This window comes from Pseudonocardia broussonetiae, from assembly GCF_013155125.1.
GTDB classification, from domain to species: Bacteria; Actinomycetota; Actinomycetes; order Mycobacteriales; family Pseudonocardiaceae; genus Pseudonocardia; species Pseudonocardia broussonetiae.
This window is the reverse complement of the sequence record NZ_CP053564.1, coordinates 623,875-679,535: the sequence shown is the minus strand read 5'-3', so window position 1 is coordinate 679,535 and position 55,661 is coordinate 623,875. Positions and strand designations below refer to the sequence as shown.

Below are 55,661 nucleotides of genomic sequence, written 5' to 3'. Positions count from 1 at the left end.
CCTCCTCGAGCACCGCGAGGTGCTGGGAGACCGCCTGCCGTGACGAGGTGAGGTCGTGCTTCATCACGAGCCGGGTGCAGATCTCGAACAGGGTCTGGCCGTCGCGGTCGACGAGCTCGTCGAGGATCGCGCGACGGGTGGGGTCGGCGATCGCCTTGAACACGGCGTCCACGCCACCGTTATAGGCAAGTAGCTACTTGCCTGTCAAGCGCCGGGGCCGCGCCAGTCGAGGCAGAGCACCGTCGAGTCGTCGCGGAGGTCGCCGCCGGTCGCGGCGATGACGGCGTCGCTGAGCGCGCGCACCACCTCCCGCGGGTGCAGGTCGGCGGTCGCGCCGAGCACCGAGGGGACGTCGACGTGCGCGCTGTTGCGGTCCAGCACGCCGTCGGTGACGAGCAGCAGGCGGTCGCCGGGGCGCAGCGCGAACTCCTGGATCTCGTGCTCCACGCCCGGGTAGATGCCGAACGGCAGGTCGATGGCGAGCTCGATCTCGCCGACGACCCCGTCGCGCAGCAGCACCGGGAACGGGTGCCCGGCGTTGACGATGCGGACGAGGCCGGACGCGAGGTCGATCCGCGCCACCTGCCCCGTGACGAAGGCGCCGACCGCCGAGTGCCGCGCCAGCGCGTCGTTCGCGGAGCGGACCTGCTCGGGCAGGCCCAGGCTGCGCCGGCGCCCGTTGCGCAGGCTGCTGACCAGCACGGTCGCGAGCAGCGAGGCGCGCACGTCGTTGCCGACGGCGTCGGTGATCGACAGGTGCAGGGTGTCGCGGTCGAGCGCGTAGTCGAACGTGTCGCCGCCGACGGTGCTCGCCGGCTCCAGCCAGCCCGCGAGGCTGAACGTCGCGGCGTCGCAGCTGAACGCCCCGGGCAGCAGGCGGCGCTGGATCTCCGCGGCGAGGGAGAACGGCGCGGTGCGCTGGCCCCACTCGAACAGGTCGGTGTAGCGGCGGTTGGCGACGACGACGTAGCCGAAGGCGTGCGCGACCTCCCGGATCTCGCCGAGCGCGTCGTCGTCGGGGTCCTTCGGCAGCCACAGCTCCAGGACGCCGATCGCGTCACCGCGCACCGTGACCGGCACCGTCACGACGACGCCGCCGTCGTGCTCGCGCACGTCGATCTCCTGGGAGCGCAGCACCGCCTCGTAGACGGTGCCGGCCAGGGCGACGGTCTCGGCGACGTCCTCGCCGTGGCGCCGCGTGCCCGCGCGCGCCCAGCTCGACCGGTCGAAGCGCACGACGAAGCGGCCGGAGTAGTCGGTGATGAGCAGGTTGACGTGCCGGGCGCCGATGACGTCGGACAGCTCGTCCTCGGCGACCTCCACGGCGTCGACGGGCGCCGCCTCGTCGATGCGTCCCAGCAGGGAGCGGCGGGTCACGCGCCGCCGTCCCCGAGCAGGGTCGCGGCGTGGTCGGGGACCTCGTGGAAGCGCTCGCGCGGCGGGCGCTGGTAGCCCCGCTGCGGGGGTCGCTTCGGGAGCTTGAGCTTGCGGCCGGGCACCGGTTGCCACGGGACGCTGTCGAGCAGGTGGGCGATCATGTTGATCCGCGCGCGGCGCTTGTCCTCGGCCTCGACCACCAGCCACGGCGACGTCGGGGTGTCGGTGTGGGCGAACATCTCGTCCTTGGCGCGGGAGTAGTCCTCCCAGCGCGTGATCGACTCGAGGTCCATCGGCGAGAGCTTCCACTGCCGCATCGGGTCCTTCATGCGGTCGCGGAACCGGCGCTCCTGCTCGGCGTCGCTGACCGAGAACCAGTACTTGCGCAGCAGGATCCCGTCCTCGACCAGCAGCTCCTCGAACACCGGGCACTGCCGCAGGAAGCGCGCGTGCTCGTCGGGGGTGCAGAAGCCCATGACGCGCTCGACGCCGCCGCGGTTGTACCAGCTGCGGTCGAGCAGCACGATCTCCCCGGCCGCGGGCAGGTGCTCGATGTAGCGCTGGAAGTACCACTGCGACCGCTCGCGCTCCGACGGCGCGGGCAGCGCGACGATGCGGCAGACGCGCGGGTTGAGGTACTCCGCGACCCGCTTGATCGCCCCGCCCTTGCCGGCCGCGTCGCGGCCCTCGAAGACGACGACGAGCCGGGCGCCGGTCGTGCGCACCCACTCCTGCATGTGGACGAGCTCGCCCTGCAGGCGCAGCAGTTCTGTCTCGTACGGAACGCGGGGTAGCCGGGCCATGCGGCCATCGTGCTAGTTCAGCACCCAGATGGCGAGGTTGAGGGCCGAGGCGAACGTGACCCAGGCGGCGTAGGGCAGCAGCAGCAGGGCCGCGGGGCGGCTGTGGCGCGCGAACAGCACGATCGTCGCGACGATCGTCAGCCACAGCAGCACGATCTCGGCGAAGGCCACCCCGAACAGGCCGGCGCCGAAGAACAGCGGCGTCCACAGGGCGTTGAGGACGAGCTGGACGGCCCACACCGACAGCGCGGTGCGCGCGCCGCTCCAGCCGTCCGTGCGCCAGACGAGCCAGGCGGCGACGGCGATCGTGACGTAGAGGACGGTCCAGACGGGCCCGAACAGCCACGACGGCGGGGCCCAGGACGGCTGCACGAACGAGCCGTACTGGTCGGAGGCCGAGATCGAGGCCAGGCCGCCGACGACGGCGACCAGCACGACGGCGGCGCCGAAGACGGCGAGGCCGGCGACGGCGTTGGGGACGGTGGGGCGCGGGTCCAGCGCAGTAGTACTCACGTTAAGATTCTCGCTCATCGAGAGAGTGTCTGCACGCCGGGAGTTGCAGCAAGGCCACCTTGTGGAGGAAAAGCGTCCACAAGGTGGCCTTGCTGCAAGTCCAGCGGCGGGGAGGGCGGTCGCTCAGGCGTCCCGGCGCAGCATCCGGTAGGTCGTCAGCCCCATCCCGACGGCGACGTAGCACAGCGCCCGCAGCGAGCTGTCGATCATGCCGTCGAGCGGGAGGGGGTCGCGGAGCGCGTCGGCCCCGGCGGCCCAGCCGCTCGTGAGCAGCCACGGCTGCAGCCACTCCAGCGCCGGGATCGCGGCCAGCACGCCGAACACGATCAGCCCGCCCAGCACCGCCGCCAGCACGACGAGCGGGTGCTCGGTGAACGCCGAGACCGCCAGCGCCACCGCGCCGACCGCCGCGAGCTGCCCGACCACCCACACCGCGACCAGGCCGACCCGCAGCAGCGCCTCGCCCAGCCCGACGGCGGTGCCCGACAGCGTGACCAGCTGCCCCTCGGCCCCGCCGACGACCACCAGCCCGGCGACGACGCCGACGACGGCCACCACGAGCGTGGCCAGCGTGGCGACGACGAGCACGCCGAACGCCTTCATCACGACGAGCCGCAGCCGCGACACCGGCGAGAGCAGCAGCCCGCGCAGCGTCCCGTGCGCGCTCTCCCCGGCGATCGCGTCGGCCGCGGCCATCGAGACGGCCAGCGGCAGCAGCAGCGCGAGCGAGAGCGTCATCGCGGCGACCGGCAGCACGAGCCCGTTGCCGGCGACCGCGGTGATCAGGCCCGGCCCGCGCCCGGTGGACCCGGCCACGGCGACGCCGATCGAGATCAGCACCGGGATCAGCGCGAACAGCCCGAGCATCACCAGCGTGCGGGGGCGGCGCAGCACCCAGCGCAGCTCCGCGCCGAGCAACCGGCCGAAGGGGGCGGTGCGGGGGGTGGCGGTGAGGGGGGACGGTGCGTTGACGACGGCGGTCATCGGGTCTCCTCCGTCAGCCGCGCGAACAGCTCCTCCAGCCGCGCCCGGCGGCGCCGGGCCTCCTGCACGGCGACGCCCGCGCGCACGAGCAGCGCGATCGTCTCCGCCGTGGGCGGGCCGTCCTCGCCGACGACGACGCCGGGCTCGTCGCCCGGCGCGCGGTAGGCGGCGACGCCCGCCTCGCGCAGCACGTCGAGCGCGCGGTCGACGTCGGGGGTGACGACGTCGAGCCCGCCGGTGCCCGACTCCAGCAGCGCGGCCAGCTCGCCCGCGGCCACCAGCGAGCCGGACTGCAGCACGGCCACGTGCGTGCACGTCGCCTCGACCTCGTCGAGCAGGTGCGAGGACACGATCACCGTCGACCCCGCGGCGTGCAGCTCGGCGATGATCCGCCGGACGTCACGGGTGCCGGCGGGGTCGAGGCCGTTGGTCGGCTCGTCGAGGACGACGAGCCGGCGCGGCAGCAGTAGCGCGCCGGCCAGACCGAGGCGCTGCTTCATGCCCAGGGAGTAGCCGCGGAACCGGCGGCCCGCGGCGGCGCTGAGCCCGACGCGCTCCAGCGCGGCGTCCACGGCGCCCGCGATCTCCCGCGAGCCGAGCAGCGGCTCGGTGGCCGCCACCCGCAGCAGGTTCTCCCGGCCCGAGAGGAACGGGTGGAACCCCGGACCCTCGACGAGCGCGCCGACGTGCGGCAGCGCGCGGGCGGCGTCGTCGGGGATCGCGTGGCCCAGCAGCTCGGCGGTGCCGGAGTCGGCGCGGGTGAGCCCGAGCAGCATGCGGATCAGCGTGGTCTTGCCGGAGCCGTTGGGGCCGAGCATGCCGAGCACGGAGCCGGCGGGGACGTCGAGGTCGACGCCGTCGACGGCCACCGTCGAGCCGAACGCCTTGCGCAGCCCGATCGCGCGGGCGGCCAGCGGGGTGGACGCGGCGACGGGGGGCGCCGTCGCCGCGTCCAGCACGGAGGGGGTCGTCGTCACCGCGCGAGGGCCTCGGTGAGGACCTGCTCGGGGACGGCACCGGCGGCGACGCGGCCGTCGTCGGTGAGGATCGCGTTGGCGACCGCGGTGCTGATCAGCGTGCCGCTGCCCCACGCGCCGCTCACGGGGGTGCCCAGGGCGCGGAGGTCGGTGGGCGGGTCGCCCTCGTCGTCACCCTGCGGCGCGGTCGCGCCGGCGGGGACGGTCGCGACCACGACGGTGTCCCAGCCCTCGCCGACGGTCGTCGGCTCGGCGCCCTCGGGGCGCCCGGGACGCTCGCCCTCGGGGCGGTCGGCCCCGGGCTCCTGCACGGTCGACCCGGGCGGCGGGGTGAAGGTGAACAGCGACGCGTCCTGCGGGCCGAACGACAGGTCGGTGAAGCCGACCTGCAGCGCGGGGTCGGACGAGCCCGTGGCCAGCACCGTCATCCGCAGCGGGACGCGCTGCTCGGCGTCGACGGCGATGCGCACCTCGCGCAGCAGCGTGCGCTCGTCGGGCGCGGGGGTGAGCACGAGCTCGTAGGCCGGGCGGCCCGCGACCTCGGCCGTGCCGTCGACGGTGACGACGCTGCTGGTCTGCAGCGTGCGGATCGCCTCCGTGGCCGCGGCGGTCGGGTCGGCGACGTCACCGCTGTCGGGGGCGCCGTCGGGGCCGTCGTCGTGCGTGCCCTGGGTGACCGTGCGCTCCTGGGAGTCGTAGGCCCAGAACGTGGTGCCGTCGGTGACGAACGTCTTCTCGCCGTCGGAGGTGGGCAGCTGCACGCGGCCGCCCTCCTCGCCGTTCGACCAGATCCGGGCGGTGCTCGTGCCGTCGGCGGCCTGCGGCGCGCCGGGCAGGGCCGGCAGGCCCAGCGAGTTGTCGAGCTCCACGGTGCCCGCGAAGGCGTCCGGGTCGGCCGCCAGCACGGAGGCCACGAGGTCCTCCGGCGTGACCGGCGGCAGCTCCGGCGCCGCGCCCGCTCCGGCCGGCGCGGCCAGCAGTCCCAGTCCGACCACCCCGGCGACCGCGATCCCCGCGGCTGCCGTGCGGCCCGTCGTCCATCGTCCGGTTCCCATGGGCACAGCCTGACTCACCACGGCTGAGAGATGTCTGAGGTGGGGCGCCCGGGGTGGCGGTACGTTCGCCGGGACATGGCGCGCGTGCTGGTGGTCGACGACGAACCGGGCCTCCGCACGGCCATGACCAGGGGGCTCACCGCGGAGGGCATGGAGGTCGTCGCCCGCGGCGACGGCGACTCCGCGCTGGAGGCGGCCCTCACCGGCACGTTCGACGCGATCGTCCTCGACATCATCCTGCCGGGCCTGTCGGGCTACCGGGTGCTCGAGCAGCTGCGCGCGGCGGGCGTCGACACGCCGGTGCTGCTGGTGTCGGCCAAGGACGGCGAGTGGGACCAGGCCGACGGCCTCGACCTCGGCGCCGACGGCTACCTCGTCAAGCCCTTCGCGTTCGTCGTGCTCGTCGCGCAGCTCAAGGCGCTGCTGCGCCGCCGCGACGCCGCGCTCGGGCGGGTCGGGCAGCGCGTGCGGCTGGGGTCGCTCGTCGTCGACCCGGTGGCGCGGGCGGTGAGCTTCGACGGCGAGCCGGTGGAGCTCTCGCCGCGGGAGTTCGCGCTGCTGCACGCGCTGGCGAGCCGGCCCGACACCGTCGTCGCGAAGGACGAGCTGCTGCGGATCGTGTGGGGCGACGAGGGCGCGGCGAGCCGCAACGTCGTCGAGGTCTACGTCGGGTACCTGCGCCGCAAGCTCGACGCCGTCGGCGCCGGCCAGGTGCTGCGGACGGTGCGCGGCTTCGGGTACCTCGTGTCGTCGTCGTGACCCGCCTGCGCCGCTGGTGGGCCGGGCGCGGGCTGCGGTTCCGGATCACCGTCGTCGTCGGCGCGGTGGCGCTGGTGGCGCTGCTCGCGCTGAGCCGGCTCGGCGTCGGGCTCCTCTACTCGACGCTCCTCGCCGCGGCCGACGAGGAGCTGCGCACGGACGCCTCGACGGTCGTCGCGGCGGTGGAGGCGGGGGAGGCGCCGTCGGCGGCGCGGACGCCGACGGTCCGGGTCGTCGACACCGCCGGTGACCCCGTCGACGGCGGGCCCGCACTGCCCCTGGACGCCGGGGCGGTCCGCGTGCTGGCGGCAGGCGACGGCGTCGTCTCCGGGAGGTTCGACGAGCTGCGGCGCTACCTCGCGGTGCCCGCCGTCCTGCCCGACGGCTCGACGCGGCTGGTCGTGGCCGCGGGCGACATCGTCGGCGGTGCCGTGCTGCTCGCCCGCGCCGCCGGGCTGTTCGTGCTGGGCGCGCTGCTGGTGGCGGCGATCGTCGTCGTGGCGGCGTGGGCGGCCACGCGCGCCGCGCTGCGCCCGGTGGAGCGGTTGCGCGCGGCGGCGTCGGCGCTGCCGGCGGGGCAGCGGCTGCCGGTGCCGGTGGCGCGCGACGAGCTGCGCTCGCTCGCGGAGGAGGTGAACCGGCTGCTGGCCCGGCGCGACGACGCCGTCGCGCGGCTGCAGGCGTTCACCGGCGACGCCGCGCACGAGCTGCGCTCGCCGGTGGCGGCGATCCGGGCGCAGGCCGAGGTGGCGGTCGCGCACCCCGACCCGGACCTGGCCGACGAGACGCTGCGCGCGGTCGCCGTCGAGGCGGAGCGGCTCACCGACCTGCTGTCGGACCTGCTCGCCCTCGCCCGCGCCGACGCCGGGCGGCGCCCGGATCCCCGGCCCGTCGACCTCGTGGCCGCCGCGCGTGCGGCGATCGCCCGGGCCGGCGACCCGCCCCCCGCGCTCGACCTGGTGGCGCCCGCCCCGGCCCGCGTCGCGGCCGGGCCGGCGGAGGTGGACCTGGTGCTCGACAACCTCGTCGCGAACGCCCGCCGGCACGCCCGCACCGTCGTCCGGATCGGGGTGCTGCCGGCCGGGCGGTGGGTGCGGCTGGTGGTGGAGGACGACGGCCCCGGCATCCCGCCCGCCGACCGCGAGCGCGTGTTCGACCGGTTCGTGCGGCTCGACCCGGAGGCCGGCGGCGGAGCGGGGTTGGGACTGGCGCTGGTGGCGGCCCTGGTGCAGGGGCGGGGTGGGCAGGTCGTGGCGGGGGAGGCGGCGGGGGGTGGGGCGCGGTTGGAGCTGCGGTGGCCGACGGCCCCCTGACCCCACCCGCCGAGTTTGCGGATCCCGCCGGGCGAGTTTGCCGAATCGACCCGGCGAGTTGGCCGATCCCGCCCGGCGAGTGTGCGAATCGACCCGGCGAGTGCGCGAGTCCCCGCGAGTCGGGCTCTCGTGGTGCGCGAGTCGGGCTCTGATGGTGCGCGAGTCGGGGTGTGGCGGTGTGCGAGTCGGGGTGTGGTGTGCGCGAGTCGGGGTGTGGCGGTGCGCGAGAGGTCGACGGTTCGCCGCACCGCCGGGCCTTGATCGCCATGAGTGGTCGGATCAGGTCATCGGTGACCGCCTCCGACCACTTCCGCCGATCAAGGCCGCATGGCCCGCCGCCCGGGTGATCGCCGGAACCGCACCGCCACGGCCCCGCCGACGACCCTGTTGTCGCACTGCCGGTGATCACCCGGGCTGGTGGTGCAGGAGTGCGCCCTCACGGTCGCCGGAGGGTCGCTGGGATGACGGTCTCGGCGATCATGAGCGTCGCGGGCCGGCCGGCTCCGCCTCGACCATGATCGCCGGAACCGCACCGCTACGGCCCCGCTGACGACTGTGGTGTCGCACTCCCGGCGATCACCGGCCTCGTGGTTGCAGGAGTGCGCCCTCACGGTCGCGGAAGCGGCACTGGTGTCGCTCTTCCGACGATCACTGTTGCGGCGGGCACGGGCACGAGGGGCCGGCCGATGGGTGATCGCCAGGAGTGGGCGGGAGGTGCCGCCAGTGACGCCGTCCGACCACTTCTGACGATCACGGCCCGCCCAGTCCACCGGATCCACCGACAACCTCCCCTGCCACCATCACGCCGTGCCCGTCGTCCGCCTCGAGACCCTGATCGCCGCGCCCCCGCGAACCGTCGCCGGGGCTGTCCGCGACGCGACGGCCTGGGCAGCGGTGTTCGGGGGCGTCGCCCCGGCCCCGTGGCTGGCGGCGGGCGACCGGGTGGCGGTCGGGGGCATGGGGGAGGTGCTCGTCGGGCGCGTCTCCGAGCACGGGATGACCGCGGCCGGCCCCGGGATCGGTCTCGCCGTCGTGCTCACGCCCGACGGCGCCGGCACCCGCATGCGCGACGAGGTCACCGGCGACGTCCCCGAACACCTCCTGGCCGTCCGCGCCGCTGCGGTCGCGCAGGCCGCGGGGGCGATGGCGGCGGCGCAGGTCGTCGTCGCCACGGCCCTGGTCCACGACGGACGCGTGCTCGCCGCCCGGCGCACCCGGCCGCCGGCCCTGGCGGGGCTGTGGGAGCTGCCGGGCGGGCGGGTCGAGGCGGGGGAGTCGGAGGCCGAGGCGGTCGTGCGGGAGTGCCGCGAGGAGCTGGGCACCGCGGTCGTCGTCGGCGAGCGGATCGCCACCGACCTGCGCATCGACGCCGGCGTGCTGCGCGTCCACACCGCCCGCCTCGCCGACGGCGCGCCGCAGCCGCGGGCGCTGGAGCACGCGGGGCTGCGCTGGGTGGCGGCCGGCGAGGTCGCCGCCGTCGACTGGGTCGGCGCCGACCGCGCCGTCGTCGCCGACCTCGTCGCCCTGCTCGGCTGACCGTTCGCGGGCGCACCCGAACCGGCGCGCAGCGGAACCGCGGGACTCCGGGATCCGTCGGAGGCGGTCATGACCGTCGACTCCCTGCTGGTCCGCCAGGCCGGCGTCGTCTCCCGCGACCAGGCGCTGCGCGCAGGCCTCGCGCCCGACGCGATCGACCACCTCGTCCGCCGCAGGCGCTGGACCTCGCTGCACCCGCAGGTCTACCTGGCCGCGGGGCACCGCCACGGCGACGAGGCCGCCGTCCGCGCCGCCGTGCTGTGGGGCGGGCCGGACGCGGTGCTGTGCGGGCGGGCCGCCGCGTGGTGGCACGGCATGGTCGACCGACCACCCACCGCGGTACGGGTGACGGTGCCGCACCGCCGCCCCCGCGGCCGCCCGACCGTCGACGTCCGACGCCGGGCGCTGCACCCCGAAGACGTCACCACGGTCCGCGGCCTGCGGGTCACCGCGGAGGCGCTCACGGTGCTGGAGACGGCCGTCGACCTCGGCGACGGCTTCCTCGACCACGCGCTGCAGCGGTCGACCCGCTTCCCCGCCGTCCACGCGGCGCACGTCCGCAACCCCGGGTCGGCACGCGCGGGGCAGCTCCTCGCGGCCGCCGCCGACCGCTCCGCCCCGGTCGCGGCGGACCTCCTCCTGAGGCTGCTGCACGCGTCCGGGACGCGCGGCTGGCGCCCCGCGACGGGCGCTCGCGTCGCCTGCCCGGACGCGCACGTCGCCCTCGAGGTCGACGGATGGGCGTGGCACGGCGACCCGGGCGCCGCCGAGCGCCGCCGGGGCGCGCTCGTCGCCGACGGCTGGACGGTCCTGCGCTACGCCTGGCACGACCTCGTCGAGCGTCCGGAGGCCGTGCTCGCGGAGATCGCGGCGGTGAGTCGGCGGCCGCCGGCCGCGGAGCTGACGTGACCTTGGTCACCCTCGGTCGTCGTCGACGCCCGCCGAGGAGAAGGCTGTGACGACCTGTGGCCCCGCGCCGGGACGCCCCGCCGGGACGCGCGGAGGCCCCGCAGAGGGGCCGGGAGCGCCGGAGACCCCCGTCACTGCACCGACCGGCCGAACCGCGCCCGGCAACCGCCCGTCGCCACAACGCCGCCGCTCACCGGGCCGGGACGGGCGGATCGGTTCAGTAGACCCGCGCTGCCTTGACCGCCCGCCGGAGCTCCTTGCCCTTCAGACCCCGGTCCTCGATCTTGCGCAGGCGCAGCGCGACGACCGGGCAGTTGGAGCAGCGCTTCGGCTTCGACCGGCAGCACTTCTTTTTCACCTTGCCCATGGTGAGGGGAGCCTAGGCTCACACCTGGGCGAAGGCCAGGGGACGGACCGCTACCGTGAACAGGTGAGCACCGCTATCTCGTCCGCACCCGCAGGCCCCGGCGTGACCCGCGGGGACGGCGCGCTGCGCAACGTCGCCATCGTCGCGCACGTCGACCACGGGAAGACCACCCTCGTCGACGCCATGCTGCGCGCCTCCGGCGCGTTCGGCGAGCGCGCCGCCGTCGTCGACCGGGTCATGGACTCCGGCGACCTCGAGCGCGAGAAGGGCATCACGATCCTCGCCAAGCACACGGCGATCAACTGGCACGGGATGACGCTCAACGTCGTCGACACCCCCGGCCACGCCGACTTCGGCGGCGAGGTCGAGCGCGGCCTGTCGATGGTCGACGGCGTCGTGCTGCTCGTCGACGCCTCCGAGGGCCCGCTCCCGCAGACCCGCTTCGTGCTGCGCAAGACGCTGATCGCCGGGCTGCCGGTCGTGCTGGTCGTCAACAAGACCGACCGCCCCGACGCCCGCTGCGAGGAGGTCGTCGACGAGAGCCTCGAGCTGCTCCTGGAGCTGGCCGACGAGCTCGAGCTCGACGAGACCATGACCTCGCGCCTGCTCGACCTCCCCGTCGTCTACGCGAGCGGCCGCGCCGGGCGCGCGTCCCGCAACCGCCCCGCCGACGGCGACCTCCCCGACGAGCCGGGCCTCGAGAGCCTGTTCGACGTCATCTCCGAGACCGTCCCGCCGCCCGCCGACGACGTCGACGCGCCGCTGCAGGCCCACGTCACCAACCTCGACGCCTCGTCGTTCCTCGGCCGCATCGCGCTGTGCCGGGTCCGCGCGGGCGTCATCCGCCGCGGCCAGCAGGTCGCCTGGATGCAGGACGGCGGCAAGGTCACCCGCGTCAAGATCACCGAGCTGCTGCGCACCGAGGCCCTCACGCGCGTGCCCACCGACGCCGCCCACGCCGGTGACCTCGTCGCCGTCGCCGGCATCCCGGACGTCACCATCGGCGACACGCTCGCCGACCCGGAGACCCCGGTCGCCCTGCCGCGCATCCACGTCGACGAGCCCGCCATCTCGGTGACGATCGGCATCAACACGAGCCCGCTCGTCGGCCGCGACCCGCGCCCGGGCACCAAGCTCACCGCCCGCCAGGTCAAGGGCCGCCTCGACTCCGAGCTGGTCGGCAACGTGTCGCTGCGCGTGCTGCCCACCGAGCGCCCGGACGCGTGGGAGGTGCAGGGCCGTGGCGAGCTGGCGCTGGCCATCCTCGTCGAGACCATGCGCCGCGAGGGCTTCGAGATGACCGTCGGCAAGCCCGAGGTCGTCACGCAGATGATCGACGGCAAGCTGCACGAGCCGTTCGAGCAGCTCTCCGCCGACGTCCCCACCGAGCACCTCGGCGCCGTCACGCAGCTCCTCGCGGGCCGCAAGGGCGAGATGAGCCAAATGGTGCACGGCGAGAGCCGCGTCCGCCTCGACTACCGGGTGCCCTCGCGCGGCCTGATCGGCTTCCGCACCGAGTTCCTCACGATCACGCGCGGCGCCGGCATCGTCAGCCACGTCTTCGACGGCTACGGCCCCTGGGTCGGCGAGATCAACAACCGCCTCCGCGGCTCGCTGATCGCCGACCGCACCGGCCCCGTCACCGGCTACGCGGTGGAGCAGCTCGCCGACCGCGGCGTGCTGTTCATCGGCCCCGGCACGCAGGTCTACGCGGGCATGGTCATCGGCGAGTACACGCGCGCCGAGGACCTCGAGGTCAACATCGTCCGCGAGAAGAAGCTGACGAACATGCGCAAGTCGACGAGCGACGAGCTGGTCAAGCTCACGCCGCCGACCGTGCTGAACCTGGAGCAGAGCCTGGAGTTCTGCGCCAACGACGAGTGCGTCGAGGTGACGCCGGAGTCGGTGCGGATCCGCAAGGTCGAGCTCGACTCGCACCTGCGCAACCGCCAGCGCTCGCGCGCGAAGCAGGCGGCCGGCTGACGGGCGCGTCACCCGCCGGTGGCAGGATGACCGGGTGACGCGCGCGCTGGTGGTGGCCCTGCTGGCGGTCGTGCTGGCCGCCTGCACGGCCGTCCCGTCGCCGCAGCCCGCGCCGACGGCGCCGGTGCCCACCGCGCAGCCCGAGCCCACCGAGCTGGTCGTGGCCGTCGAGGACCTCGGGGCCGGGTACAACCCGCACCTGCTCGCGCACTCCTCGCCGCTCACCACGGCCGTGGCCGCGCTCGTGCTGCCCTCGGTGTTCCGGCCCGGCGCCGACGGCGTGCCGCAGCTCGACCGCACGATCGCCACCAGCGCCGAGGTCGTGTCCACCGAGCCCTTCACGGTGAGCTACGAGCTCAACCTGGAGGCCTCCTGGTCGACGAACACGCCCATCGCGGCGGAGGACTTCGTCTACCTGTGGGAGCAGATGCGCGCCGACCCCGGCGTGTCCGACGCGGCGGGCTACCGGCTCATCACCGACGTGCGCTCGCGCGCGGGCGGCAAGGCCGTCGACGTCGTGTTCGCGGAGCCCTACCCCGCCTGGCAGGGCCTGTTCTCCGACCTGCTGCCCGCGCACCTGCTCAAGGACGCCCCCGGCTCCTGGATCGGCGCCACGACCGGCGGGCTGCCGGCCTCGGGCGGCCCGTTCCGCATCGCGACCGTCGACGTCGGGCGCGGCGAGGTCGTGCTCGCCCGCAACGACACCTACTGGGACACCCCCGCCGTCCTCGACACCCTCGTGCTGCGCCGCCTCGACGACGCCGCGATGGCCACCGGCCTGGCGGTGGGCGACGTCGACGTGGCGCTCACCGAGGCCGACCCCGCCGTCCGCACGGCCCTGGGCGGCCTGACGCCCGTGCCGCGCACCCAGCTCGCCCCGCTGCCGACGGTCACCCAGCTCGGCCTGCGCGCGGCCGACGGCCCGCTGCGCGACCCCCGCGCCCGCCGGGGCGTCGCGGCCCTGCTCGACCGCGAGGCGATCCGGGTCTCGGTCGCCCCCGAGTCACTGCCCGCCGACGCGTTCGGGTGGGCCCCGTCCGAACCCGGCTACGCGGCGACCGCGCCCGAGGGCGCCCCCGCGCGGCCCGACCCGATCGCCGCCGAGCAGCTCCTGACGTCGGCGGGGTGGACGCGCGACACGTCGGGCAACTGGACCGTCGACGGCGCCCCCGTGACGCTCGTGGTCGGCTCCGCCGAGGAGCGCCCCGAGGACGGCCGGGTGGCGCGCCTGGTCGCCGCCCAGCTGACCGTCGCCGGGATCGACGCCGTCGCCGTCGAGTCGCCCGCGGCGGAGGTGCTGGTGCAGGCCACCGTGCCCGCCTCTGAGGTGACCACGACGACCGCGCCCGCCACCGGCACGACCGCGCCGACGTCGTCCCCGTCGGCCGGCGCGCCGACGTCGGCGACCACGGCCCCGCCGGCCGGCGGGGGAGTGCCGGTCGACGTCGTCGTCGGGCCGCGGACCGTCGGCGGCGACCGGGGCACGGAGCTCGCGTCGGACTACGGCTGCGCGCTGCCCACCGAGCTCGTGCCCGAACCTCCGACGGCGGCCACCGGGTTCTGCTTCCCGGTGCTGCAGCTGCTCCTGGAGTCCCTCGCCACCGGCAGCGGCAACGTCGACCCCGCGCGGTTCGTCACGGCCGAGCAGGTGCTGTGGGCGCAGCTGCCGGCGCTGCCGCTGTTCCAGCCGGTGGCGCTCGTCGTCAGCAGCGGGACGGCCGACGCGGCCACGGGCGTCGGGCCCGGCTCGCTGACCGAGGGCCCTCTCGCGGGCGCCGCACGGTGGCGGGCGCCCGCGCAGTAGGGCTCAGGTCGGGAGCAGGTACTGCTCCTCGGCGTGGTGGCACGCGCTCGGGTGGCCGCCGGAGCGCTCCACCAGGGCGGGCTCCTCCTCGGCGCAGATGTCGGTGGCCTTCCAGCACCGCGTGCGGAACCGGCAGCCCGACGGGGGGTTGACCGGGCTCGGGACGTCGCCGGTGAGCCGGATCCGCTTGCGGCCCACCCGGACCGACGGGTCGGGCACCGGCACCGCCGAGAGCAGCGCCTGCGTGTACGGGTGCGACGGGCGCGTGTAGATCTCGTCCTCGGTGCCGATCTCGACGATCTTGCCCAGGTACATGACGGCGACGCGGTCCGACAGGTGCCGCACCACCGACAGGTCGTGCGCGATGAAGACGTACGACAGCCCGAACTCGCGCTGCAGGTCGCCGAGCAGGTTCATCACCTGCGCCTGGATGGAGACGTCGAGCGCCGACACCGGCTCGTCGCAGATGATCACCTCGGGGCGCAGCGCGAGCGCGCGGGCGATGCCGATGCGCTGGCGCTGGCCGCCGGAGAACTGGTGCGGGTAGCGGTGGATGAAGTCGGGGTTGAGGCCGACGACGTCGAGCAGGTCCTGCACCTTCCTCCGGCGGTCGCCCTTCGGGGCCACCTCGGGGTGGATCTCGAACGGCTCGCCGATGATGTCGCCGACGGTCATGCGCGGGTTGAGCGAGGTGTACGGGTCCTGCAGCACGATCTGGATCTGCCGGCGCAGCGCCTTGAGCTCCTTGCCGCGCTTGCCGAAGACGTCCTCGCCGTGGAACCGCACCGCGCCCGACGTCGGCGGCTCCAGGCGCATCAGCACCTGCGCCAGCGTCGACTTGCCGCAGCCCGACTCCCCGACGACGCCCAGCGTCTCGCCCTTGCCGAGGGTGAAGCTGACGCCGTCGACGGCCTTGACGTGCCCGACGGTGCGCTTCACCGCCACGCCGACGCGGACCGGGAAGTGCTTGACCAGGTTCTCGACCTCCAGGACGGGGGTCATGCGCTCACCAGCTCCTCGGCGAACAGGCAGGCCGACGACCGGCCGCCGGGCAGCACCTCCAGCGGGGGCACGACCTCCCGGCAGCGGTCGACGGCCATGGGGCAACGGGGGTGGAACGGGCAGCCCGACGGGATGTTCGTCAGGTTCGGCGGCAGGCCCTTGATGGCGCGCAGCTCGGTGCCCTTGCTGTCCAGCCGCGGGATCGACTCCAGCAGCGACCGGGTGTAGGGGTGGCAGGGGTTGCCGTACAGCTCGTGGACGTCGGCGTTCTCGACGATCCGGCCCGCGTACATGACGGCGATCCGGTCGGCGACCTCGGCGACGACGCCCAGGTCGTGCGTGATGAGGATCAGGCCCATGTGCCGCTCGGCCTGGATGTCGGAGAGCAGGTCCATGATCTGGGCCTGCACCGTGACGTCGAGTGCCGTGGTGGGCTCGTCGGCGATGAGCACGTCGGGGTCCAGCGCCAGCGACATCGCGATCATCGCGCGCTGCCGCATGCCGCCGGAGAACTCGTGCGGGTAGTTGCGCACCCGCTGCGTGGCGCCGGGGATGCCGACCTGGTCGAGCAGCTCGACCGCCCGCTTCTCGGCGTCGCGCCGGCTCATCCCGCGCCGGGTGCGCAGCTGCTCGCCGATCTGGAACCCCACGGTGTAGACGGGGTTCAGCGCCGACAGCGCGTCCTGGAAGATCATCGCGATGTTCTCGCCGCGGAGCTCGCGGCGGCGCTCGTCGGAGGCGGTGAGCAGCTCCTCGCCGCGGTAGCGGATCGCGCCGGACGTGATCTCGCCCGGCGGCACCGGGAGGATGCCCATGACGGTGTTGGCCGTGACGGACTTGCCCGACCCCGACTCGCCGAGCACGGCGAGCGTCTCGCCCGCCGCCACCGAGTAGCTGACGCCGTTGAGCACCTTCGCGACGCCGTCGCGGGTGCGGAACTCGACGTGCAGGTCGTCGACCTCGAGCAGGGGCTCGGGCGCGGCGCCGTTCTTCGAGATAGGAGGGGTCGATGCGGTCACGTCAGCGTCCCTTCGGGTCGAAGGCGTCGCGGACGGCGTCGCCGAGCATCACGAACGCCAGCACGGTGACGACGAGGAAGGCGCCGGGGAACAGCAGCAGCGTGGGCGCCACCCGCAGCGAGGTCTGCGCCTCGCTGATCATGACGCCCCACGAGACGACCGGGTCGCGCAGCCCGATGCCCAGGAACGACAGCGTGGCCTCCGCGCCGATGAACGCGCCGAGCGCGATCGTGGCGTAGACGAGCACCGGGGCGGCGCAGTTGGGCAGCATGTGCCGGACGATGATCCGCCACGGGCCGGCACCGAGGCCGCGCGCGGCGCGCACGTAGTCCTGGTTGCGGGCCGCGATCGCCGCGGAGCGCATGATCCGCATGCTGACCGGCCAGGACAGCAGCGCCATCGTCATGATGACCAGTGAGGTGATGCCGACGGCGCCGCCGCCGACCGTGTCGCGGAAGGTCGAGAGGATGACGATGCCGCCGAGCACGAACGGCAGGCCGAAGAACACGTCGGCGAAGCGCGAGAGCAGCGAGTCGCCCCAGCCGCCGTAGAAGCCGGCGACGATGCCGAGCGTGCCGCCGATGAGCACGGTGAGCGTGGTGGCCAGCACGCCGACGACGATCGAGACGCGGGTGCCGTGGATGACGCGGGCGAACACGTCGCGGCCCAGTGCGTCGTAGCCGAAGATCGCGTCCGCGGACGGGGCCTGGCGGGCCCGTGACAGGTCGCCGGCGCTGGGGTCGACCGACGTGAACAGCTGCGGGAACACCGCCATGACCAGCAGGATCGCGATCAGCGTGGCGGAGACCAGGAACAGCGGCCTGCGCCGCAGGTCGTGCCAGGCGTCGGAGGACAGGCTGCGCGCCCGCCCGGTGGAGGGCCCGGCGCCGAGGGCGGGACTCGCCTCGGCGACCGGTCCTGCGGTGGCGAGAGCCTGGGGGTCAGTCAAGGCGGATCCTCGGGTCGAGAACGGCGTAGACGACGTCGACCAGCAGGTTCATCAGCAGGTAGACGATGACGAGGAGGACGACCACGCCGGTGACCGTGACGCCCTCCTTGGTGACGATCGCACGGAACACGAGCCCGCCGATGCCGCGGATGTTGAAGATGCCCTCGGTGACGATCGCGCCGCCCATCAGCGCCCCCAGGTCGGTGCCCAGGAACGTGATGACGGGTATGGCGGAGTTGCGCAGCAGGTGCACGCCGATGACGCGGCGGGGCGCGAGGCCCTTCGCGACGGCGGTGCGGACGTAGTCGGCCTTCTGGTTCTCCGCGATCGAGGTGCGCGTGAGCCGGGTGACGTAGGCCATCGACAGGCTGCCGAGCACGAACCCGGGCACGATCAGCTCGGAGAACGGGGCGTCGGCCGAGACCGTCGGGCTGATCAGGCCCAGGCGCAGGCCGAGGAAGGTCTGGATCACGTACCCGGTGACGAACACGGGCACGGCGACGAGGAACAGCGTCGAGATCAGGACCAGGTTGTCGAGGAACCCGCCGCCCTTGAGGCCGGTGTAGATGCCGGCCGCCAGCCCGATGAGCGCCTCGATCGCGAGCGCGATGAGCGCGAGCCGGATGGTGATGGGGTAGGCGTTGGCGATCAGCTCGCTGACCTGGATGCCGGAGAACGTCTCCCCGAAGTCACCGCGGACGAGGTTGCCCAGGTACTGCACGTACTGGGAGAAGATGTTGTCGTCGAGGTTGAACTTGTCGCGCATCGCCGACACGTAGGCGTCGGGGCAGGGCCGGTCGCCGCACTTGCCGGCGAACGGGTCGCCCGGGATGGCCCACACGAGCACGTAGATCAGGAACGTGGTGCCGAGGAACACCGGCACGAGTTGGAGCAAGCGGCGCAGGACGTAGCGGCCCACGGAACACCTCTCAGGACGGGCGCGACCTCGTGGGTCGGCGGAAGCCCGGTCTCACGGCGCCGACGGCGGCCGGGGTGGGTGCACCCCGGCCGCCGCCACTAGCGACCGCGCGGCGTGGGACTCACTCGGAAACGGTGACGCTCGCCAGGTCGAGCTCGCGGAACTGGGTGGTGGTGACGTTCTGCAGGCGGTCGGACCAGCCGGCCTGGACCGTCGAGTAGAACAGCGGGACCGCCGGCATGTCCTTCAGGACCGCCCGCTCCGCCTCCTGGTAGAGCGCGATGCCGGCCTCGGTGGACGGCGCCGCGTCGGCCTGCGCGAGGAGCGCGTCGACCTGCGGGTTGCTGTACTGGCCGTCGTTCGACGACGCGTTGGTCTTGTACAGCGGGTTCAGGAAGTTCTCGATCGACGGGTAGTCGGCGACCCAGCCGGTGCGGAAGATCGTGGTCGCCTGGAACGCGTTGATCGTGGTGCGGAACTCGCCGAACGTGGGCACGGGCACGAAGTTGCAGGGCACGCCCAGCGCGTTCGTGATCGAGACGCAGACGGCCTGGAAGGCCTCCTGGTTGCCGGCGCCGTCGACGTTCGAGCTGATCTCGATCGGGCCGGTGAAGCCGGTCGAGTCGAACAGCTGCTTGGCCCGGGCCGGGTCGAAGGCGCAGAGGTCGCCGCACTGGCCGGCGATGTAGCCGTCGAGGCTCGGCGGGATGTAGCCGTCGGCCGGGACGCGCAGCCCGTTGTAGACCGTGTCGTTGACCGCGGCCCGGTCGATGGCCAGCGAGATCGCCTGGCGGAGCTGCGGGTTCTGGTACTTCGGGTCGTACAGCGGGAAGGTGATCGTCGTGTTGCCGAGGTAGGTCTGGTTGACGCTGCGCTCGGGCAGATCGGTCTCGAACAGCTGGCCGACCAGCGCCGAGGACGGGATGGCCTCGAGGTAGTCGAGGTTGTTGGCGATCACGTCGGCGTACGCGGCGTCCGGGCTCTCGTAGAACCGGAACTCCACCCCGCCGATCGAGGGCTTCTCCTCGCCCTTCCACTCGTCCCAGCGCTCGACGACGATGTTGACGCCGGGCTGGCGGGACACGAACCGGAACGGGCCGTTGCCGATCGGGTTGGCCTCCCAGGCCGCCTGGTCGGTGAAGAACGCCTCGGGCAGCGGCGCGAAGGCGCGGTAGCCCAGGGTCGTCGGGAACACCGAGAACGGCGCCGACAGCGTCACCTCGAAGGTGCGGTCGTCGATCGCGCGCAGGCCGGACATCTCCGTGGCCGCCGGCTGCGGGGCCTGCTCGGGGCCCTCCGCGCCGTCGGGGTCGGCGGTGTTGACGTCGGCGAAGCCCTGGATCTGGCTCAGGAAGCTCGCGTTCTGCTGGCCGTTGGGGGAGTACGCGACGAAGTTCCAGGCGTCGATGTAGCTCTGCGAGGTGACCGGGGTCCCGTCGTGGAACGTCCAGCCCTCCTTGAGCGTGATCGTGTAGACCTTCGAGTCCGTGGTCTCGATGGACTCGGCCATCACGTTGTAGGGCTCGGCGTTCTCGGCGCGGTAGTCCACCAGCCCGGAGAACAGGGCGTTGACGACCTTGCCGCCACCCACCTCGCTCGTGTTGCCGGGGATGAGCGGGTTCTCCGGCTCACTGCCGTTGACACTGATGGTCGCGTCGGTGGCTTCGCCACCGGCACCGCCCGCAGCTTCGCCGCCGCCGCCCCCGCACGCGCTGGTGAACAGCGCGGCGGAGACTCCGACGGCGAGCCAGGCAGCAACTCGACGTGATCGCATTCGGGGTTCCAAATCTGACGGGCGCGGGGGGACGCGATGACGTCCGTGGCCGCGAGTCGGGCAAGGTGACCGCACAGTAACCGCAGTCACGAGGCGGGAAGATAACAAATGAGTTGCGCGGCGCCAAACCGTGTGAAGGGCTCGTGAGCTGGGCAGATCGCCTACGCTCGACGCCGTGACCGGCTCCGACCGCGCTCCGGACGCAGGCCCAGCGGCCCGCCGGATCGTCCTCGTGCACGCCCACCCCGACGACGAGACGCTGACGACCGGCGGCACGATCGCAGTGCTCGCGGCGGCCCCCGACACCGCCGTCACGCTCGTGACGTGCACGCTCGGCGAGGAGGGCGAGGTGATCCCGCCCGCGCTCGCCGGACTCGTCCCGGCGGAGGCCGACCAGCTCGGCGGGTACCGCATCGCGGAGCTCGCCGGCGCCTGCGCGGCGCTCGGTCTGACCGACCACCGCTTCCTCGGCGGCGCGGGCCGCTGGCGCGACTCGGGCATGGCCCTGGCCGGGCACGGTGTGCGCGCCGCCACACCCGAGGTGCTGCACCCGCGGGCGTTCGCGGCGCCCGGCGCGTTCGAGGCGGAGGTCGACGCCCTCGTCGCGGTGCTCGAGGAGGTGGCACCGCACGTGGTGGTCACCTACGGCCCCGACGGGGGCTACGGCCACCCCGACCACGTCCGTGCCCACGAGGTCACGGTCGCCGCCGTGGCCCGGGTGCCCGCGCGGCTGTTCTGCACCGTCGTCGCCCGCTCGACGCTCGACGCGGGTCTCGCCGCGCTGGCCGCGACGCCCGGGGTGCCGTTCGCGCTGCCCGCGCCCGACGACCTGCCGAGCGTCCCGGACGCCGAGGTGACCACCCGGGTGGACGTGTCGGGGGTGCGTGCGGCGAGGATCGCCGCGATGCGGGCGCACGCCACGCAGATCTCGGTGTGGGAGGGGGACGGCGCGGTGGCCTACGCGATGAGCAACGGGGTGGCGCAGCCCCTGCTGGACGTCGAGGAGTTCGCGGGCCCGCCCGGCGGCCTGTTCGGGGACGGCTCGTGAGGGCCGCCGCGCCGGCCGGCACCGTGCCGCGGGAGATCGCGCCGCGGGGCGAGTCGCGGCTGGCCGGGATCGCCGCGCTCACGCTCCTGGTGTTCGACGGCGCCCTGCTCGGCGCGTTCGGCGTCGCGTTCGCGCAGATCCACTCCGGCGGGATCCCGGTGCCGATGGGCGTGGTCCTGACGGCGCTGATCCTGCCCTGGCTGGTGCTGCGCGCCGGTGAGGTCGACGACCGGCCGGGCGTCGCGGGCGCCCCGCTCGTCACCTGGTTCCTGGTGGTGGCGGTGCTGGCCGTCGCCGGGCCGGGCGGCGACATGATGGTGCCGCTGAACTGGCAGTCGGGCGCTCTGGTGTTCGGTGGACTGGGCGCGGGGCTGTGGGCCCTGCGCCGCGTGGTGGAGGGGGAGCTGGATGGCTGAGTCGATCTCCGACGGCGCGGTCGTGGCGGTGCTGCGGCCGTTCGTGCGGGTCACGCGCCCGCTGCTGCGCGGCCTGCGCGAGACCGACCCGTTCGGGCTGCGGGCGCGGGTCGGGAAGCAGCCCGCGAAGACGGCGGGCGGCGGGGACGCCCGGGACATCGGGGACGCCGGCGACGACCGGGACACCGGCGACGAGCGCGGCGTGCGCGAGAAGGTGCTCGACCTCCTGGCCGCCGCCCAGGTGCCGGGGACGGCGGCGTGGGCGTCGATGGGGCCCGCCGAGCGCTCGCACTGGTGGGTGCGCCGGGTCGGCCGGTTCACCACGCTCGTCGCGGCGGTGCCCGGCATCGGGGGAGCGGTCGTGAACCGGCTCCCGGTCTCGGCGGTGCTCGGCGCGGTCGGTCAGGGCCTGCTGCTCGTGGCGATCGCCGGCGAGCACGGCGTGCACGACGAGGACCGGCTGGTCGGCCTGCTGGGGCGGGTGCTGTTCCGCCGCGAGCTGGTCGTCGAGGCGCCGACCGCGGCGGCCGACCGGGCTGCGGACGCGCGCGCGGCCGAGCTCACCGGCGACCTCGCCGACTCCCGCCCCACGCTGCAGCGCGTCGCATCGGTCGTGTGGCGGCTGGGCCGGGCGCTGTGGGCGGTCGAGGGTGAGCTCGACAAGCGCCCGCACGGCAACTGGTTCCACTCCGCGCTCGGCAACCTCCCCGTCGTCGGCGCCGTCGGCAAGTACCTGGGGGAGTGGTCGGGGCTGCAGCGCGCGGCGCGGGAGGCGGAGAAGCTGCTCGGGGTCACCTGACCGGCACGAGGTGCCGGTAGCGGTGGTGCTCGGTCCAGCCGGTCGACGCGTAGAGCGCGCGGGCCCCGGTGTTGTGCAGGGCCACCTGCAGCACGCCGAACCGGGCGCCCCGGCCGCGGCCCCACGCCGCGGCCGCCGCGACCAGGTCGGTCCCCAGGCCGCGGCGGCGCGCGGCGGGCACCACCTCCAGCCAGGACAGGTGCAGGTGGTCCTCGACGACCGACGCGCGCACCTGGCCCACCGCGGCCCCGCCGGCGTCGCGGGCCAGCACGAACGCCGTGGGCACGCCCTGCGGAGCGACGACGTGCGCCTGCGTCGGGGTCGGGCGGGCGCCGTGCAGGCCGAGCGCCCACCAGTCGTCGTCGGGGGTCTCGGGGGCGGTGACCGTCCACGGGCCTCCGCGTGCCGCCGCGAGCGTCCGCAGGTCGGCCACCAGCACCGCGACCTCCGCCCCGGCGCCGTGCCCGGCGTCCAGCACCCAGCCGGCGCGGCCCACCGCGGTGTCCCACGGCGAGCCCGCCGGCACGGTCACGCGCGGCGGGACGCCGTGGGACGCGGCGAAGGCGCGCACGGCGTCGAGCGCGTCCGGGACCGGCATGCCCGGGTCGCCCAGGGCCAGCGCGGTGTTGGCCCGCGCGGTGTAGCCACCGGCCGCCCGCAGCCGCCACGCCCCCATCCGCCGCTCGACCAGCGCGGGCCAGGCGTCGGCGCACAGCTCCTCCAGCCGCGCCACAACGGCCCACGACGGGCGGCGTGGCACCGCGGGCGGCACGGCCCGCACGGCGACCACCGCGTCGCGCCGGACGCGCACCGGTCCGCGGCGCGTCTGCACGGTGACGGCGTCGTCACCCAGGGTCAGCTCGCCGACGGCGTCGCTGTGCAGCGGGCGGCCGTCGCGCTCGCCGACGCGGTGGCGCAGCGAGACCCGTCGACCGTCGAGCGACTCGGGGAGATCCACCGGTCCATCCTCCGACGACGCGCGTCACACCGCCCCGGCTGGGTACGGCGCCCCTCGCCGATACATACTGTGGGCCGTCCTGAACTGCCCGAGTGGAGGACCCACCCGTGACCTACGTGATCGCCGAGCCCTGCGTCGACCTCCTCGACAAGGCGTGCATCGAAGAGTGCCCGGTGGACTGCATCTACGAGGGTGGCCGGATGATGTACATCCACCCCGACGAGTGCGTCGACTGCGGGGCCTGCGAGCCCGTCTGCCCCGTCGAGGCCATCTACTACGAGGACGACGTCCCCGAGCAGTGGACGGCCTACACCAAGGCCAACGTCGACTTCTTCGACGAGCTGGGCAGCCCCGGCGGCGCCTCGAAGGTCGGCAAGACCGACCTCGACGTCGAGCCGGCGAAGAGCCTGCCGCCGCAGACCCACGACGAGTGATCGGGCTCCCCGACTTCCCCTGGGACTCCCTCGCCGGGGACCGGGCGCTGGCGGAGGCCCACCCCGACGGCATCGTCGACCTCTCGGTCGGCACGCCCGTCGACCCGATCGCGCCCGGCGTGCGGGCCGCGCTCTCCGGTCCCGCCGCCGACGACCCCGGCTACCCCACGACGCACGGTCCCACCACGCTGCGCGTCGCCGTCGCCGGGTCGCTCGCACGACGGTTCGGCGTCACCGTCGACCCGGTCGCGGTGCTGCCCACCATCGGCTCCAAGGAGCTCGTGGCCTGGCTGCCGACGCTGCTGGGGCTGGGGTCGGGCGACACGGTCGTCATCCCGGAGCTCGCGTACCCGACCTACGAGGTGGGCGCCCGGATCGCCGGCGCCACCGCGGTCCGCTCCGACGGCCTCACCGCGCTCGGCCCGGCGCGCGTCGGGCTGGTCTGGGTCAACTCGCCGTCGAACCCGACCGGCAAGGTGCTCCCGCCCGAGCACCTGCGCAAGGTCGTGTCCTGGGCGCGCGAGCGCGGGGCGGTGGTGGCGTCGGACGAGTGCTATCTGTCGCTCTCAGACGGGGCCTCGTCCATCCTGCACCCGGACGTCTGCGGCGGGTCCCACGAGGGCCTGCTCGCCGTCCACTCGATGTCGAAGTCCTCGGGCCTCGCCGGGTACCGCGCGGGGTTCGTCACCGGTGACCCCGCGCTGGTCGCGGCCCTGCTGGAGGTGCGCAAGCACGCCGGCATGATCGTGCCGCGGCCGGTGCAGGCGGCGATGGAGGCCGCGGCGTCCGACGACGCGCCCGTGGCCGCGCAGGCCGCCGTCTACGCCGCCCGGCGCGCCCGGCTGCGCGTGGCGCTGGAGAAGGCGGGCCTGCGCGTCGACCACTCCGAGGCGGGGCTCTACCTCTGGGCCACCGCGGGCGAGCCCGGGCGCACGACGGTCCGCGCGTTCGCCGAGCAGGGTGTGCTCGTGGCGCCCGGCGAGTTCTACGGGCCCGCCGGCGCGCAGCACGTGCGCGTGGCGCTCACCGCCACCGACGAGCGCATCGACGCAGCGGTGGTGCGGCTCAGCCCGTGACGCTCTCCTCCCGACCCGCGGCGGTGCGGCCGTGGGTGGTCCTGCTCGGCCTGCTGGCGCTGGCCGCGAACCTCCGTGCGTCCCTGGCCGGCTACCCGCCGCTGCTGGAGACCGTCCGCGCCGAGCTCGGGACGTCCGCGGGCGTCGCCGGGCTGGTGCAGGCCGGGGCCGTGCTGATGATGGGCGCCGGCTCGTTCGCCGGGCCCGCGGTCGGAGCGCGGTTCGGGCGCGAGCGCGCGCTCGGCGGCGCGGTCGGGCTGGTCGCGCTCGGCGGGGTGCTGCGCGGGATCCCCGCGCTGGCGTCGCTGATCGGCGGCAGCCTCGTCGTCGGCGCCGGGATCGGGCTCGCCGGCGTGCTGCTCTCCGGGGTCGTCAAGGAGCACCTGGAGTCGCGCGCGGGCGCCGCGACCGGCGGGTACGTCGTCTCGATGATGGTGGGGGCCACCATCGCGAGCGCGGTGGCCGTGCCGCTGTCGGTCGCACTGGGCGGCTGGTCGTGGTCGCTGGCCGTGTGGGCGGTGCCCGCGCTGCTCGCGGTGGCGGTGTGGACGCCGATCGCGCGGCGCGTGCCGGTGCCCGGGCGCACCGGGCACCGGACCCTGCTGCCCTGGCGCGACCCGTTCACCCGGCTCACCGCCTGCTACCAGGCCGGCACGTCGGTCATGTTCTACGGCTGGCTCACCTGGCTCGCGCCCTACTACGAGGGCCAGGGCTGGAGCCCGACGCAGGCCGGGCTGCTGCTCGCGGTGTGGAGTGTCACGCAGATCCCCGCCGCCCTGTTCGCGCCCGCGCTGGCCGAGCGCCGCAGGCGGTGGCGGTTCTGGGCGTCGCTGACGCTGGTGTGCGGGCTGCTCGGCACCGTCGGCGCGGCCGCCCTGCCGATGCCCCCGCTGCTCGGCCCGTGGGTCTGGGTGGTGCTCATGGGCATCGGCGTCGGCGCCGGGTTCCCGCTCGGGCTCACCGTGATCGCCTGGCGCACCCCCGACGGCGCGGCGAGCGCCGCCACCAGCGGGTTCGCGCTCGGTGTCGGCTACACCGCGGCGGGGCTGGCCCCGCTGCTGATGGGCGTCCTGATCGACCTGACGCAGGGCTACCCGGCAGCGATCGCCGTCCTGCTGGCCGCGGGCGCGCTGCAGGCGTTCGCGATCGTGCGGATCGGGGACCGTCCGGCTGCGTGACGTGGCTACACCGTGACGGCCACGACCTGCTCCCACGCCGCCCGCCACTCGCCGCGCTTCGCCTCGGCCCGGGTGCGCTCCCGCTCGACGAGGCGGCCCGCCACGAACACGACGTGGGCGTCGAGCTCACCCGTGCCCGCCTCGAGGCCGTCGAGCAGCTCGCGGATCCGGGTCTCGGCCACGCACGCGTCCTGGTGGTCGCCCAGGACCTCCTGCAGCTCGGCGGTGGCGCCCAGCAGCTTCTTCACGGCCTTGCCGGTGGGCGTGCCGGACAGGGCGGGCGCCACGAGCTCGCCGGTGTAGCGCACGCGCTTGCCGAGGATGCGCAGGGCGTGCAGCTCGGCGTCGGGCGGGTTCTCCCCGGCGCGGCGGACGGCCTTGTGCATCCGCCCGATCTCCTTGCGGATCAGGTCGACGAGCTCAGGCTGCTCCTGCGTCGCCGACGGCGTGGGCAGCGGCAGCCGCACCGCGTCGGCGATGCGCTCGACGAGCGCGGCGTAGCGCGGGGCGTCGAGCGCGGTCAGCATCTCCGCCCGGGCCACCACCCGCTGCGCGGCCAGCGCCTCGACGAGCACCGCGCCCGCCTCCTGCTCCGACTCCGGCAGCGCCGCGACCTCCGCGCGCAGCCGCAGCAGCATCACGTCGAGGTCGCGCACGGGGCCCAGCGCGCCGCCGAGCCAGCCCAGCTCGGCGCGCAGGCCGTCGGCCCAGACGGGGTCGAGCAGCGGCCGCGCCGCCTTGAGCGCCGCGCGCATGCGCCGGACCGACACCCGCATCTGGTGCAGGTCCTCGATGTCCTCCCCGGTCCGCGTGCCCGGGTCGTGCGCCAGCATGGCGCGCAGCCGCAGGTCCAGGGCGGCGCGCACGTGGTGCGGCGGGGCGTCGGTGGGCGCCGCGAGGAACGGGGCGGGGAGGTCGAGCGAGTCGACGGTGACGCGGCGGAGGCGTCGCGGGGCGGCAGTGGGCACGACCGAGCAGCCTAGTTCCCGGCGGAGCCGGCCCGTCGCGGAGATCAGTTCTTGTGGAGATCCGCGTTGAGGGCGATGCCGTCGCCGGTGCGGGGGAGCACCTCGACCGCGCCGGTCACGGAGTTGCGGCGCAGCAGCAGCCCGTCGCGGCCCGACAGCGTGCGGGCGGCGGCGGTGGTGCCGTCGGGCAGCACGACCTTCGTGCCCGCGGTGACGTAGAGGCCCGCCTCGACCACGCAGTCGTCGCCCAGCGAGATGCCGATGCCCGCGTTCGCGCCGATCAGGCAGCGGCGGCCCACCGAGATGACCTCCTTGCCCCCGCCCGACAGCGTGCCCATCACCGAGGCGCTGCCACCCAGGTCGGAGCCGTCGCCGACGACCACCCCGGCCGAGATGCGGCCCTCCACCATCGACGCGCCCAGCGTGCCGGCGTTGAAGTTGACGAAGCCCTCGTGCATGACCGTGGTGCCCTCGGCCAGGTGCGCACCCAGCCGGACGCGGTCGGCGTCGGCGATGCGGACGCCGGTGGGGAGCACGTAGTCGACCATCCGCGGGAACTTGTCGACGCCGAACACCGTGACCGGCCCGCGCGCCTTGAGCCGGGCGCGGGTGAGCTCGAAGCCGGTGACCGCGCAAGGCCCGTAGTTCGTCCAGACGACGTTGGCGAGCAGCCCGAACAGGCCGTCGAGGTTGACCTCGTGCGGCGCGACGATCCGGTGGCTCAGCAGGTGCAGCCGCAGGTAGGCGTCGTGGGCGTCGACGGGCGGGTCGGCCAGCGACGAGATCTCGGTGCGGACGACGACGGTGGACACGTCGCGGCCCCCGTCGGCCCCGGCGAGCGGCTCGAGGTCGGACATCACGTCGGGGGCGTCCGGCCCGAGCGCGGGGGCCGGGTACCAGGTGTCGAGGACCGTCCCGTCGGCGGTGACGGTGGCCAGGCCGGTGCCGGAAGCGCCCTCGCGGCGCGGTGCGGTGCTCACGGCCCGACGGTATCCCGTGCCGGTCAGTACGAGTCCGGGTACCGGCGCAGCCACTCCCGCGCGGTCGCCGGCGGCGGCAGGTGGCGGGTCTGCGCGACCCGTACCTCCCACCGCGATCGCGCGCGTTGCGCGTCGCGCCGGCGGCGGTCCCGGTGGAAGGTCTCCGGCGGCCGGCTCAGGCCGTACCGGTCGCCCCACCAGTCGCCGTCGACCGGGTCCAGCACGACGTCCAGGTGCGAGGGGTAGCGCCGCTCGGCCCCGTCGCGCAGGTCGTCGCGGTCCTCCTGCATGGGACTCAGCAGTCGTCCCTCGCGGTCGACCGCCACCAGGGCCACGTCCGCCGCTGCCAGCACGGCTCGCAGCGTCGACAGGCTCGGGAGGAGCCTGCCGGCCTCGATCCGCGCGACCGTCGAGTGCGACACGCCGGCCCGCTCGGCCAGCTCGCGCTGCGAGCAGTCCGCACGCCGCCGTGCCGCGCGGACCAGGCCGACGACGTCGAAGTCGCCCGGAGATGTGCCCATGGCGTCGATGCTGCCTGCGGGTCAGGTCCGGCGACGCCCAGGCCGGCCGGCGCTGTGGACAACCCGGCCCGGAGGGTGGCGACGGGACCTCCCTGTGGACAACCCGCCCCACCGGCCCACCGCCCAGCCCCTTCCCTCGGGCCCCCTTTGCTCTGGACACCGATACGCACCAGCGCCTCCGAAGCGGTGCGTATCCGTACTCAGAGCAAAGGGGAGGAGCAGGGGCGGGCTCCGTCGGACCGGGCGGGCATCGGCGGGTACCGCTGCGGACGTGATCCGGGTGCGCTCCCGGCCGGGACGACCCGGGTCACCCGGGATGCGCCGGGCCGGTGGTCGTGGGTCGCGGCCCGGGCACGGATCGGACCGGCGGTACCGTCGCCCCGTGACCCGCCTCGACCTCCTCGCCGACCCCGTCGACCTCTGCGCCGCCCTCGTCGACACCCCCAGCGTGTCCGGGGACGAGGCCGGGCTGGCGGACGCGGTGCAGGCCGCGCTGGGGGAGCAGGCGCCGCACCTGGAGGTCCTCCGCTCCGGCGACGCCGTGCTCGCGCGGACGCGGCTGGGGCGGGAGCACCGGGTGCTGCTGGCCGGGCACCTCGACACCGTGCCCATCGCCGACAACCTGCCGAGCCGGCGGGAGGGGCACCTGCTGCACGGCTGCGGTACGTCGGACATGAAGGCCGGCGTGGCGACGATCGCGCACCTCGCGGCCGCCGTCGCGCAGCCGCGCCACGACGTCACCTTCGTCTTCTACGACTGCGAGGAGGTCGAGGCCGAGCGCAACGGGCTCGGGCGCATCGAGCGCGACCACCGCGACTGGCTCGTCGCCGACCTCGCCATCCTCGGTGAGCCGACGAACGCCGGCGTCGAGGCGGGCTGCCAGGGCACGCTCCGGGCGGAGATCACGACGCGCGGGCACCGGGCCCACTCCGCCCGCTCGTGGCTGGGCGACAACGCCATCCACGCGGCCACGCCGGTGCTGCAGCGCCTGGCCGCCTACACCGCGCGCGACGTCGACATCGACGGCTGCGTCTACCGCGAGGGCCTGCAGGCGGTGCGGATCGCCGGCGGGGTGGCCGGCAACGTCGTGCCCGACGAGTGCGTCGTCACCGTCAACTTCCGCTTCGCCCCCGACCGCGACGCCGCGGCCGCCGAGCGGCACGTCCGCGAGGTGTTCGACGGCTTCGACCTGGCGCTCACCGACCTCTCACCCGGCGCGCTGCCCGGGCTCACGGCTCCCGCGGCGGCCGAGTTCGTGGCCGCGACCGGCGCCGCGCCGAGCGCCAAGTACGGCTGGACCGACGTGTCGCGCTTCGCCGCGCTGGGCATCCCGGCGCTCAACTACGGCCCCGGCGACCCGAACCTCGCCCACACCCGCGAGGAGCACGTCGACACCCGGCAGATCACCGAGGCCGTGGACGTACTCCGCCGCTTCCTGTCCTGACACAGCCCGAGCTGAGCCGATCACTACCCTGGGACCCATGAGCCCACGCGGTGACCAACGGCCCGAGGAGAAGCAGAGGGGCCCCGTCGTGCTCCGCGGGGAGCGCCGCAAGGAGGCCACCACCACCGACCAGCGCCTCCTCGACTCCCGCGGCCCCAGCGACTGGGTGCACACCGACCCGTGGCGGGTCATGCGGATCCAGGCGGAGTTCGTCGAGGGCTTCGGGATGCTCGCCGAGCTGCCCCGCGCGGTCACGGTGTTCGGCTCCGCCCGCACCCCGCGCGACCACCTCGAGTACGCCCAGGGCCGCGCGCTGGGCACCGCGCTCGCCGAGGCCGGCTACGCCGTGATCACCGGCGGTGGCCCGGGCGCGATGGAGGCGGCGAACAAGGGCTGCTCCGAGGCCGGTGGCCTGTCGGTCGGCCTGGGCATCGAGCTGCCGTTCGAGCAGGGCCTCAACGACTGGGTCGACCTCGGCATCAACTTCCGCTACTTCTTCGCGCGCAAGACGATGTTCGTGAAGTACTCGCAGGCGTTCGTCTGCCTGCCCGGCGGCTTCGGCACCCTCGACGAGCTGTTCGAGGCGCTGACGCTGGTGCAGACGAAGAAGGTCACCAAGTTCCCGGTCGTGCTGCTGGGCAGCGACTACTGGGGCGGGCTCTACGACTGGATCGCCAAGTCGGTGCTGGAGAACGGCAAGATCGGCGAGAAGGACCTCAAGCTGCTGCACGTCACCGACGACGTCGACGACGCCGTCCGCGTGGTGCACGACGCCTACAAGGCCTGGGAGGACGCGCACTAACCATGAAGGTGTGCGTCTACTGCGCGTCGATCGAGACGATCGCGCCGCACTACCCCGCCCTCGCCGCCGAGGTCGGCGCGGGGATCGCCGCGCGCGGCTGGGAGCTGGTCAGCGGCGGCGGGCTGCGGTCGATGATGGGCGCGGTCGCCCGGGCGGCCCGCGCGGGCGGGGCCCGGACGACCGGGGTCATCCCGCGCTCGATGGTCGAGCGCGAGTGGGCCGACCACGAGTCCGACGAGCTGCTGGTCACCGACACCATGCGCGAGCGCAAGGCGCTCATGGAGGCCCACGCCGACGCCTTCCTCGCGCTGCCCGGCGGGCTGGGCACCTGCGAGGAGCTGTTCGAGGTGTGGACCGCGGGCTACCTCGGGATGCACGCCAAGCCCGTCGTCCTGCTCGACCCGGACGGGCACTGGACGGGCCTGCTCGACTGGGTCCGCGGTCTGGGCGAGCGCGGCTTCGTCACCCCCGACGCCCTCGCCCGGCTCGTCGTCACCACCGACGTCGCCGCCGCGCTCGACGCCTGCGGGCGTGCCACCATCGGGACGTGATCCGCTTCGGCACGCGCGAGCCCGCCCAGGACCGGGCGCTCGTGATGGCCATCGTCAACCGCACCCCCGACTCCTTCTACGACCGCGGCGCCACGTTCTCCGACGCCGCCGCGATGGCGAAGGTCGACGCGGCGGTGGCCGAGGGCGCCGACATCGTCGACATCGGCGGGGTCAAGGCCGGCCCGGGCGACGAGGTCGACGCGGCGGAGGAGGTCCGGCGCGTGGTCCCGTTCGTCGCGGCCGTCCGCGACCGCCACCCCGACGTCGTCATCAGCGTCGACACCTGGCGCGGCGAGGTCGGCAAGCTGGCGGTGGCCGAGGGCGCCGACCTGCTCAACGACACCTGGGCGGGCGCCGACCCGACGCTGGGGGAGGTCGCAGCGGGCACCGGGGCCGGGATCGTCTGCTCGCACACCGGGGGAGCGGTGCCGCGCCGGCGCCCGCACCGCGTGCGCTACGCCGACGTCGTCGCCGACGTGCTCGCCGACGTCGTCGGGCAGGCCGAGCGGCTCGTCGCGCTCGGCGTGCCGCGCGAGGGGATCCTCGTCGACCCCACGCACGACTTCGGCAAGAACACCTTCCACGGCCTCACGCTGCTGCGCCGCGTCGACGAGCTCGTGGCCACCGGCTGGCCGGTGCTGATGGCGCTGTCGAACAAGGACTTCGTGGGGGAGACCCTCGGCGTGGAGCTGCACGAGCGCCTCGAGGGCACGCTCGCGGCCACCACGCTCGCCGCGGCGGCGGGCTGCCGGGTCTTCCGCGCCCACGAGGTGGCCGCGACGCGCCGTACGGTGGACATGGTCGCGGCGATAGCGGGTACCCGGACTCCGGTCCGTACCGTCCGCGCTCTCGCCTAGCAGGAGAACCCGTGCAACCCAGCACCGAGACCTGGTTCGTCCGCCGCACCTGGCAGGAACCCGAGTGGACGGTCGACGGGCTGGTGGCCCGCAAGGCCGGACGCCGCGTGTCGGTCGTGCTCCCCGCGCTCGACGAGGAGGACACGGTCGGCGCCATCGTCACCGCCATCCTCCCGCTCACGACCGGCCCCGCGCCGCTGGTGGACGAGCTGGTCGTCGTCGACTCCGGGTCGACCGACCGCACCGTCGAACGGGCGACGGCCGCGGGCGCCCGCGTCGTGCACCGCTCCGACGTGCTGCCCGACCTGCAGCCGCTGCCGGGCAAGGGCGAGGTGCTGTGGCGCTCGCTCGCCGCCACCAGCGGCGACGTGATCTGCTTCCTCGACTCCGACCTCGTCGACTTCGACCCGGGCTTCGTGCCCGCGCTGCTCGGCCCGCTGCTCGCCGAGCAGGGGGTGGCGCTGGTCAAGGGCTTCTACCGGCGCCCGCTGCGCGTGGAGACCACCGACAGCGACACCGGCGGCGGGCGCGTCACCGAGCTGGTCGCCCGGCCGCTGCTGGCCGCGCTGCGCCCGGAGCTCGCCGGGATCGTGCAGCCCCTGGGCGGCGAGTACGCCGCCACGCGCGCGCTGCTGGAGGCGGTGCCGTTCGCCACCGGGTACGGCGTCGAGATCGGGCTGCTGCTCGACACGCACGCGCGCCTGGGCCTCGACGCGCTCGCGCAGGTCAACCTCGGCGTGCGCAAGCACCGCAACCGGTCGCTGCTGCAGCTCGGGGTGATGTCGCGCCAGATCGTGGCGGCGGCGCTGTCGCGCAGCGGGCTGGCCGACCCCGGAGGGTCGCTCACCCAGTTCGTCCAGGTGGGCGGCGAGTGGCTGCCCACGACCTCCGACGCGCCGGTCGCGGAACGGCCGCCGATGGCCACGGTGTCGGGGTCCCGTGGTTCCATCACCGGGTGGGGACCGCGCTGATCTACCTGTTCGTCGTCGTGCTCGTCGCGGCGGCGTTCTTCGGGGTCGCGGCGCTGGTCTTCGGCCGCGGCGAGGAGCTGGCGCCGCTCGCGCCCGACGCCACGCCCACGCGCCTCCCGTCGGGCGAGATCGCCGGTGAGCACGTCCGCGAGCTGCGGTTCCCCCAGGCCGTGCGCGGCTACCGGATGACCGAGGTCGACTGGGTGCTCGACCGCCTCGCCGAGGAGCTCGACCGCGTCGGCGCCGAGCGCGACGGACTGCTGGGCCGGATCGCCGAGCTCGAGGCGGGCGTCGCGAGCGCCGACGAGCGGGGCCTGGGAGGATCGGCGTCATGACCAGCAGCGCTCATCCCCAGTGGGTCGAGCTGACCGTCCCCGTCGACGTCAACGCCCCCGCCGAGGCCGTCTGGCGCACGGTCACCGACTGGCCGGGGCAGGGCGACTGGATGCTCGGCACGCGCGTGGAGGTCGTCGGTGGCGGCGACGGCCGCGAGCTGGGGGCGCAGCTGCGCGCCGTCACCGGCATCGGCCCGCTGGGCGTCGCCGACACGATGGACATCGTCGAGTGGGACCCCCCGAAGCGCTGCGTGGTGCGGCACACCGGGAAGGTCGTGCGGGGCGACGGCGTGTTCGAGGTCGTCGAGCTCGGCCCCGAGCGCGCGCGGTTCCTGTGGACCGAGCTGCTCGACCTGCCGCTGGGCGCCCTCGGCCGCGCCGGCTGGCCGCTGGTGCGCCCGGCGTTCCGTGCGGGCGTCGAGATGTCGCTGCGGAAGATGGCGCAGCAGTGCGAGAAGCAGTACCGGCGCGAGCGGGACGGGCGGGGTGCCGGACTCTAGGGTCCGGTGCTCCTGGGCGGGCTCCGCCCCCGAGTACACCGCCTACCACGACGACGAGTGGGGCCGTCCGCTGCGCGGCGTCACCGCGATGTTCGAGCGGCTGAGCCTGGAGGGCTTCCAGTCCGGGCTGTCCTGGATCGTCATCCTGCGCAAGCGCCCCGCGTTCCGTGCGGCGTTCGCGGGCTTCGAGCCCTCGGCCGTGGCCGCGTTCGGCGAGGCCGACGTCGCCCGCCTCCTCGCCGACGCGGGGATCGTGCGCAACCGCCTCAAGATCGAGGCGACGATCGCCAACGCGCGCGCGGTGCTCGACCTCGACACCCCGCTCGACGAGCTGCTGTGGTCGTTCGCGCCGGCGTCGCACGTCCCCCCTGCGACGTTCGCCGACGTGCCCGCCACGAGCCCGGAGTCCGTCGCGATGGCCAAGGAGCTCAAGCGGCGCGGGCTGCGGTTCGTCGGGCCGACCACCTGCTACGCCCTGATGCAGGCGGCCGGACTGGTCGACGACCACGTCGCGGAGTGTTGGCTCGCCGCTCCGCAGCGTGAACCTCGTGCCGATTGATCGCTCCGGTTGCGACCCTGTCCCTCCGATGAGGAAAGATGGGTACCGGGCATCCCGGCCCGCGCTCTCCCCGGCGCGGCGGTGCCGGAGCAGAACTGGACGACGGAGGAGCACGAGATGGCGGCTATGAAGCCCCGTACCGGTGACGGTCCCCTGGAGGTGACCAAGGAGGGGCGCGGCATCGTCATGCGCGTCCCGCTGGAGGGCGGTGGCCGCCTGGTCGTGGAGATGTCGGCCGAAGAGGCCAGCGACCTCGGCGACGCCCTCAAGGCCGCATCCGGCTGACGCCACCGCGGGCCGGTCCCGGCCCGCCGAACGGCACGGCACCCCCGCGCGACCCCGCGCGGCGGGTGCCGTTCGTCGTTGTGGCGGGGTGCGCGGCTCAGACGAGCGCGCGGTAGATCTCCACGGTCCGCTCGGCCGCCTGCTCCCACGCGAACTCGCGCACGGCGCGCTCCCGCCCGGCGGCGCCCATCGCCGCGGCGCGGGCGGGGTCGGCGAGCAGGGCGTTGACGGCGTCGGCCAGGCCGGTGCGGAACGCCTCCTGCTCGTGCTCGTGGCCGGAACCCTGGTCGGAGAAGTGCACGAGCGTGCCGGTGACGCCGTCGTCGACGACCTCCGGGATCCCGCCCACGTCCGACGCCACGACGGCGGTGCCGCAGGCCATCGCCTCGAGGTTGACGATGCCCAGCGGCTCGTAGACCGAGGGGCAGACGAACACGGTGGCCGCGGAGAGCAGCTGCCGCACGTCGGCGGTGGGCAGCATGCCCTTGACCCACACGACGTTGCCGCGCGAGGACGCGAGCTCGGCGACGGCCTTCTCGGTCTCCTCGGCGATCTCGGGGGTGTCCGGGGCGCCGGCGCAGAGCACGACCTGCGCGCTCGGGTCGATGTGGTGCGCGGCCGCGACGAGGTGCCCCAGCCCCTTCTGCCGGGTGATCCGCCCGACGAAGACGACGATCGGCCGGTCGGGGTCGACGCCCGCCGCGCGGACGGCGTCGCGCCCGGCGTCGGGGTGGTAGAAGTCGGTGTCGATGCCGTTGTGGACGACGTGCACGCGCGAGGGGTCGAGCGCGGGGTAGCACTCGAGCACGTCGGTGCGCATCCCGGCGCTCACCGCGATCACGGCGTCGGCGTACTCGTAGGACGTGCGCTCCACCCAGGACGAGAGCCGGTAGCCGCCGCCGAGCTGCTCGGCCTTCCACGGCCGGCGCGGCTCCAGCGAGTGCGCGGTGACGACGTGCGGCACGCCGTGCAGGATCTTCGCCAGGTGCCCGGCCATGTTGGCGTACCAGGTGTGGGAGTGCGCGAGGTCGACGCCCTCGAGCCCCGCCACCATCGACAGGTCGACGCCGAGGGTCTGCAGGGCGGGGTTGGCGCCCGCCAGCGCGCCGGGTGCGCGGTGCGCGTGGGTGTCGAGTGCCTCCGGACGGGGTTCCCCGAAGCAGTGGACATCGACGTCGACCAGCGACCGCAGAGCAGGAACCAGGTGCTCGACATGGACCCCGGCCCCCCCGTAGACGTCGGGCGGGTATTCACGGGTGAGCAGGCCGATGCGCACGCCGTGCACCGTAGCCGCCCCGGGCGTTCGGCGCGCTGTCGTCTTCTGCACGCCTCCAGCTGTGGCCGCGCACGGTGTCGGCGCACTAGGGTCACCACCGTGACGGTGCGGGGATGGCTGCTGTGACGGGCGCTCGGCTGTCGGCCGCCGCGCCCCGCCCTCTGTCGGCCAACGTGCTGGGGATCGTCCTGGCGGGTGGCGAGGGCAAGCGGCTGTGGCCGCTCACCGCCGACCGCGCCAAGCCCGCGGTGCCCTTCGGCGGCAACTACCGGTTGATCGACTTCGTGCTGTCGAACCTGGTCAACGCGGGCCTGCACCGCATCTGCGTGCTCACGCAGTACAAGTCGCACAGCCTCGACCGGCACATCTCCACGACGTGGCGGCTCTCGAGCGTGCTCGGGCAGTACATCACCACGGTCCCGGCGCAGCAGCGGCTCGGCCGCCGCTGGTACACCGGCAGCGCCGACGCGATCTTCCAGAGCCTCAACCTCGTCTACGACGAGCGCCCCGACTACATCGCGGTCTTCGGTGCCGACCACGTCTACCGCATGGACCCGGCGCAGATGATCACCCAGCACATCGAGAGCGGCGCGGGCGTCACCGTCGCCGGGATCCGGGTGCCGCGCGCGGAGGCGAAGGCGTTCGGCGTCATCAACTCCGACGAGTCCGGGAAGATCATCGAGTTCCTGGAGAAGCCCTCCGACCCGCCGTCGGTGCCCGACGACCCCGACGTGACGTTCGCGTCGATGGGCAACTACGTCTTCACCACCGAGGTGCTGCTCGAGGCGCTGCGCGCCGACGCCGAGAACGGCGACTCCGAGCACGACATGGGCGGCGACATCATCCCCCGCCTGGTCGACGAGGGGCAGGCCTCGGTCTACGACTTCGCGGAGAACGTGGTGCCCGGCGCCACCGACCGCGACTCGGGCTACTGGCGCGACGTCGGCACCATCGACGCCTACTACGAGGCGCACAACGACCTGTGGTCGGTGCACCCGATCTTCAACCTCTACAACGACCGCTGGCCGATCCGCACGGCGTCCGCGCCGCTGCCGCCGGCGAAGTTCGTGGAGGGCGGCATCGCGCAGGACTCGATCGTCGGCTCCGGCACGATCATCTCCGGGGCCATCGTGCGCCGGTCGGTGATCAGCCCGAACGTGCTGGTGCACGCGGGCGCGGAGGTGTCCGACTCGGTGATCCTGCCGGGCGTGCGGATCGGCCGCGGGGCCGTCGTGCGCGGGGCGATCCTCGACAAGAACGTGCAGATCCCCGACGGCGCGCTCGTGGGCGTCGACCTGGCCACCGACCGGGCCCGCTACACCGTCAGCCCCGGTGGGGTCGTCGTGCTCGGGAAAGGCATGACCGCGCTCTGACCCCCGTGAGTGGCAACCGTGGCCGGAGCCACGATCGCCACTCACGAGGCGCGGCAGCGCCAGGTCCCGGCCCCCCGGGAACGCAGGACGCGCCGCCCCGGAGGTCCGGGACGGCGCGTCGGTGCGCTCGGGTGCCGCTGCGGTCAGACCGCGGCGCGGGCGGCGTGCTGGTCGATCAGGCGGCCCAGGCGGGGGAGCGCCTCCTCGACGTTCTTCTGGCCCTGGGGACGGAGCTTGCCGTAGACCTTCTTGACGGCGTCGGAGCTGCTGCCCTCGGCGCGGCGGTCGCTGACCGACAGCAGCGCGTTGGCCGCCTCGGCCGGGCGGGCCGACAGGTAGGCGCCGAAGTCGGTGCCCGCGCTCGCGCGGTAGTCGGCGTAGAAGGGCTCCAGCGCGGTGGCGAAGTCGGGCAGCATCTTGTCGACGGCACTGCTCACGATGCCCGGCTTGACCTTCTTGACCGTGGCGTACCCGGTCTTGATGACGGCGCCGGAGACACCGCCGGAGTCCGAGACCTCCTGGTCGACCAGCGTCTGGAGGTCCGTCACGACGGTGGGCCGCCGGGTCGGGTCCAGCAGGATGGCGTTGAGGGTCTGCGTCACGGGTGTGTCGTCCTCTCTGATCCGTTCACCGAGGCATCTCGGCCGGGCAGGACGGTAATGCAAGATCCAGTTCGCGCCGTGCGCGGGGGCACTCGATCAGGTGGCGACGACGGCGGCCAGCAGTCCGTCGCCCAGGGGCAGCAGGAGCGGCACGAGGCGCTCGTCGTCGCGGACCTGGCGCGCGACCTCGCGCAGCGCGACGCTGCCCGGGTCGTCGGCGGCGGGGTCGGTGACGCCGCCGGTGAGCACGCCCGCCATCGCGACGACGCCGCCCGGGCGCAGCAGCCGCACCGCCTCGTCGAGGTAGCGGGGGTAGTCGGTGCTGCTGGCGTCGACCGAGACCAGGTCGTAGCCGCCGTCGGTGAGCCGGGGGAGGACCTCCAGGCCCATGCCGTTGATCAGCCGGAGCCGCCCGGGGGCGTACCCGGCGTCCCGGAACGCCGACCGCGCGACGCGCTGGGCCTCCGGGTCGACGTCGATCGAGGTGAGGACGCCGTCGGGGCTCATCCCGCCGAGCAGCCACAGCCCGCTGACGCCCGCGCCGGTGCCGATCTCCACGACGGCCCGCGCGCCGATCGCCGCCGCGAGGAAGCGCAGGCCGGCGCCGCCGCCGGGACCGATCGGGGCGCACCCCATCGCGTCGCCGCGGGCGCGCGCGTCGCGCATGACGTCGTCCTCGGCGAGGTACCCCTCGACGTAGTCGCGGACGGCCCAGGGGTAGCCGTCGTCCGTGCGGACGGTCATGGGGGGAAGGTTACTGTGCTGCTGCTCGCCGGAGGGGACGCCGCGCTTTCACAGGTTCCTCTCAGTCGGTTCTCACCCACCGTTCACGAGGATGGGGCACCGTGGTGCACAGATCGGCCGGGGTCGTCGGCCGGTGGAGCGGAGCCCGGGGAACTCCCCGGACGCCGTGGACGTTGCCCCGAGCAGCACGACCCGCGCCGAGAGGGTTCGAGAAGATCATGACCGACGGCCTGGCCACCGCCACCGCCCCCCAGCCCGCGGGGACGGTGCTGCCCGGTGAGGGTGCGCCGTGGACCCCGCCGACGTGGGACGAGGTCGTGCGCGAGCACGCGGACCGGGTCTACCGCCTCGCCTACCGCCTCACCGGCAACCCGCACGACGCCGAGGACCTCACCCAGGAGACGTTCGTCCGGGTGTTCCGCAACCTCGCGTCCTACCGCCCCGGCACGTTCGAGGGCTGGCTGCACCGGATCACCACCAACCTGTTCCTCGACATGGTCCGCCGCCGCGCGCGCATCCGCATGGAGGCGCTCCCCGACGACTCGGAGCGCATCCCCGGCCGCGGCCCGGAGCCCGAGCAGGTCTTCTCCGACACCCACCTCGACCCGGCGCTGCAGGCCGCGCTCGACGAGCTGCCACCGGAGTTCCGCGCCGCCGTCGTCCTGTGCGACGTCGAGGGCCTGTCCTACGAGGAGATCGGTGCCACGCTCGGCGTGAAGCTCGGTACGGTGAGGAGCAGGATCCACCGCGGCCGCGCCGCGCTGCGCGCCGCGATCGAACGCGACCGGGCCGCTGCGGGCGCGCCGGTGCAGGAGGAGGTCAGGGCATGAGCGAGCGTCGGCTGTTCACGGTGAGCGCGCCCGACTGGGGGCAGACGCACCTGACCTCGGACGCCGTCGTGGCCTTCGTCGACGACGAGCTCGCCCGGCGCCCGCACGCCCGCGCCTCCGCCCACGTCGACGCCTGTCCCGACTGCGCGGCCGAGGTCGTCGCGCAGCGCCAGGCCCGCACCGCGCTGCGCGGGGCGTCGTGCCCGTCGCTGCCGTCGTCGCTGCTGATGTCGCTGCGCTCGATCCCGCAGGACACCGAGCTGCCCGCCCCGCCCGCCGGGCTGGCCGTCACCGCCGAGGGACAGCTCGTCTCGGTGCTGCGCACCGAGCCCGCGCCGGCCGCGCCCGCCTCGGCCCCCGCCACCGGCGTCGACCACGGCCGCCGCCCTCCCGCGTCGCGCCGCATGCGGTTCGGCACGGGTGCCGCCGTCTCCGGGCTCGCCATCGGCGCCCTCGCGCTCGGCGCTGCGACCCTGCCCGCGTCCGTCCCGGCGCCCTCGGCCGACCGCGGCGTCCTGGGCGGCTCGCTGCTCAACCCGTCCGGCGCGGTGCCCGCCCGGCTCGGGCTCGACGCGCAGACCTCGCCGGCCGACGACGCCCGCCTCGGCGGCCTCGGCCGGTTGCCGCGCGCGTTCCTGCGCCACGGCGTGCGCTGACCCTCCCTGACATCCCTGGCCCGGGCCCGGTACGCGGACTTCACCCCGGCTGCGGCAGGCTGGCGGCGGCCCGTCCCGTCCGCCGTCCCAGGAGTCCCCGCCGCCGATGAGTGACCGCGCGACCCGTGACGCCGACCGGGATCCGGGCTCCTCGGCCGCCGTTCCGGAGGAGGAGCCCGCGGGCCCGCCCCGCCTGGCTCCCCGCCCCCTGGACCGCCCGGCGGTCGACGAGGCCGCGGCGTCGGTGTTCGGGCGTCCCGCGGGCCTCGACGGCGGGTTCGCGACGCCGGCCACCCGCGCCGCCGCACCGCCGGTCCCGACGATCGCCCCGCCCGCGCTCGCCGCGGCGTTCGGCCGGCCCGCGTCCGCCGCCGGGTCGCTGCAGCGCCCGCCCGCGGGCGGCCCGGCCGGTCCCGGCGCCGACGACCCGTTCTGGTCCGGCGCCGAGGACGACCCGTGGCGCGACCCGGACAGCGGCGTCGCCCTCGGCCCGCCCGCCGTCGACGACGAGCGCCCCGCCCCCGCACCCGCGGGCGAGGGCGCGCGGCTGAGCCTGCGCGAGGTGCTGTTCGGCCGCCGGGTCCACCCGCGCGCGCTGGCGCTGCTGGCGGTGCTCGCGCTGGCCGTCGGCGCGGTCGGGGGCCTCGTCGGCCGGTTCACCGCCGACGGCGCCGGCGCGCTCACCGAACCCGACGCCACGATCGCGTCGGCCGTCGCGGCCAAGGAGCGGCCGCCGGGCTCCGTCGCCGACATCGCCCAGCGCGTCGTGCCCGCCGTCGTCTCGATCGAGGTGCGCGTGGGCGAGGAGGGCGGCACCGGCTCTGGCGTCGTCATCGACGGCAGCGGGTTCGTCCTCACCAACAACCACGTCGTCGCGCCGGCCGCGGAGGTCCCGGGCGCCACGATCGAGACCGTCTTCAGCGACGGCACGCGCACGCAGGCCGCCATCGTCGGGCGCGACCCGAAGACCGACCTCGCCGTGATCCGGGTCGGCGTCGCCAACCCCGTGGTCGCGCAGATCGGTTCGTCCGCCTCGCTCGCCGTCGGCGACGCCGTGATCGCTGTGGGCTCCCCGCTCGGCCTGGCCGGCACCGTCACCGAGGGCATCGTCAGCGCGCTCGACCGGCCGGTGCGCCTGGAGGGCGGCAACGTCAACGCCGTCATCGACGCGATCCAGACCGACGCCGCGATCAACCCCGGCAACTCCGGCGGCCCGCTCGTCGACACCACCGGCGCCGTCGTCGGCATCAACACCGCGATCAGCAGCATCGGCGGCGGCGAGGGCGGGTCGATCGGGCTCGGTTTCGCCATCCCCATCGACGACGCCCGCGTCATCGCCGAGGAGCTCATCCGCACCGGGGTGGTGAAGCACGCCGACCTCGGCGTCAACGCGCGGTCGGTGGAGGACGACACGTCCGCGGGCGCGCAGGTGCAGAACGTGCAGCAGGGCGGGGCCGCCGCGGCGGCCGGGATCCTCGAGGGCGACGTCATCGTCACCCTCGGCGAGCGCAGCATCGCGGGCGCCGACGAGCTCGAGGTGGCCGTCCGGGAGTTCGAGCCCGGGGCCACCGTACCGGTCCAGCTGATCCGCGAGGGCCGCCCGCTCACGGTGTCGGTGGTCCTGGCCTCGGACTGAGCCAGTAGGATGAACCCGTGTTCGACAGCGTCGGCTGGGGCGAGATCATCGTGTTGATCGTGGCCGGCCTGTTCATCCTCGGTCCGGAGCGGCTGCCCGGTGCGGCGGCCTGGCTCGGCGGCGCCATCCGCCAGGTCAAGGAGTACGCCTCCGGGGCCCGCGAGCAGCTCAAGGGCGAGCTCGGTCCGGAGTTCGACGAGCTGCGCAAGCCGCTGGAGGAGCTGCGCGGGCTGCGCAACTTCAACCCGCGCACCGCCGCCACCCGCGCGCTGTTCGACGACGGCCCGGCGGAGAAGCCCAACGGCTACGTCCCGCCCCGCAACGGCGCCACGGGCAGCAGCGCGCCGAACATGACGAAGAACGGCAGCGCGGCGACGGGCACCACGCCGCAGCCCCACCCCGCCACGGGCCCGGCCCCGGAGACGCTGGCGCGCAACGAGCGCCCGCCGATCGACCCCGACGCGACCTGAGGGGTCAGACCGCCGGGCGCGGTCGCTGCAGGTGCCAGTCCGTCGTCGACTGGAACGCGTGGGCGGCCGCCAGGACCGCTGCGTCGGCGTGGCGGGGCCCGACGATCTGCAGGCCGATCGGCAGTCCGTCGCGCGTGAAGCCGCACGGCACGCTCGCGGCCGGCTGCTGGGTCATGTTGAACGGGTAGGTGAAGGGCGTCCACGACGTCCAGCGCTCCCGCGCCGACCCCGCCGGCACCTCGACGCCGGCCTCGAACGCCGGGATCGGCAGCGTCGGGGTGAGCAGCAGCGAGTGCCGCAGGTGGAACTCGCCCATCGTGCGGCCGAGGTCGTTGCGCACGGCCATCGCGGTCAGGTAGTCCAGCGCGCTCGCCCGCGCCCCCTGCTCGGCCGCCGCCACCAGGCCCTGGTCCATGCCGGCGCGCTGCTCGGGCCCCAGGTGCTCGATCGACTTCGCGGCCCCGGAGAACCACAGCGTCTCGAACGCGTCGACGGGGTCGGAGAAGCCGGGGTCGACCTCGGTGACCAGCGCGCCGAGTGCGGCGAACACGTCGACGGCCGCCTCGAACGCCGCCGCGACCTCCGGGTGCACGTCGACGTAGCCGAGGGTGGCGCTCGACGCGATCCGCAGCCCCGCGATCCGGACGTCGCCGACGGCGGCCGAGACGGGTGCGGGGGTGGGGAGGGCCCAGGGGTCGCGCGGGTCGAAGCCGGAGATGACGTCGAGCAGCAGGGCCGCGTCGGCGACGCTGCGCGCCATCGGCCCGATGTGGGCGAGCGTGCCGTACGGGCTGGCCGGGTAGGCGGGCACGCGGCCGTAGGTCGGCTTGATGGTCGAGGTGCCGGTGAAGCCGGCCGGGATGCGGACCGAGCCGCCGCCGTCGGTGCCGAGGCTGAGCGCGCCCATCCCGAGGGCGACGGCCGCCGCGCTCCCGCCGCTCGACCCGCCCGCCGTGAGCGCCGGGTTCCACGGGTTGCGCGTGACGCCCGTCAGCGGGGAGTCGGTGACGCCCTTCCAGCCCAGCTCGGGTGTGGTCGTCCGGCCGATGACCACGGCGTTGTGCTCGCGCAGCCGCGCGACCGCGGGCGCGTCGACGTCCCAGGGCCCCGCGGGGTCGATCGTCAGCGAGCCGCGCAGCGTGGGCCGGCCGGTCGTGAGCAGCAGGTCCTTGATCGACGTCGGCACGCCGTCGAGCAGGCCGTGCGGCTCGCCCCGGTGCCAGCGCGCCTCCGACTCCTTGGCCGCGGTCTGCGCGTCGTTTGCCTCGACCAGGCAGAACGCGTTGACGACCGGGTCGTAGGTCTCGATCCGCGCGAGCGCGTCGCGGGTGGCCTCGACGGGGGAGAGCTCTCCCGAGCGGTAGGCGTCGAGCAGTTCGACGGCGGTGAGGTCGGCGGAGCTCATCGGGCACTTCCCGTCCTGGTGGGCGGGCTCGCGAGCTCGCCCGACGTCACGAATCCGAGGGTCTTGTCGACCACGTTCTCCAGCGGCTCGCCCACCCGGAAGCGGTCGAGGTTGGCGACGAACAGGGCCTCGAGCTCGTCGCGCCAGCCGAGGATGTCACCCGACATGTGCGGCGAGACGATGACGCCGGGCAGGTCCCACAGGGGGGAGTCGGCGGGCAGCGGCTCGCGCTCGAAGACGTCGAGGGCGGCGCCGGCGAGGTGGCCGTCGCGCAGGGCCGCGACCAGGTCGTCCTGCACGATCAGCGCCCCGCGCCCGACGTTGACGACCCGCGCGCGCGGCGGCAGCAGCCGGATCGCCGCGGCGTCGAGCATGCCGCGGGTGCTGTCGGTGAGCGGCGCCGCGAGCACCAGCCACTCCGCGCGCGGCAGCAGCCCGGGCAGCGCGTCGATCGCGTGCACCCCCTCGCCCGCGCGGCGGCCCACCAGCTCGACGGTCATCCCGACGGCCGACAGCATCGTCGCCGTGGCGCGGCCGATCGGCCCGCTGCCGACGACGACGGCCGTGCGCCCGCCGACCCGCTCGCTCTCCCGGTGGCGCCACTCGCGCCGCGACTGCGCGTCGAGCGTGCCGGCGAGGTCCTTGGCCATGGCGATCACGAGGCCGGTGACGTACTCGGCCATCGGCACGTCGAAGACGCCGCGCGAGTTCGTCAGCACGACGTCGGAGCCGAGCAGCGCCGGGAACGTCAGCCGGTCGACGCCGGCGCTCGCGGTGTGGACCCAGCGCAGGGAGTCGGCGGCCGGCCAGGCGTCGCGGACGGCGGTGGAGGTGAAGTCCCAGACGAGCAGGACCTCGGTGCCGGGGAGCGCAGCGGTGAGCGTCTCGTCGGTGACGAACCGGACGTTCGGGCCGTCGAGGTGCTTCGGCCGGTCGTCGGAGTGCAGGATCGTGATGACGGGTTCGTGCCCCTGATCAGCGGAAACGGGCACGTGCGGGATCCTCTCGACGGGTGCGGCCGGGCGATTGACACGCTAGGAAGCGTTCGTATGATTGTCAACAATCTCCCCGTCCGACCCGAGGTGATCTCCGTTGTCCAAGCTCCTGCGCATCAGTCTCGAGCGCCGCGGCGTCTCGTGCACCGCCGAACTGCTCGAGAAGCAGGCCCCCCGCACCAGCGCCGCCGTGTGGGAGGCGCTCGCCGGCGGGCCGCTCGCCGGGCCCGCGCAGCACGCCAAGTACGCGCGCAACGAGGTCTACACGATCGTGCCGCGCTTCGGCCCGCGCATCGGCTACGAGAACACGACCGTCACGCCGATCCCCGGTGACCTCTGCTACTTCGACTTCCACGGCGGCGTCCTCGACGAGGCGTTCAAGGCCGACCAGGGGATCGACAGCGAGGCCGGCGGCATCGACCTCGCGATCTTCTACGGCCGCAACAACCTGCTCATCAACGGTGACGTGGGCTGGGTGCCGGGCAACGTGTTCGGTGCGATCGTCGACGGCCTCGACGTGATGGCCGAGGCCTGCCACGACGTCTGGCGCTCGGGCAGCGTCGGCGAGCGCCTGGTCTACGAGCGGGTGGGCGCGTGACCACCGTCGGCATCCTCTACCCCGGCTACTCCGCCGAGGACGACTACCCGCGTGCGGAGAAGCTGCTCGACGGGCCGCGGCTCCCGCTCGTGCACACCGAGATGCGCGAGGACGCCCACCGCGTCGACGCGCTGCTCGACATCGGCGGCGACGACGTGCTGGCCGCGGGCGCGGCGTCGCTCCCGGGACCCCTCGACTCGATCATCTGGGCCTGCACCAGCGGCAGCTTCGTCTTCGGCTGGGACGGCGCCGCCGCGCAGGTCGAGGCGCTGGGCCGGGCGTCGGGGGTGCCGGCGTCGAGCACGTCGTTCGCGTTCGCCGACGCCTGCGCGCACCTCGGCGTCACGCGCGTCGCGGTGGGCGCGACCTACCCCGACGACGTCGCGGAGCGGTTCGTCGCGTTCCTCGCGCGGGCCGGCGTCGAGGTGGTGTCGCTGTCGGCGCGCGGGATCGTCACCGCGGCGGAGGTGGGCACGCTGCCCGCCGACGACGTGCTGGCCTTCGCCGCCGCGGCCGACCACCCCGACGCGCAGGCGCTGCTGCTGCCCGACACCGCGCTGCACACCGTCGACGTGCTCGACGCCCTCGACGCGCGCGTCGGCAAGCCGGTGCTCACGGCCAACCAGGTGAGCATCTGGCAGGGCCTGCGCCTGGCCGGGGCGGGCGGCCCGCGCAGCGGGTTCGGCCGGCTGTTCGCGGGCCGGGGGATGGAAGGGGCGACGGAGGAGGCCCGGGGCGGGTGGGACTAGCCGTGGACCTCTCGGACATGGAGCCGGTCGAGCGGCGGTCGACCGCCGCGATCGTGGCCGACCGGATCCGCACGGCGATCATGCGCGGCACGTTCCCGCCGGGCACCCAGCTCGGCGAGGTCGAGCTGGCGGCCCGGCTCGGCGTGAGCCGCGGGCCGCTGCGCGAGGCGATGCAGCGGCTCGTCGCGGAGGGGCTGCTGCGCAGCGAGCGGCACCGCGGGCTCTTCGTCCGCGACCTCGGCGCCGCCGACGTGCGCGACATCTACCACGCGCGGGCGTCGGTCGAGCGGGCCGCGGGCCTGCTCCTGCTCGACGGCGACCGCGCCGCCGCCGCCGACCGCCTCGACACCGCGGTGGACGCGATGGCCGCCGCCGTCGCCGCAGGCGACCCGGTGGCGATCGCCGACTCCGACCACGCCTTCCACGCCGAGCTCGTCGCGGCGTCGGGGAGCCCGCGGCTGCGGAGGATGGCCGACGGCCTGCTCGTCGAGACCCGCATGTGCCTCGCCGCGCTCCAGCAGACCGCCCCACCCCCCGAGGGACTGCTCGCCGAGCACCGCGAGCTGTGCGACGCGGTGCGGGCGGGCGACCGCGACCGGCTCACCGCCGCGCTGGAGGCCCACATGGCCGACGCGGTGGACCGGATCCTGGCGCCGGTGGCGGTGGCCCCGCCGGCCCCCGCCCTTCCGGCCTGACGCCGCGGTGCGATGAGTCGGGCCGCCGGGCGGAGTCCCACCTGCGTGCACACCACCACCTCGACCGCCACCTCCGCCGACGGCACCCGCATCGCCTACGACCGGACGGGGGAGGGGCCGGCGGTCGTCGTGGCCGCCGGCGCGTTCTGCGACCGCCGCACCTTCGCCCCGCTCGCCGCCCGGCTGGCGGGGGAGTTCACCGTGCTCACCCACGACCGCCGTGGCCGGGGCGGGAGCGGTGACGCCGAGGGGTACGACCCGCGCCGGGAGGTGGAGGACCTCGCCGCCGTCGTGGACGCCGCGGGCGGGAGCGCCGCCGCGTTCGGGCACTCCTCGGGGGCGGTGCTGGTGCTGGAGGCCGCGGCGGCGGGCGTGCCGCTCACGCGGATCGCCGCGTACGAGCCGCCGTACTCGGTCGAGCCGGGCGGCACGGACCTGCGCGACGAGGTCACCGCGCTGGTCGCGCAGGGCCGCCCGGCGGACGCGGCGAAGCGGTTCCTCGCGGCGTCCGGGATGCCGGCGGAGGCGCTCGCGGGCGTCGACGACGAGCCGTGGTGGCCGCCGATGGCCGCGCTCGCGAACACCCTCCCGTACGACCTGGCCCTGCTCGGTGACGGCGTCCCCGGCCCGGGCCTGGGCCGGATCGCGGTCCCTGCGCTGCTGCTCGGCGGCGGCGCCGGCCCCGACTTCTTCCGCGACGCCGTCACCACCGCCGCGGCCGCGGTGCCCGGCGCTCAGGTCCGGTTCCTCGACGGCCAGGGCCACGAGGTCGACCAGGACGTGCTGGCCCCGGTGCTCGCGGAGTTCCTGCGCGCCTGACGCCCTTGCCCCGCCCCGTCCCGGTGTGTTTCCCTCTGGTTGTCGACAATCTGACAACCAGGGAGTGCTCATGGCTCGGCTGTCCCCCGTCCTCCAGCAGGCGACCCCCGTGCAGGTCGCGCGCGGTGAGGGTTCCTACCTGTACGACACCGACGGCCGCCGCCACCTCGACTTCACCGCCGGCATCGGCGTCACGAGCACCGGCCACTGCCACCCGCGGGTCGTCGCGGCGGCGCAGGAGCAGGTCGCGACGCTGATCCACGGGCAGTACACGACGGTCATGCACCAGCCGCTGCTGCGCCTGACCGAGCGCCTGGGCGACGTCCTGCCCGCCGGCATTGACCGCGTCTTCTTCCTCAACTCCGGCAGCGAGGCCGTCGAGGCGTCGGTCCGCCTGGCCCGCCACGCCACCGGCCGCCAGACGATCATCGCCTTCGACGGCGGTTTCCACGGTCGCACGATGGGCGCCGCCGCCCTCACCACGTCCGGCGCGAAGATCCGCGCGGGCATCGGCCCGATGATGGGCGGGGTCGCGTTCGCGCCGTTCCCGTACGCGTTCCGCTACGGCTGGAGCGAGGAGGAGACCGTCGCCTTCTGCCTCAAGGAGCTCGACCGGATCCTGGTCACGGCCGCGCCCGCCCGCGACGTCGCCGCGTTCCTCATCGAGCCGGTCCTGGGCGAGGGCGGCTACGTCCCGACGCCGCCCGCGTTCCTGCAGGGCCTGCGCGAGCGCGCCGACGCAAACGGCATCCTGCTCATCGCCGACGAGGTGCAGACCGGCTACGGCCGCACCGGCCGCTTCTGGGGCCACCAGCACGTCGACGGCCTCGCGCCCGACATCCTCATCACCGCCAAGGGCCTCGCCTCGGGCTTCCCGCTCTCGGCGATCGCGGCCCCCGAGGCGATCATGAGCAAGGCGCTGCCCGGCTCCCAGGGCGGCACCTACGGCGGCAACGCGGTGGCCTGCGCGGCCGCGCTCGCCACGCTCGACGTGATCCAGGACGAGAACCTCGTCGCCAACGCGGGGGAGCAGGGCCTGCGCCTGCTCGAGGGCCTGCGCAAGGCGGCCGTCGACCACCCCGGCGTCGCCGACGTCCGCGGGCTCGGGCTCATGGTCGGCAACGAGTTCCTGACCGCCGACGGCGCGCCCGACGCCGCCGCGGCCACCCGCGCGCACGGCGCCGCCGCCGAGCGCGGCCTGCTGCTGCTGACCTGCGGCCCGTTCGGCAACGTCGTCCGGATGATCCCGCCGCTGGTCGTCACGGCCGAGCAGGTCGACGAGGGCGTGGAGCTGTGGTCGGAGGCCCTGCGCGCCGCGGCCCGGTAGGGGAGCCGCTCAGGTCAGCAGGCGCAGCGACGCGGCGAACGCGTCGTGCTCGGCCGGCCGGTCCTCGGAGCCCGCGGTGATGAGCTGGTAGAGCCGCTGGCCGTCGAGGACCAGCCGGGCGCGGTAGGTGCCGCCCTGCTCCACCGAGGCGACGAGGTCCAGCGCGGGCCGGCCGTCGACGGTGGCCGGGGCCGAGCTCTGCAGCACGCCGCCGGGCACGTTGCCCACGGCGCCGTCGCGGGCCCCCTCCAGCACGGCGGTGGGCTCGCCCAGCTGCAGGTCGGCCGGGTAGTCGATCACGGCGACGGCCACGGCGTACGTCGGCCGCGCGACGCTGTAGGTCGTGGCGGCGATGCCGGGCAGGTCGGCGATCTCCTGGACGTCCTGCGTCGGCGCCTCGGGCAGGCCGACGGAGAACTCCGGGGTCTCCAGCAGGTACGCCGTGGCGCTCTCCGTGGTGGGGGCGGGCGCCTCGGCCGTGGGCGGGGCGTCGGTGGTGGCGCCGCCGCCGCAGCCGGCCAGCAGCGCCGCCGCGAGCAGCGCCGCCGCGAGCGCTCCGCGCCTCACCTGCGCTACCGGGAGACCGGGGTGAGGTTCAGGCTCATCCCGGCGAGGCCGCGGGCCCGCGTCGTGAGCTTGCCTGCCACGGCCGAGAGCGCCTTCGCGCTGGCCGACTCCGGGTGCGTGAGCACGATCGGCGTGCCCGCGTCGCCGCACTCGCGCAGCGCCGTCTCCAGCGGGATCTGCCCGAGCAGCGGCACCGGCGCACCGATGGCGCGGGTGAGCGAGTCGGCGACGGTCTGGCCGCCGCCCGAGCCGAACACCTCCATGCGCGTGCCGTCGGGCAGCTCCATCCACGACATGTTCTCGACGACGCCCGCGATGCGCTGCTTGGTCTGCAGCGCGATCGACCCGGCGCGCTCGGCGACCTCCGCCGCCGCCTGCTGCGGCGTGGTGACGACGAGCAGCTCCGCGTTGGGGATGAGCTGCGCGGTGGAGATCGCGATGTCACCGGTGCCCGGCGGGAGGTCGAGCAGCAGGATGTCGAGGTCGCCCCAGAACACGTCGGCCAGGAACTGCTGCAGCGCGCGGTGCAGCATCGGGCCGCGCCACACGACGGCCTCGTTGCCCGGCGTGAACATGCCGATCGAGATGACCTTCACGTCGTGCGCCTGCGGCGGCATGATCATGTCGTCGACCTTGGTGGGCAGCGTGGTCGTGCCCAGCATCCGCGGGATCGAGTGCCCGTAGATGTCGGCGTCGACGACGCCCACCGAGAGGCCGCGCGCGGCCATGGCGGCGGCGAGGTTGACGGTGATCGAGGACTTGCCGACGCCGCCCTTGCCGGACGCGACGCAGTACACGCGGGTGAGCGACCCGGGCTGCGCGAACGGGATCACCGGCTCGGCGGCGTCGCCGCGCAGGCCGCGGCGCAGCTCGGCGCGCTGCTCGTCGCTCATGACGTCGAGGTCGACCTGCACGCCGGTGACGCCCGGGACCTGCGAGACGGCCACGGTGACGCGCGTGGTGATCGTGTCCTTCATGGGGCAGCCGGCGACGGTGAGGTACACGCCGATGCGGGCCAGGCCCTCGGGCGTGACCTCGACCCCCTTGACCATCCCCAGGTCGGTGATCGGCTTGTGGATCTCCGGGTCCTCGACGGTGGCGAGCGCGGCGCGGACGGCCTGCTCGACGGTGGTGGTTCCGGTGGAGGTGGACACGACACCCATGCTACGTGGACACCGCGGAACGGACCGCCGTCCGTACCATGCTCCGACGTGGCCCTCCGTGATGCTCCCGACACCGCGCCGTCCGACGGGCGCATGACCCCGTCGGTCGACGAGCTGGGTGCGTGGCGGGCGTTCCTGCGCGCGCACGCCACGATCACCCGCGTCCTGGAGGCCGAGCTCGTCGCCGAGCAGGACCTCTCCCTGGCCGCCTACGACGTGCTGGTGCAGCTGGCCGAGGCGCCCGACCGCCGCCTGCGGATGACCGAGCTCGCCGACGCCGTGCTGCTCTCGCGCTCGGGCGTCACGCGGCTCGTCGACCGCATGGAGCGGGGCGGGCTCGTCTCGCGCACCCGGGTGCCGGGCGACGGCCGCGGCGTCGCCGCCGAGCTCACCGAGGCCGGCTTCCACCGCCTGCGGGTGGCCGCGCGGACGCACCTGGCCGGGGTGCTGCGGCACTTCGTCGCCCGGCTCGACGCGGACGACCTGTGCGCGCTGGAGCGGATCAGCCGCCGGCTCGCGGACTGAGGGTCAGCCACCCCGACCGGATCAGCCCTTCGGGTGGAGCCGGTCGCCGAGGCGCTCCAGCTCGCCGCGCAGGTAGTCGCGGGTGGCGACCTCGCCGACGGCCACGCGCAGCGCGGCGAGCTCGCGCGCGAGGTACTCGGTGTCGGCCTTCGTCCGCTCGGCGCGGCTGCGGTCCTCCTCCAGCGCCACGCGGTCGCGGTCGTCCTGGCGGTTCTGGGCCAGCAGGATCAGCGGGGCGGCGTACGCGGCCTGGGTGGAGAAGGCCAGGTTGAGCAGGATGAAGGGGTAGGGGTCCCAGCGCAGCGACACCGCCACCAGGTTGAGCACGATCCACACGATCACGATGACGGTCTGGATCGCCAGGAACCGGCCGGTGCCCAGGAACCGCGCGATGCGCTCGGAGATGCGGGCGAAGCTGTCGGGGTCGAGCTCGAAGCGGCGGCGGCCGGGCCGGTCGAGCCGGCGGCGCGTCGTGATCTCAGGCACCGGCGGCCTCCGGGGACGGGTCGGGTGCGGCCTCGTCGGTGAACCGGTCGCGCCAGTCCGGCGGCAGCAGGTGGTCCAGCACGTCGTCGACGGTGACGGCGCCGAGCAGGTGGTCCTCGTCGTCGACGACGGGACCGGCCACGAGGTTGTACGCCGCGAAGTACCGCGCGATCTCGCCGAGCGTCGCGTTCGGGGACAGGCGCGCGAGCCCCGTGTCGACGACGCCCGCCACCAGCTCGAACGGCGCCTCCCGCAGCAGCCGCTGCACGTGCGCGCAGCCCAGGTAGCGGCCCGTCGGCGTCTCCGACGGCGCGCGGCAGACGAACACCATGCTGGCCAGGGCGACGGGGAGGTCGGGGTTGCGGATGCGGGCCAGCGCCTCCGCCACCGTCGCGTCGGGGCGCAGGATCACCGGTTCGGGTGTCATCAGCCCGCCCGCGGTGTCGGAGGAGTAGCGCATCAGGCGCCGCACCGGGGCCGAGTCGCCGGGCTGCATCAGCGCGAGCAGGGCGTCGGACTCGGCGGTGGGGAGGTCGCCGAGGAGGTCGGCGGCGTCGTCGGGGCTCATCGCCTCGAGCACGTCGGCGGCGCGCTCGACGTCGAGGTGGGCGAGCAGCGCGCGCTGGTCGGAGTCCGACATCTCCTCGAACACGTCGGCGAGGCGCTCGTCGTCGAGGGCGTCGACGACCTCGTGCTGGCGCTTCTCGGGCAGCTCCGACAGCGTGGCGGCGACGTCGGCGGGGCGCATCGTCTCCAGCACCGAGAGCAGCCCCGCGGTGCCCTGCCGGTCGGTGAGCGAGAGCCCGGTGACCGCCGACCACGGCAGCTCCTGCACCTGCCCGCGCCGCGTCAGGCCGTGCCGGCGCGCGCGCACGGCCAGGCGGCCGACCACCCAGTCCCGGGAGCGCGTCGGCTCGATCGCGGCGTCGACGACGACCGCGGGCACCCCGCCGTCGACGATCGTGACGGGCGCGTCGAGCAGCTGGCCGACCACGAGCGTCTCGTTGGGGCGCTGGGAGAACCCGCGCAGGCTGACCGATCCGGTGGCGAGGGTGACCGCGCTCGGGTCGATGCTCGTGACCCGCAGCATCGGCACGAAGATCCGCCGCCGCGTGACCATCTCGACCACGATGCCCAGCACCCGCGGCGGGCTGGCGTCGACCCGGACGGTGACCAGCACGTCGCGGACGCGGCCGATCCGTTCGCCGTCGGGCCCGAACACCTCGAGGCCGACCAGCCGTGCGACGAAGACGCGGTCGGATGCCATGGCGCGCAGCCTAGGGTCCTAGGGTCGCTCCCGTGCTGCGCTACGACATCGTCGACGTGTTCACCGACCGCGCCTACGCCGGCAACCCGCTCGCCGTGGTGCACGGGGGGCACGAGCTGAGCACGGAGCAGATGCAGGCGATCGCCGCCGAGTTCCACCTGTCGGAGACGGCGTTCCCCCTGCCGCCCACCGCGGACGCCGACTACCGGCTGCGGATCTTCACCCCCGGTCGCGAGCTGCCGTTCGCCGGGCACCCGAGCGTCGGGGCGGCGTGGGTGCTGGCCCGCGCCGGCCTCATCTCCACCGGCGACGTCGTGCAGGAGTGCGGGGCCGGGCTCCTGCCGGTCCGCGTCGACGACTACGGCGCTCAGGTCACCGGCGGCGCGTCGGAGGTCGGGCCGGCGCTGGACGGCGCGGTGCTGGCCGCGGCGGTCGGGTTGGGCCCGGCCGACGTCGTCGACGCCGTGCCCGCGGGCGTCGCGGGCGCGGGGGTGCCGTACGCCTTCCTGGTGGTCGCGCCGGACGCCGTCGCACGGGCCGCGCCCGACCCGGCGGCCGTCCGCGCCTGCACCGAGGGGCTCGTCGGGCTGACGGTCGTGTCGTTCGACGCCGCCGCCTCCGCCGGGCACGTGCGGATGTTCGCGCCCGACGTCGGGGTGTCGGAGGACCCGGCCACCGGCTCGGCCGCCGTCGCGCTGGCGGTGTTCCTCGTCGACCGCGGCGTGCTGGCCGGCGACGGCCAGACCGGGTTCACCGTCGCGCAGGGCGCGGAGATCGGCCGGCCGTCGACGCTCGGGGTGCTGGTGCACGCCGACGCCGGCACCGCCGTCCGCACGTCGGTGTGGGGCACGGTCACGGCCGTGGCCCGCGGGGAGCTCGTGGCGCTGCCCCCCGTGTGACCGTCTGTTGCCCGTTGACGTGAGGAAGGTATCTTCCTATTCTTCCGGCATGCGTCGTCGAGCGGGTGAGCTGGTGCGGCTGGAGGCGGAGATCCTCGAGGCCGGGCTGGCGCTGCGCCGGGACGGCGAGGACCGGTTCCACGGCTTCCGGCTGGCCAAGGTCATCGCCGAGAGCGACGGCGTCCGCACGCTCACGGCGCACGGCACCCTCTACAAGGCCCTGGCCCGGCTGGAGGCGGCGGGCCTGCTGGCCAGCACGTGGGAGGACCCCGAGGACGCGGCGGCCGAGGGCCGGCCGCGACGGCGGCTCTACCAGGTGACGGGGGCGGCCGAGCGTGCGGTCGCGACGTGGCGCGCAGGCCGGGGCGCGGGTGCGCCGACGCCGCTCCGGCCGGGCTGGGACCCGTCGTGACGGCCGAGGACGGGGCCGCGGCGTTCGCGGCCTGGTGGGTGCGTTGCTACACCGCCCGCGTGGGCGCGGAGGCCGCCGAGGATCGCCGCGCCGAGATCGATTCGGACCTGTGGGAGCAGCGGGCGCACGCCCGCTCGGTCGGGGCGCCGCCGCACGCGGTGGCGCTGTCGATCGTGCGGAGGGTGACCGGCGGCGTGCCGGCCGACCTGGTGTGGAGCCGTCAGCAGCGTGGGGTGTCGCGGGAGCGGGCACCCGAGCGGGAGGTGACCGTGTCGAGGTGGGCGAGGCCGGCGAGGCACTCGTGGTGGACCGCCGCAGCGGCGGCGGTCGCCCTGTTCTACGTCTGGGTGGCCGCGGGCAACCTGGCCGACCCGCAGGACCCGAGCGCGGAGGGCTCGGTGCTCGCCGCCCTCTGCGCGGCGACGGTGCTCGTCGGCCTGGGCCTGCGGGGGCGGCACCGGGTGGTCGGCGACGTCCTGCTGGCGGTCTCCGTGGCACCCGCAGTGGTCGTGATCTGGTTCTGGCCGGTCGCCGTCACCGCGCTCGTGGTGCTGGTCTGCGCCGTGGTCGACCTGGCCGAGGCGCGGTCGCTGCGCCGGCCCGGTCCGCTCGGGGTGCTCGTCCGGGCGGCGCTGGTCGTGGCCGTGCTCGGCACGGCGTTGGCCTGGACCGCGATGCTGTCCGTCGGCGGCTGGGTGACGGTCCTCGTCGCCTGCGTCGCGCTGGTCGCGCTGCTGGTGCTCGTGGCCGTGCCGACCCGTCGGGATCCGGTGGCGGTCGCACCGCGCGCCGCCACCGAGGGGTGAGAAAACGGTCACCCCGGCGGGCCCGGGGGCGCCGGTCGTGCCAGCATCCCGGGGTCCACCGCGCCGACGTCGACGAGGAGTCCCACCGATGACCACCAGCCAGCTGCGTCCCCGCCGGTCCTGCCTGGCGGTGCCCGGCTCGAGCCAGAAGTTCATCGACAAGGCCCGCACGCTGAACTCCGACCAGGTCTTCCTCGACCTCGAGGACGCGTGCGCCCCGCTCGCCAAGCCCGGTGCCCGCAAGACCATCGTCGAGGCGCTCAACGAGGGTGGCTGGGGCGAGAAGATCCGCGTCGTCCGCGTGAACGACTGGACGACCGAGTGGACCTACCGCGACGTCACCGAGGTCGTCGAGGGCGCCGGCGCCAACCTCGACGCGATCATGCTGCCCAAGGTGCAGACGCCCCAGCAGGTCGTCGCCCTGGACCTGCTCCTCACCCAGATCGAGAAGACGATGGGCTACGAGGTCGGGAAGATCGGCATCGAGGCGCAGATCGAGAACGCGCTGGGCCTGATCAACGTCAACGAGATCGCCACGGCCAGCCCGCGCGTCGAGACCATCATCTTCGGCCCGGCCGACTTCATGGCCTCGATCAACATGAAGAGCCTCGTGGTCGGCGAGCAGCCCCCCGGCTA

62 protein-coding genes (2 of these 62 only partly in view) are annotated in these 55,661 nt (G+C 74.8%); 36 read left to right on the top strand and 26 right to left on the bottom strand.

Annotated features, from left to right (window positions below; genetic code table 11):
• The 7 genes from HOP40_RS03315 to HOP40_RS03285 all read right to left on the bottom strand — a co-directional run.
• Window positions 1-172, bottom strand: the 5' portion of a protein-coding gene (locus HOP40_RS03315) for an ArsR/SmtB family transcription factor (protein WP_172154526.1). It extends 107 nt beyond the left edge of the window; the window shows 172 of its 279 coding nt (coding positions 1-172); it begins with the start codon at window positions 170-172; its stop codon lies off the left edge, out of view.
• 32 nt (window positions 173-204) lie between these two features.
• Entirely contained in the window at window positions 205-1,377 is a 1,173-nt protein-coding gene (locus HOP40_RS03310) for a PP2C family protein-serine/threonine phosphatase (protein ID WP_172154524.1), read from the bottom strand.
• Window positions 1,374-2,180, bottom strand: coding sequence for a polyphosphate kinase 2 (ppk2, locus tag HOP40_RS03305; RefSeq protein ID WP_172154523.1), 807 nt, complete (start codon window positions 2,178-2,180; stop codon window positions 1,374-1,376). The genes HOP40_RS03310 and ppk2 overlap by 4 nt, the downstream gene beginning before the upstream one ends.
• A 12-nt stretch (window positions 2,181-2,192) precedes the next feature.
• Entirely contained in the window at window positions 2,193-2,711 is a 519-nt protein-coding gene (locus HOP40_RS03300; protein WP_172154522.1) for a TspO/MBR family protein, read from the bottom strand.
• A gap of 105 nt (window positions 2,712-2,816) precedes the next feature.
• Window positions 2,817-3,677, bottom strand: coding sequence for an ABC transporter permease subunit (locus tag HOP40_RS03295; RefSeq protein ID WP_172154521.1), 861 nt, complete (start codon window positions 3,675-3,677; stop codon window positions 2,817-2,819).
• Window positions 3,674-4,654: an ABC transporter ATP-binding protein gene (locus tag HOP40_RS03290; protein WP_172154520.1), complete on the bottom strand. Its 981-nt coding sequence runs from the start codon at window positions 4,652-4,654 to the stop codon at window positions 3,674-3,676. Before HOP40_RS03290 ends, HOP40_RS03295 begins: the two co-directional genes overlap by 4 nt.
• Window positions 4,651-5,709: a LolA family protein gene (locus tag HOP40_RS03285; RefSeq protein ID WP_172154511.1), complete on the bottom strand. Its 1,059-nt coding sequence runs from the start codon at window positions 5,707-5,709 to the stop codon at window positions 4,651-4,653. Before HOP40_RS03285 ends, HOP40_RS03290 begins: the two co-directional genes overlap by 4 nt.
• A gap of 75 nt (window positions 5,710-5,784) precedes the next feature.
• Between HOP40_RS03285 and HOP40_RS03280 the strand changes: the two genes are divergently transcribed.
• From HOP40_RS03280 to HOP40_RS03265, 4 genes are all read left to right on the top strand, one after another.
• Window positions 5,785-6,468 (top strand): response regulator transcription factor, encoded by a 684-nt coding sequence (locus HOP40_RS03280; protein ID WP_172154509.1) that lies wholly within the window; start codon window positions 5,785-5,787, stop codon window positions 6,466-6,468.
• Window positions 6,465-7,781, top strand: a complete 1,317-nt coding sequence (locus tag HOP40_RS03275; RefSeq protein WP_172154507.1) for a sensor histidine kinase — start codon at window positions 6,465-6,467, stop codon at window positions 7,779-7,781. The genes HOP40_RS03280 and HOP40_RS03275 overlap by 4 nt, the downstream gene beginning before the upstream one ends.
• A gap of 807 nt (window positions 7,782-8,588) precedes the next feature.
• Window positions 8,589-9,317: a (deoxy)nucleoside triphosphate pyrophosphohydrolase gene (locus HOP40_RS36315; protein WP_275691333.1), complete on the top strand. Its 729-nt coding sequence runs from the start codon at window positions 8,589-8,591 to the stop codon at window positions 9,315-9,317.
• A 69-nt stretch (window positions 9,318-9,386) separates the two neighbouring features.
• A complete protein-coding gene (locus HOP40_RS03265) occupies window positions 9,387-10,226 on the top strand; it encodes a DUF559 domain-containing protein (protein ID WP_172154505.1) in 840 nt (279 codons plus the stop codon).
• A 217-nt stretch (window positions 10,227-10,443) separates the two neighbouring features.
• Here HOP40_RS03265 and HOP40_RS03260 read toward each other — a convergent pair whose 3' ends face one another.
• The gene (locus HOP40_RS03260) at window positions 10,444-10,593 is read right to left on the bottom strand and encodes a hypothetical protein (RefSeq protein WP_172154503.1); all 150 of its coding nucleotides are present in this window, start codon (window positions 10,591-10,593) and stop codon (window positions 10,444-10,446) included.
• Between the two features lie 63 nt (window positions 10,594-10,656).
• On the opposite strand from HOP40_RS03260, the gene typA reads away from it, so the two are divergent.
• Window positions 10,657-12,576: a translational GTPase TypA gene (gene typA / locus HOP40_RS03255; RefSeq protein WP_172154501.1), complete on the top strand. Its 1,920-nt coding sequence runs from the start codon at window positions 10,657-10,659 to the stop codon at window positions 12,574-12,576.
• 34 nt (window positions 12,577-12,610) lie between these two features.
• A complete protein-coding gene (locus HOP40_RS03250; protein WP_172154499.1) occupies window positions 12,611-14,380 on the top strand; it encodes an ABC transporter substrate-binding protein in 1,770 nt (589 codons plus the stop codon).
• A 3-nt stretch (window positions 14,381-14,383) separates the two neighbouring features.
• Here HOP40_RS03250 and HOP40_RS03245 read toward each other — a convergent pair whose 3' ends face one another.
• From HOP40_RS03245 to HOP40_RS03225, 5 genes are all read right to left on the bottom strand, one after another.
• Window positions 14,384-15,382 (bottom strand): ABC transporter ATP-binding protein, encoded by a 999-nt coding sequence (locus HOP40_RS03245; RefSeq protein ID WP_172154497.1) that lies wholly within the window; start codon window positions 15,380-15,382, stop codon window positions 14,384-14,386.
• A complete protein-coding gene (locus HOP40_RS03240; protein ID WP_172154495.1) occupies window positions 15,379-16,401 on the bottom strand; it encodes an ABC transporter ATP-binding protein in 1,023 nt (340 codons plus the stop codon). Before HOP40_RS03240 ends, HOP40_RS03245 begins: the two co-directional genes overlap by 4 nt.
• A gap of 1 nt (window position 16,402) precedes the next feature.
• Window positions 16,403-17,350 (bottom strand): ABC transporter permease, encoded by a 948-nt coding sequence (locus tag HOP40_RS03235; protein WP_172154493.1) that lies wholly within the window; start codon window positions 17,348-17,350, stop codon window positions 16,403-16,405.
• Window positions 17,343-18,269, bottom strand: a complete 927-nt coding sequence (locus HOP40_RS03230; RefSeq protein ID WP_172154491.1) for an ABC transporter permease — start codon at window positions 18,267-18,269, stop codon at window positions 17,343-17,345. Before HOP40_RS03230 ends, HOP40_RS03235 begins: the two co-directional genes overlap by 8 nt.
• A gap of 121 nt (window positions 18,270-18,390) precedes the next feature.
• The gene (locus HOP40_RS03225) at window positions 18,391-19,860 is read right to left on the bottom strand and encodes a peptide ABC transporter substrate-binding protein (protein ID WP_240157487.1); all 1,470 of its coding nucleotides are present in this window, start codon (window positions 19,858-19,860) and stop codon (window positions 18,391-18,393) included.
• 358 nt (window positions 19,861-20,218) lie between these two features.
• On the opposite strand from HOP40_RS03225, the gene mshB reads away from it, so the two are divergent.
• Genes mshB through HOP40_RS03210 form a run of 3 tightly spaced genes read left to right on the top strand, consistent with a single transcriptional unit; the run spans window position 20,219 to window position 22,306 of the window.
• Entirely contained in the window at window positions 20,219-21,091 is an 873-nt protein-coding gene (gene mshB / locus HOP40_RS03220; RefSeq protein ID WP_240157486.1) for an N-acetyl-1-D-myo-inositol-2-amino-2-deoxy-alpha-D-glucopyranoside deacetylase, read from the top strand.
• Entirely contained in the window at window positions 21,088-21,507 is a 420-nt protein-coding gene (locus HOP40_RS03215; protein ID WP_172154487.1) for a hypothetical protein, read from the top strand. The genes mshB and HOP40_RS03215 overlap by 4 nt, the downstream gene beginning before the upstream one ends.
• Window positions 21,500-22,306, top strand: coding sequence for a hypothetical protein (locus HOP40_RS03210; protein WP_172154485.1), 807 nt, complete (start codon window positions 21,500-21,502; stop codon window positions 22,304-22,306). The genes HOP40_RS03215 and HOP40_RS03210 overlap by 8 nt, the downstream gene beginning before the upstream one ends.
• Here HOP40_RS03210 and HOP40_RS03205 read toward each other — a convergent pair.
• Entirely contained in the window at window positions 22,299-23,264 is a 966-nt protein-coding gene (locus tag HOP40_RS03205) for a GNAT family N-acetyltransferase (RefSeq protein ID WP_240157485.1), read from the bottom strand. The genes HOP40_RS03210 and HOP40_RS03205 overlap by 8 nt on opposite strands.
• Window positions 23,265-23,371: 107 nt before the next feature.
• On the opposite strand from HOP40_RS03205, the gene fdxA reads away from it, so the two are divergent.
• The 3 genes from fdxA to HOP40_RS03190 are packed head-to-tail and all read left to right on the top strand — an operon-like array spanning window position 23,372 to window position 25,952.
• Window positions 23,372-23,698 (top strand): ferredoxin, encoded by a 327-nt coding sequence (gene fdxA / locus HOP40_RS03200; protein WP_172154483.1) that lies wholly within the window; start codon window positions 23,372-23,374, stop codon window positions 23,696-23,698.
• Complete coding sequence (gene dapC, locus HOP40_RS03195) at window positions 23,695-24,774, top strand: succinyldiaminopimelate transaminase (protein ID WP_172154481.1); 1,080 nt, start codon at window positions 23,695-23,697, stop codon at window positions 24,772-24,774. The genes fdxA and dapC overlap by 4 nt, the downstream gene beginning before the upstream one ends.
• Entirely contained in the window at window positions 24,771-25,952 is a 1,182-nt protein-coding gene (locus HOP40_RS03190) for an MFS transporter (protein ID WP_172154479.1), read from the top strand. The genes dapC and HOP40_RS03190 overlap by 4 nt, the downstream gene beginning before the upstream one ends.
• Window positions 25,953-25,957: 5 nt before the next feature.
• Here HOP40_RS03190 and HOP40_RS03185 read toward each other — a convergent pair whose 3' ends face one another.
• Genes HOP40_RS03185 through HOP40_RS03175 form a run of 3 tightly spaced genes read right to left on the bottom strand, consistent with a single transcriptional unit; the run spans window position 25,958 to window position 28,421 of the window.
• A complete protein-coding gene (locus HOP40_RS03185) occupies window positions 25,958-26,920 on the bottom strand; it encodes a CHAD domain-containing protein (protein ID WP_240157484.1) in 963 nt (320 codons plus the stop codon).
• Window positions 26,921-26,964: 44 nt separating this feature from the next.
• Window positions 26,965-27,900, bottom strand: coding sequence for a 2,3,4,5-tetrahydropyridine-2,6-dicarboxylate N-succinyltransferase (gene dapD, locus HOP40_RS03180; protein WP_172154477.1), 936 nt, complete (start codon window positions 27,898-27,900; stop codon window positions 26,965-26,967).
• 23 nt (window positions 27,901-27,923) lie between these two features.
• On the bottom strand, window positions 27,924-28,421 hold the full coding sequence (locus HOP40_RS03175) for a helix-turn-helix domain-containing protein (protein ID WP_172154475.1): 498 nt from the start codon (window positions 28,419-28,421) through the stop codon (window positions 27,924-27,926).
• Between the two features lie 382 nt (window positions 28,422-28,803).
• Here HOP40_RS03175 and dapE point away from each other — a divergent pair, with 382 nt between their 5' ends.
• The 9 genes from dapE (at window position 28,804) to HOP40_RS03130 (ending at window position 34,725) form a co-directional block, all read left to right on the top strand.
• A complete protein-coding gene (dapE, locus tag HOP40_RS03170) occupies window positions 28,804-29,865 on the top strand; it encodes a succinyl-diaminopimelate desuccinylase (protein WP_205347063.1) in 1,062 nt (353 codons plus the stop codon).
• A gap of 37 nt (window positions 29,866-29,902) precedes the next feature.
• Window positions 29,903-30,667 carry an LOG family protein gene (locus HOP40_RS03165; protein ID WP_172154471.1) on the top strand — a complete coding sequence of 255 codons (765 nt, stop codon included), beginning with the start codon at window positions 29,903-29,905 and terminating at the stop codon, window positions 30,665-30,667.
• Between the two features lie 2 nt (window positions 30,668-30,669).
• On the top strand, window positions 30,670-31,218 hold the full coding sequence (locus HOP40_RS03160) for an LOG family protein (protein ID WP_172154469.1): 549 nt from the start codon (window positions 30,670-30,672) through the stop codon (window positions 31,216-31,218).
• Window positions 31,219-31,262: 44 nt separating this feature from the next.
• Entirely contained in the window at window positions 31,263-32,075 is an 813-nt protein-coding gene (gene folP, locus HOP40_RS03155) for a dihydropteroate synthase (protein ID WP_172167751.1), read from the top strand.
• Window positions 32,076-32,086: 11 nt separating this feature from the next.
• Entirely contained in the window at window positions 32,087-33,046 is a 960-nt protein-coding gene (locus HOP40_RS03150) for a glucosyl-3-phosphoglycerate synthase (RefSeq protein WP_172154467.1), read from the top strand.
• Complete coding sequence (locus tag HOP40_RS03145; RefSeq protein ID WP_172154465.1) at window positions 33,031-33,381, top strand: DivIVA domain-containing protein; 351 nt, start codon at window positions 33,031-33,033, stop codon at window positions 33,379-33,381. Before HOP40_RS03150 ends, HOP40_RS03145 begins: the two co-directional genes overlap by 16 nt.
• Window positions 33,378-33,881 (top strand): SRPBCC family protein, encoded by a 504-nt coding sequence (locus HOP40_RS03140; protein WP_172154463.1) that lies wholly within the window; start codon window positions 33,378-33,380, stop codon window positions 33,879-33,881. Before HOP40_RS03145 ends, HOP40_RS03140 begins: the two co-directional genes overlap by 4 nt.
• Entirely contained in the window at window positions 33,868-34,440 is a 573-nt protein-coding gene (locus HOP40_RS03135; protein ID WP_172154461.1) for a DNA-3-methyladenine glycosylase I, read from the top strand. Before HOP40_RS03140 ends, HOP40_RS03135 begins: the two co-directional genes overlap by 14 nt.
• Window positions 34,441-34,557: 117 nt before the next feature.
• The gene (locus HOP40_RS03130; RefSeq protein ID WP_084211001.1) at window positions 34,558-34,725 is read left to right on the top strand and encodes a DUF3117 domain-containing protein; all 168 of its coding nucleotides are present in this window, start codon (window positions 34,558-34,560) and stop codon (window positions 34,723-34,725) included.
• Between the two features lie 97 nt (window positions 34,726-34,822).
• Here the strand turns inward: HOP40_RS03130 and glgA are convergent, their stop codons facing one another.
• Window positions 34,823-36,001, bottom strand: a complete 1,179-nt coding sequence (gene glgA / locus HOP40_RS03125; protein ID WP_172154459.1) for a glycogen synthase — start codon at window positions 35,999-36,001, stop codon at window positions 34,823-34,825.
• A 113-nt stretch (window positions 36,002-36,114) separates the two neighbouring features.
• Here glgA and glgC point away from each other — a divergent pair, with 113 nt between their 5' ends.
• On the top strand, window positions 36,115-37,374 hold the full coding sequence (gene glgC, locus HOP40_RS03120; protein WP_172154457.1) for a glucose-1-phosphate adenylyltransferase: 1,260 nt from the start codon (window positions 36,115-36,117) through the stop codon (window positions 37,372-37,374).
• Window positions 37,375-37,517: 143 nt separating this feature from the next.
• Here the strand turns inward: glgC and HOP40_RS03115 are convergent, their stop codons facing one another.
• A complete protein-coding gene (locus HOP40_RS03115; protein WP_172154455.1) occupies window positions 37,518-37,976 on the bottom strand; it encodes a DUF6918 family protein in 459 nt (152 codons plus the stop codon).
• A gap of 96 nt (window positions 37,977-38,072) precedes the next feature.
• Complete coding sequence (locus tag HOP40_RS03110) at window positions 38,073-38,720, bottom strand: O-methyltransferase (protein ID WP_172154453.1); 648 nt, start codon at window positions 38,718-38,720, stop codon at window positions 38,073-38,075.
• Between the two features lie 218 nt (window positions 38,721-38,938).
• On the opposite strand from HOP40_RS03110, the gene sigE reads away from it, so the two are divergent.
• The 4 genes from sigE to tatB all read left to right on the top strand — a co-directional run bounded on the left by sigE (window position 38,939) and on the right by tatB (window position 42,312).
• Window positions 38,939-39,550: an RNA polymerase sigma factor SigE gene (sigE, locus tag HOP40_RS03105; RefSeq protein ID WP_172154451.1), complete on the top strand. Its 612-nt coding sequence runs from the start codon at window positions 38,939-38,941 to the stop codon at window positions 39,548-39,550.
• Window positions 39,547-40,206: a zf-HC2 domain-containing protein gene (locus HOP40_RS03100; RefSeq protein WP_172154449.1), complete on the top strand. Its 660-nt coding sequence runs from the start codon at window positions 39,547-39,549 to the stop codon at window positions 40,204-40,206. Before sigE ends, HOP40_RS03100 begins: the two co-directional genes overlap by 4 nt.
• A 106-nt stretch (window positions 40,207-40,312) precedes the next feature.
• Complete coding sequence (locus HOP40_RS03095; protein WP_172154447.1) at window positions 40,313-41,842, top strand: S1C family serine protease; 1,530 nt, start codon at window positions 40,313-40,315, stop codon at window positions 41,840-41,842.
• 17 nt (window positions 41,843-41,859) lie between these two features.
• Window positions 41,860-42,312 (top strand): Sec-independent protein translocase protein TatB, encoded by a 453-nt coding sequence (gene tatB, locus HOP40_RS03090; protein ID WP_172154445.1) that lies wholly within the window; start codon window positions 41,860-41,862, stop codon window positions 42,310-42,312.
• A gap of 4 nt (window positions 42,313-42,316) precedes the next feature.
• Here the strand turns inward: tatB and HOP40_RS03085 are convergent, their stop codons facing one another.
• Entirely contained in the window at window positions 42,317-43,717 is a 1,401-nt protein-coding gene (locus HOP40_RS03085) for an amidase (RefSeq protein WP_172154443.1), read from the bottom strand.
• Window positions 43,714-44,709, bottom strand: a complete 996-nt coding sequence (locus HOP40_RS03080; RefSeq protein ID WP_172154441.1) for a D-2-hydroxyacid dehydrogenase — start codon at window positions 44,707-44,709, stop codon at window positions 43,714-43,716. The genes HOP40_RS03085 and HOP40_RS03080 overlap by 4 nt, the downstream gene beginning before the upstream one ends.
• Window positions 44,710-44,809: 100 nt before the next feature.
• Here HOP40_RS03080 and HOP40_RS03075 point away from each other — a divergent pair, with 100 nt between their 5' ends.
• The 5 genes from HOP40_RS03075 to HOP40_RS03055 all read left to right on the top strand — a co-directional run bounded on the left by HOP40_RS03075 (window position 44,810) and on the right by HOP40_RS03055 (window position 48,900).
• Entirely contained in the window at window positions 44,810-45,310 is a 501-nt protein-coding gene (locus tag HOP40_RS03075; protein WP_172154439.1) for a DUF3830 family protein, read from the top strand.
• Complete coding sequence (locus HOP40_RS03070) at window positions 45,307-46,059, top strand: maleate cis-trans isomerase family protein (protein ID WP_172154437.1); 753 nt, start codon at window positions 45,307-45,309, stop codon at window positions 46,057-46,059. The genes HOP40_RS03075 and HOP40_RS03070 overlap by 4 nt, the downstream gene beginning before the upstream one ends.
• Window positions 46,060-46,061: 2 nt before the next feature.
• On the top strand, window positions 46,062-46,754 hold the full coding sequence (locus HOP40_RS03065; RefSeq protein ID WP_240157483.1) for a GntR family transcriptional regulator: 693 nt from the start codon (window positions 46,062-46,064) through the stop codon (window positions 46,752-46,754).
• A gap of 45 nt (window positions 46,755-46,799) precedes the next feature.
• Complete coding sequence (locus HOP40_RS03060) at window positions 46,800-47,573, top strand: alpha/beta fold hydrolase (protein WP_240157482.1); 774 nt, start codon at window positions 46,800-46,802, stop codon at window positions 47,571-47,573.
• A gap of 70 nt (window positions 47,574-47,643) precedes the next feature.
• Complete coding sequence (locus HOP40_RS03055; protein WP_172154433.1) at window positions 47,644-48,900, top strand: aspartate aminotransferase family protein; 1,257 nt, start codon at window positions 47,644-47,646, stop codon at window positions 48,898-48,900.
• Between the two features lie 9 nt (window positions 48,901-48,909).
• Here the strand turns inward: HOP40_RS03055 and HOP40_RS03050 are convergent, their stop codons facing one another.
• Together HOP40_RS03050 and HOP40_RS03045 are read right to left on the bottom strand one after the other, a co-directional pair.
• On the bottom strand, window positions 48,910-49,467 hold the full coding sequence (locus HOP40_RS03050) for a hypothetical protein (RefSeq protein ID WP_172154431.1): 558 nt from the start codon (window positions 49,465-49,467) through the stop codon (window positions 48,910-48,912).
• 5 nt (window positions 49,468-49,472) lie between these two features.
• Window positions 49,473-50,621 carry an Mrp/NBP35 family ATP-binding protein gene (locus HOP40_RS03045; protein ID WP_420821784.1) on the bottom strand — a complete coding sequence of 383 codons (1,149 nt, stop codon included), beginning with the start codon at window positions 50,619-50,621 and terminating at the stop codon, window positions 49,473-49,475.
• Between the two features lie 102 nt (window positions 50,622-50,723).
• On the opposite strand from HOP40_RS03045, the gene HOP40_RS03040 reads away from it, so the two are divergent.
• Complete coding sequence (locus HOP40_RS03040; RefSeq protein WP_172167746.1) at window positions 50,724-51,155, top strand: MarR family winged helix-turn-helix transcriptional regulator; 432 nt, start codon at window positions 50,724-50,726, stop codon at window positions 51,153-51,155.
• A 21-nt stretch (window positions 51,156-51,176) separates the two neighbouring features.
• Here HOP40_RS03040 and HOP40_RS03035 read toward each other — a convergent pair whose 3' ends face one another.
• On the bottom strand, window positions 51,177-51,641 hold the full coding sequence (locus HOP40_RS03035; protein WP_172154427.1) for a DUF1003 domain-containing protein: 465 nt from the start codon (window positions 51,639-51,641) through the stop codon (window positions 51,177-51,179).
• The gene (locus tag HOP40_RS03030; RefSeq protein WP_172154425.1) at window positions 51,634-52,908 is read right to left on the bottom strand and encodes a magnesium transporter MgtE N-terminal domain-containing protein; all 1,275 of its coding nucleotides are present in this window, start codon (window positions 52,906-52,908) and stop codon (window positions 51,634-51,636) included. The genes HOP40_RS03035 and HOP40_RS03030 overlap by 8 nt, the downstream gene beginning before the upstream one ends.
• Window positions 52,909-52,940: 32 nt before the next feature.
• Here HOP40_RS03030 and HOP40_RS03025 point away from each other — a divergent pair, with 32 nt between their 5' ends.
• The 4 genes from HOP40_RS03025 to HOP40_RS03010 all read left to right on the top strand — a co-directional run.
• Window positions 52,941-53,807, top strand: coding sequence for a PhzF family phenazine biosynthesis protein (locus HOP40_RS03025; RefSeq protein ID WP_172154414.1), 867 nt, complete (start codon window positions 52,941-52,943; stop codon window positions 53,805-53,807).
• Window positions 53,808-53,856: 49 nt separating this feature from the next.
• Window positions 53,857-54,219: a PadR family transcriptional regulator gene (locus HOP40_RS03020; RefSeq protein WP_172154412.1), complete on the top strand. Its 363-nt coding sequence runs from the start codon at window positions 53,857-53,859 to the stop codon at window positions 54,217-54,219.
• On the top strand, window positions 54,216-55,025 hold the full coding sequence (locus HOP40_RS03015) for a hypothetical protein (RefSeq protein WP_172154410.1): 810 nt from the start codon (window positions 54,216-54,218) through the stop codon (window positions 55,023-55,025). Before HOP40_RS03020 ends, HOP40_RS03015 begins: the two co-directional genes overlap by 4 nt.
• 88 nt (window positions 55,026-55,113) lie before the next feature.
• A protein-coding gene (locus tag HOP40_RS03010; protein ID WP_172154408.1) for an HpcH/HpaI aldolase/citrate lyase family protein crosses the window boundary here: on the top strand, window positions 55,114-55,661 show its 5' portion. The gene runs 415 nt beyond the window's last position; only the first 548 of its 963 coding nucleotides appear in the window; the start codon lies at window positions 55,114-55,116; its stop codon lies off the right edge, out of view.

Coding starts and splice junctions, on each gene's coding strand:
- HOP40_RS03100 (WP_172154449.1), top strand. CDS start 39,547: ATGAGCGAGCGTCGGCTGTTCACGGTGAGCGCGCCCGACTGGGGGCAG.
- HOP40_RS03280 (WP_172154509.1), top strand. CDS start 5,785: ATGGCGCGCGTGCTGGTGGTCGACGACGAACCGGGCCTCCGCACGGCC.
- HOP40_RS03265 (WP_172154505.1), top strand. CDS start 9,387: ATGACCGTCGACTCCCTGCTGGTCCGCCAGGCCGGCGTCGTCTCCCGC.
- HOP40_RS03210 (WP_172154485.1), top strand. CDS start 21,500: ATGGCTGAGTCGATCTCCGACGGCGCGGTCGTGGCGGTGCTGCGGCCG.
- HOP40_RS03085 (WP_172154443.1), bottom strand. CDS start 43,717: ATGAGCTCCGCCGACCTCACCGCCGTCGAACTGCTCGACGCCTACCGC.
- HOP40_RS03140 (WP_172154463.1), top strand. CDS start 33,378: ATGACCAGCAGCGCTCATCCCCAGTGGGTCGAGCTGACCGTCCCCGTC.
- HOP40_RS03300 (WP_172154522.1), bottom strand. CDS start 2,711: ATGAGCGAGAATCTTAACGTGAGTACTACTGCGCTGGACCCGCGCCCC.
- HOP40_RS03030 (WP_172154425.1), bottom strand. CDS start 52,908: ATGGCATCCGACCGCGTCTTCGTCGCACGGCTGGTCGGCCTCGAGGTG.
- HOP40_RS03260 (WP_172154503.1), bottom strand. CDS start 10,593: ATGGGCAAGGTGAAAAAGAAGTGCTGCCGGTCGAAGCCGAAGCGCTGC.
- HOP40_RS03165 (WP_172154471.1), top strand. CDS start 29,903: ATGAGCCCACGCGGTGACCAACGGCCCGAGGAGAAGCAGAGGGGCCCC.
- HOP40_RS03130 (WP_084211001.1), top strand. CDS start 34,558: ATGGCGGCTATGAAGCCCCGTACCGGTGACGGTCCCCTGGAGGTGACC.
- HOP40_RS03055 (WP_172154433.1), top strand. CDS start 47,644: ATGGCTCGGCTGTCCCCCGTCCTCCAGCAGGCGACCCCCGTGCAGGTC.
- HOP40_RS03175 (WP_172154475.1), bottom strand. CDS start 28,421: ATGGGCACATCTCCGGGCGACTTCGACGTCGTCGGCCTGGTCCGCGCG.
- sigE (WP_172154451.1), top strand. CDS start 38,939: ATGACCGACGGCCTGGCCACCGCCACCGCCCCCCAGCCCGCGGGGACG.
- HOP40_RS03295 (WP_172154521.1), bottom strand. CDS start 3,677: ATGACCGCCGTCGTCAACGCACCGTCCCCCCTCACCGCCACCCCCCGC.
- HOP40_RS03040 (WP_172167746.1), top strand. CDS start 50,724: ATGACCCCGTCGGTCGACGAGCTGGGTGCGTGGCGGGCGTTCCTGCGC.
- HOP40_RS03020 (WP_172154412.1), top strand. CDS start 53,857: ATGCGTCGTCGAGCGGGTGAGCTGGTGCGGCTGGAGGCGGAGATCCTC.
- glgC (WP_172154457.1), top strand. CDS start 36,115: ATGGCTGCTGTGACGGGCGCTCGGCTGTCGGCCGCCGCGCCCCGCCCT.
- HOP40_RS03110 (WP_172154453.1), bottom strand. CDS start 38,720: ATGACCGTCCGCACGGACGACGGCTACCCCTGGGCCGTCCGCGACTAC.
- HOP40_RS03095 (WP_172154447.1), top strand. CDS start 40,313: ATGAGTGACCGCGCGACCCGTGACGCCGACCGGGATCCGGGCTCCTCG.
- folP (WP_172167751.1), top strand. CDS start 31,263: ATGGCCATCGTCAACCGCACCCCCGACTCCTTCTACGACCGCGGCGCC.
- HOP40_RS03245 (WP_172154497.1), bottom strand. CDS start 15,382: ATGACCCCCGTCCTGGAGGTCGAGAACCTGGTCAAGCACTTCCCGGTC.
- HOP40_RS03285 (WP_172154511.1), bottom strand. CDS start 5,709: ATGGGAACCGGACGATGGACGACGGGCCGCACGGCAGCCGCGGGGATC.
- ppk2 (WP_172154523.1), bottom strand. CDS start 2,180: ATGGCCCGGCTACCCCGCGTTCCGTACGAGACAGAACTGCTGCGCCTG.
- HOP40_RS03160 (WP_172154469.1), top strand. CDS start 30,670: ATGAAGGTGTGCGTCTACTGCGCGTCGATCGAGACGATCGCGCCGCAC.